Here is a 56,221-nt window from a genome sequence, read left to right as displayed (position 1 = left end):
CCTGTTCGACCCCGCCGTCCCCCGCCCCACCGACCTGGCGACGCTGCGCACCCTGCCCCCGGGACAGCTCGGCTACGCCTTCGAGAAGCCCCTGGGAGACCCCCGATGACCACCGTCGTCCCCCGCCCGACCGCGGGGACCGCCGCTCCCCCGCCGACCGGGACGCCCTACGACCAGCTGCGGGTGGTGCCCGCCCGCAACCCCGGCCGCTGGGTGGCCACCGCCGTCGTCGCCGTCCTGCTGGCGATGGTGGTCAACTCACTGGTCACGAACCCGCGGTGGGAGTGGGACGTCGTCGCGGCCTACCTCACCGAGGAGTCGATCGTCCGCGGCGTGTGGACGACGATCCAGCTCACCCTGATCACCGCGGTGCTCGGTTTCGCGCTCGGCACGGTGCTGGCGCTCATGCGGCTGTCCCGCTCGCCGCTGCTGCAGGCGGTCAGCTGGGGCTACACCTGGGTGTTCCGCTCGGTGCCGCTGATCCTGCAGCTGCTGCTCTGGTACAACCTCGCCTACCTGTACCAGTCGCTGGACTTCGGGCTCCCGTTCGGTCCGTCCTTCGCCAGCGTCGACACGCTGTCGCTGATCGACAAGTTCGGCGCGGCGGTGCTGGGCCTGGGCCTGCACCAGGCGGCCTACTCCGCCGAGATCGTGCGCGCCGGGATCCTCTCGGTCGACCAGGGCCAGCTGGAGGCGGCCGCCTCCCTCGGCATCCCGCGGCGCCGGCAGAGCACCCGCATCGTGCTGCCGCAGGCCATGCGCGCGATCGTGCCGACGGCGGTCAACGAGATCATCGGCCTGTTCAAGGGCACCTCGATCGTCTACGTCCTGGCCCTCGGCGAGCTCTTCTACACCGTCAGCGTGATCTACGGGCGCACCCAGCGGGTGCTCCCGATGCTCGTCGTGGCCGCGGTCTGGTACGTCGTCCTGACCACCGTGGTCACCGTCATCCAGTACCACGTCGAGCGGTACTACGCCCGCGGCGCCGTCCGCACGCTGCCGCCGACACCGCTGCAGCGGCTGCGCGCCAACCTGACCGCCGGCCTGGCCCGGGTCAGCACCGTCCGCAACGCTGACCGGGAGGGGACCCGATGACCGCCACCACCACCCGCCCCGGCCGCGTCGAGGTGCACGGCGTGCACAAGTCGTTCGGCACGCTGGAGGTCCTGCAGGGCATCGACCTGGTCGTCGAGCCCGGCAGCGTCACCGTCGTCCTCGGCCCCTCCGGCTCCGGCAAGTCGACGCTGCTGCGCAGCATCAACCACCTGGAGAAGGTCGACCGGGGCTTCATCGCCCTCGACGGCGAGCTGGTCGGCTACCGCCGTCGGTCACACCGCGGCGGGGACCGGCTGCACGAGCTCCAGGAGAAGGACCTGCTGCGCCAGCGCACCCGGTTCGGCTTCGTGTTCCAGAACTTCAACCTCTTCCCGCACCTCACCGCCCTGGAGAACGTGGTGGAGGCGCCGGTCTCCGCGCAGGGCCGGCGGCGCGGCGAGGTCGAGGCCGAGGCCCGCGAGCTCCTGGCCCGCGTCGGGCTGGCCGACAAGGCCGCAGTCCACCCGCGGCAGCTGTCCGGCGGGCAGCAGCAGCGCGTGGCGATCGCCCGCGCGCTGGCCATGCGGCCGGCGGTGCTGCTGTTCGACGAGCCGACCTCCGCGCTGGACCCGGAACTGGTCGGCGAGGTGCTCGGCGTCATCGAGGACCTCGCCCGCACGGGGACCACGATGATCGTGGTCACCCACGAGATCGGCTTCGCCCGCAAGGCCGCCGACCAGGTCGTGTTCATGGACGCCGGCCGCATCGTCGAGACCGGCCCGCCCGAGCAGGTCCTCGACGCCCCGCGGCACGAACGGACCCGCGCCTTCCTCGCCAAGGTCCTCTGAAGGACCGCTCCCCCCGCGAACCCCCGGACGGCGCACTCCCGTGCCGCCCGTCGATGGCACGCGCCCGCGTGCCCCCGGAAGAGAGAGAACCCCGTGACCGCCCGTACCCGACGAGCCCGCCTCGTCCCCGTCCTGGCCGCCGTCTCCGTGCTGGCGCTGGGGGCGTGCAGCAGCACCGCCGAGATCGAGGAGCAGGCCCGCAGCGAGCAGGGCACCGCGCTGGCCGTGGACACCGGCCCCGACCAGGACCGCATCCACACGACGCCGAGCCGGAAGGCCATCGACCTGCTGCCCGACGGCGCCTTCCCCGACGGCGTGCTGCGGGTGTCCATCACCCAGGGCGCGGTGCCGCTGGGCTTCTACGCCGACGACAACGAGACCGTGATCGGCAGCGAGACCGACATCGCCACGCTGGTCGCCGACGCCCTGGACCTCGAGCTGGAACTGGTCGTCAACGACTGGTCCAACTGGCCACTGGCCACGCAGTCCGGCGAGGTCGACGCCACCATCTCCAACGTCACGGTGACCGAGGAGCGCAAGCAACTGTTCGACTTCTCCTCCTACCGGGTCGACCAGCTGGGCTGGCTGGTCGCCGCTGACAGCGACCTGCGGATCGACGGGGCCGCCGACATCGCCGGCCGCACCGTGGCCGTGGGCTCGGGGACCAACCAGGAGCAGGTCCTGCTGGCCTGGGACGAGGAGAACCGCGCCAACGGCCTGGAACCGGTCCGGATCGACTACTACGAGGCCTACAACGACGCCGTCCTGGCGCTGCAGTCCGGCCGCATCGACACCTACTTCGGCCCAACGCCACCGCCGCCTACAGCGCCGCCGTGGCACCGGAGGACTTCGCGATCGCCGGCACCGTCAACGGCGGGTGGCCGGACACGGCCGAGATCGCCGTCGCCACCGCCAAGGGCAACGGCCTGGCCGAGGCGTTCACCGCGGCCATCAACTCCGCCATCGAGGACGGCACCTACCAGCAGGTGCTCGAACGCTGGGGCCTGCAGGCCGAGGCGATCGACCGCGCCGAGACCAACCCGCCCGGCCTGGGCGCCTGAACCCCGCACTCCCGAGGAGTAGACCGATGACCCGCACCCGATCCCGTTCCCGCGCCGCCCGTCCGGCGGCCGCCCTCCCCCTCCGCACCGCCCTGGTGCTGTCCACGGTGGTGTTCCTGTCCGCCTGCACCAGCTCCGCCGAGATCGAGTCCGGCCAGCGCGCCGACGTCGCGGCCGAGGCCGCCGCGGCCGGCGAGACCGCGACACCGCTGGTGGTCGACACCAGCTCCGAGCAGGCCGACCGGGTCCGCACCGACGAGGACCCCGACGCCGCGGGCCTGGTCCCGGCGACGATCGCCGAGGACGGGGTGCTGCGGGTCGGCGTCGTCGGCTCCGGCGAGCCGCCGCTGGGCTTCCTGGCCGACGACAACGCCACCGTCGTCGGCAGCGAGGTGGACATCGCCTCCCTGGTCGCCGACTCCGTGGGCCTGGAGCTCGAGGTGGTCAACGTCGCCTGGGAGCAGTGGCCGCTGGCGCTGCAGAGCGGCGACCTCGAGGCGGTGTTCAGCAACGTCGGCGTCAACGCCGCCCGGCTGGAGCTGTTCGACTTCGCGACCTACCGCGAGGGGGTCATGGCCTTCACCGCCGCGACCGGCAGCGACCTGTCGATCGAGGGGCCGGAGGACGTCGCCGGCCTCACCGTCGCGGTGGGGTCCGGCACCAACCAGGAGCGGATCCTGCTGGACTGGAACGCCCAGAACGAGGCCGCCGGCCTCGAGCCGGCCACGTTGGAGTACTACGCCAACGTCGCCGACACCATGCTGGCGCTGCAGTCCGGCCGCATCGACACCTACCTGGGCCCCAACCCCAACGCCGTGTACCAGGCCTCGGTCGGCGAGGTGGACATCGTCGGCACGGTCAACGCCGGGTGGCCCAACACCACCTACGTCGCCGCGACCACGCTCAAGGGCACCGGCCTGGTCGACGCCGTCCAGGCCGCCCTGCAGCACGTGTTCGACGACGGCACCTACGAGCGGACCCTGCAGCGGTGGGGCCTGGGCGACGAGGCCGTCGACGCGCCGGAGGTCAACCCGGAGGTGGCGTCCTGACGCCGGCCGACGCCTGACACGACGAGGGCCCCTCCCGATCCCGGGAGGGGCCCTCGTCCGTCGGTGGCGGTGGCGCCGAGACCGGACCGGCGCACTGCGGGTGTTCCTCGTGCTCTGCGGGTCCTGCAGCACCGGCAGAGCACGAGGAAGATCGGCAACGGGTCAGGCGTCGGGCACGCCCACCGGCGGCAGCCCGAGGTGGTCGCGGAGGGTGGTGCCCTCGTAGTCGGCGCGGAACACACCGCGCTCCTGCAGCAGCGGGACGACGGTGTCGACGAACGGGTCCAGCCCGCCCGGCGTGATGTGCGGGACGAGGATGAAGCCGTCACTGGCGTCGGACTGCACCAGGTCGTCGATCGACGCCGCGACCGTGCCCGGGCTGCCGACGAACGTCTGCCGGCTCTGCACCTCGATCATCAGCTCCCGGATCGAGTAGCCCTTCTCCGCGGCGAGCTCGCGCCACTGCCGTGCGGTGGCCACCGGGTCCCGGTACATGCGCACCTGCGCCCGGCCCTGCGCGACGTGCCCCTCCCCCACCACCGGGTCGACCTCGGGCAGCGGCCCGTCGGGGTCGTAGCCGGACAGGTCGCGGTTCCACACCTGCTCGAGGAACCGCAGGGCCGTCTGCCCGGAGACCTGCTGGCGCCGCACCTCGTGCGCCAGCTCCGCGGCCTGGGCGTCGGTGTCGCCGATGACGAACGTCGCCGCGGGGAGGACGAGCAGCGAGTCGCGGGAGCGGCCGTACCTCGCCAGCCGGCCCTTGACGTCGGCGTAGAACGCCTGCCCGGCGTCCTTGGTGCTGTGCCGGCTGAAGATCGCGTCCGCGCTGGCCGCGGCGAACTCCCGGCCCTCCTCGGAGTCCCCGGCCTGGAAGACCACCGGGTGCCCCTGCGGGCTGCGGGGCACGTCGAACCGCCCCGCGATGTCGAAGTGCGCGTCGCGGTGCCGGAAACTGCCGGCCTGCGGGTCACGCAGGAACACCCCGCTGTCCTTGTCCGCGACGATCTCGTCGCCCCGCCACGAGCCGGTCAGCTCCAGCACGGTCTCCAGGAACGTCCGGGCCCGCTCGTAGCGCTGGTCCTGCGCCAGGAACCCGCCGCGCCGGAAGTTCTCGCCGGTGAACGCGTCCCAGGAGGTGACGACGTTCCAGGCCGCCCGCCCACCGGAGAGGTGGTCGAGCGTGGCGAACTGGCGGGCCACCTCGTAGGGCTCGTTGAACGTCGAGTTGATCGTGCCGGTCAGGCCGAGGCGGTCGGTGACGGCGGCGAGCGCGGCCAGCACGGTGAACGTGTCGGGCCGGCCGACGACGTCGAGGTCGTAGATCTCGCCGTTCTGCTCGCGCAGCCGCAGCCCCTCGGCGAGGAACAGGAAGTCGAACTTCCCGCGCTCGGCCGCCTGCGCGAACCGGGCGAAGGAGGAGAACTCGATGTGGCTGCCGGCGGCCGGGTCGCTCCACACGGTGGTGTTGTTGACCCCGGGGAAGTGCGCCGCCAGGTGGATCTGCTTGGTCATCCGGTCTCCTTCAGACGGCGGCGTAGCGGTTGGCGGGGCGGGGCAGGCCGAGGTGGCCGCGCAGCGTCGTCGCCTCGTAGGCGGTGCGGAACCGGCCGCGGCGCTGCAGCTCGGGCACCAGCCCGCGGGTGACCTGGACCAGGTCGTGCGGCAGCGTCGCTGGGCGCAGCCGGAAGCCGGTGAGCCCCGCGCCGTGCCACTCCTCCAGCAGGTCGGCCAGCTGGGCGGGCGAGCCCGCGAACACCCACGCGTCGCTGACGTGCTCGGCACCGGCGAGGTCGTCCAGCCGGCGGCGGCGCGCGACCGCTGCCGCGGGGTCGTCGTCGAGGTGGACCACCAGGTCGCCGAGGACGTGCACCGTCTCCGCCGCCCGGCCCGCCGCGGCCTGGGCGGCGCGGATCTCGGCGACGATCGCGGTGGCGTCGGCGGCGTCGCGCGGCGTCACGAACCCGACGTCGGCGCTGCGCCCCACCAACTGGTAGGGGACCGCCTGGTGGGCCAGCGCGGTGACCACCGGCTGCCCCTGCGGCGGCCGCGGCGTGATCGACGGTCCGCGGACGGAGAACCACCGGCCGGCGAAGTCGACCGGGTGCAGCTTGGCCCGGTCGACGAACCGGCCGGTCGCGGCGTCACGGATCTCCGCGTCGTCCTCCCAGCTGTCCCAGAGCCCGCGGACGACCTCGACCCAGTCGGCGGCCTCGTCGAACAGCTCCCGCAGGCCCGCCTGCACGGCGGGGTCGCGCGGGTCGATGCTGCCCAGCGCCGGGAGGGTGCGACGGCCGAAGTGCGCCGCCTCGGCGGGGCTGCTGCCCACCTTGACCCGGACGCCGGCCCGGCCGGTGCTCACGTGGTCGAGGGTGGCGATCGCCTTCGACAGGTGGAACGGCTCGGTGTGCGTGACCACCGCGGTCGGGACCAGCCCGATGCCCTCGGTCACTGGCGCGACGCGGGCGGCCACCTGCACGGCGTCCAGCCGGCCGCGGACCTGGTCGGTCCGGTCGTCGGGGCCGTACCGGTCGGTGGACTGCAGCGACAGTCCGTCCTCGAGGGTGACGAGGTCGAGCAGGCCGCGCTGCGCCTCCTGGACCAGGTCGACCCAGTAGCCGGGCGTGAACAGCTCCCCGGGACGGGCGTCGGGCTCCCGCCAGGCGGCGGGATGCCAGCCGGCGCCGTCCAGGGCGACCGCGAGGTGCAGGTGCGGCGCCGGCCCGCTCACGCCGGACCGCCGGTGCGCTCGAGCGGGGTCCGCTCGCCGGCCTCGACCGCGATCGGCAGCCGGTTCTCCGCCGGGGGCAGCGGGCAGGTCGCGAGGTCGGTGTAGGCGCACGGCAGGTTGGTGGCCCGGTTGAAGTCGAGCACGACCCTGCCGTCGGCGTCCGGCGGGTCCAGCGCCAGGGACCGGTTGGCGGCGTACGTGGTGACGCCGGAGGTCGCGTCGGTGAAGAGGAGGAACAGGCTGCCCGGCGCGTGCCCGGGGAAGGCGGTGAGCCGCAGGTCCGCCCCGGCGAGGGTGAACTCGACCGCCCCGGGAGCGTCGTAGACGTGCTCGAGGCCGGGGACGGCCGCCCCGACCGTCGTCGGCCGCGGCTCGTCGAACGGCACGTACCGGCCCTCGGCCACCCACCGGGGGTCCGGCGGGAAGGTGGGCGTCCCGGCGTACCGGACCCGCAGCGGGTTGCCGGGGTGCCGGGGCCGCACGATGTCGTGCCCGCCCCGCCGGGCCACCTCGACAACGGCGTCGCCGGCGGTCGCGGTGACCCCGCCTCGCTCGGGGATGACGCCGAACACGTGCTCCCCGCGCACCGGCACGCCGTCGACCACCAGGTCCTCCCCCGCGTCGAGAGTGACCACGACCCCGCGGGGGCCGGTGGACCACACCCCGGGGGCGTCGGGGAGGCGCTGCGGCTCGGCGGTCAGCCAGTGCAGGCCGGTGACGGCGAGGAAGCCGTGCGGGTCGGCGCGGGCGGCCTCGTGCCGCCGGTGCCAGTCGACCCAGTCGCGGGCGAACGTGTCGGAGGGGGTGGCGACGGTGGTCATGGTCAGTGCACCTCGGAGAGTCGGCCGGTGGCGACGTCGAACACGAAGCCGCGGACGCTGTCCTTGATCGGGATGAACGGGCTGTCGAGGATCCGCTGCCGCTGGGCGCGGACGTCGTCCTCCAGCTCGGGGAAGGCCTCGGAGTGCCAGTGCGGGCGGATGCCGCAGTCCTGCTCGATCGAGGCGCGGAAGTCCTCGTCGGTGAAGGTGAGCATCCCGCAGTCGGTGTGGTGGACCAGCACGATCTCCCGGGTACCCAGCAACCGCTGGCTGATCGTGAGCGAGCGGATCTCGTCGTCGGTGACGACGCCACCGGCGTTGCGGATGACGTGCGCCTCACCCTCGGCGAGGCCGAGGGCGCGGTAGACGTCGAGGCGGGCGTCCATGCAGGCCACCACGGCGACGTGCCGCGACGGCGGCAGCGGGAGCGGGCCGGAGAAGGTCTCGGCGTAGCGGGTGTTGGCGGCGAGCAGTTCGTCGGTGACGGACATAGGGGTCTCCTCCTACTGGGGATTCTGTGCGGTGCCGGACGACCGGGACCGGAAGTCGCCCCGGCCGGTGTCGCCCTTCCAGTCGGCGAAGGACTCGCCGGTCAGCTCCTCGAGCAGCGCGACGTCCTCCAGCAGCGGCCCGAGCACCTCGCGCCGGACCTCGACCGGCATCTGCGGGCGCGGCGCCCGCCCGGCGTGCAGCGCGGCGACCAGCGGCCGGCTCGCCTGCCGCCACACCTGCGGCGGGGCGTAGGCGCCGAGCGCCGCCCCGGCCCGCGCGACCCGGGCGAGGGCCCGGTACCGCGGGGTGTCGGCGACGTGGGGCTTGACGTTCTCCGGGGCGACCGTGTGCGCGACGCCGGGCTCAACGCCGAGGAAGCTGCTGACCCGGTCCAGCGTCTCGCGCGGGGTGTCGACCAGCTGGCGGTACCGCAGCAGGAACACCTGCTCGCGCGGAACGTGCCGGTACAGGTCGCGCAGCTGCTCGCCGTAGCGGCCCAGGCCCCGGTAGTGCCAGAACGGCGCCCAGCCGGCCGCGATCCGCTCCGGCTCCCGCCGGACGGCGGCGAGGAAGTCCGGCTCGGGCTCCAGCCCGTCGGCCCGCAGGTGCACCCAGTTGGACCAGGCGCGGTCCACCGGGTCCCGCACGACCACGACCACCTTCACGTCCGGGACGTCGGCGGCCAGCCGGGCCTGGGCGGCCCGGTCGTACAGGTAGAACGGCGTGCTCTCCCCGCGGACGGCGTCCGGCGGGGCGGCGGCGAACAGGGCGAGGTACTCCTCCCGCCGCCAGATCCACTCCCCGGCGCTGTGGGCGTCCCCGGGGCCGCGCTGCCCGCTGCGCGGCGGGGGCCGGCCGTCGGTCAGGTAGTACTTCGGCTCCTTGACCGGGGAGAGGTACAGCCCCGGGTGCGTGGCCAGCGCGGCGTGCAGGGCCGTCGTCCCGGCCTTGGGTGCGCCGGCGATGACGAACTGCGGCAGTCGGCCGCTCATGCGGACTCCCTCCTGGGTCGGTGTGCACACTGGGCGGCGTCCCCGTCGCTCGAGACCGGAGCCGCCGCGTGCCGTCCCGCCCCGCCCCGACCTCCGTTCCGCGTCCGCCGGAGCCCGCCCGGTTCTGGGCCGACGCCGAGGTGGTGGTGGCCCCGGAGGACCCCCGCCCCGGGTCGTGGGCCGGTGGGCCGTCGGCGCAGCTGGTCCACGGCACCTGGTGGCTGGCCTACCGGCTGCGCCGGCCGGTCGGCGAGGGCCGGGGCTTCGCCAACGTGATCGCCCGGTCCGACGACGGGGTGCGGTTCACGCCGGTCGGAGGGGTGGGCAAGGACGCCTTCGGGGCCGAGTCGCTCGAGCGCCCGGCGCTGGTGCACACGCCCGACGGCCGCTGGCGGCTGTACGTCAGCTGCGCGACGCCGGGGACGAGGCACTGGCGGGTCGACCTGCTGGAGGCCGCGACGGTCGAGGGCCTGCTGACGGCGACCCCGCGCACCGTGCTGCCGGGCAGCGACACCGCGGCGGTCAAGGACCCGGTGATCCGGCACGACGGGCGGCGGTGGCACCTGTGGGCCAGCGTGCACCCGCTCGACGACCCGGACGCCACCGACCGCATGACCACCGAGCACGCCACCAGTGACGACGGCGTCGACTGGACCTGGCAGGGCACCGCCCTGACCGGCACGCCCGGCACCTGGGACGCGCGCGGCGTCCGGTTCGCCGCCGTCGTCCTGGACGGCGACCGCAGCTGGGCCCTCTACGACGGCCGGGCCACGGCCGCGGAGAACTGGGAGGAACGGACCGGCCTTGCGATGGGGAACGGCGACGGCCGGTTCCGCGCCGCTCCCGGCGGGCCGCTGCTGCAGAGCCCGCACACCCCCGGCGGGCTGCGCTACGCGGACGCGGTCGCACTGCCCGGCGGCGGTACCCGCTGGTTCTACGAGGCGACCCGCGCCGACGGCGCCCACGAGCTGCGCACGGTCGTCCTGCCCGGCTGACCCGGTCACCGCGCCGCCCCGCCGCAGCCCGCGCCGCGGGCGACCGCGCCCAGGTCGGCACCGGCCAGCCCGGCCGGGGGCCGCGGGTCGTCGGCCGGCTGCCACCGGCCGTCGCGCACGGTGTAGGAGGTGGCCGGCCCGCCGGCCAGGAAGGCGGCGAGACCGTCCAGCAGCCGGTCGACGTCGGCCGCCGTGGTGGCCACGCCGACGCTCGCGCGCAGCGCGCCCTCGGGCACGCCGAGCCGGGCGAGCAGCGGATGGGCGCAGAACCGGCCGTCCCGGACGCCGACCCCGTGCTCGGCCGAGAGGACGGCGGCGACCAGGCCCGGGTCGGCACCCTCGACGGTGAACGACACGACGCCGGTCGGCGTGGTCGAGTCCGGCCAGATCCGCAGCCGCCGCACGCCGGGCAGCGCGTCGAGGCCGACCTCCAGCCGGGCTCGCAGCGCGGACTCGTGCGCCGCCAGCGCCTCCGCGGGCAGCGCGGCGAGCGCGTCGCAGGCCGCGGCCAGCGCCACCGCGCCCAGCACGTTCGGTGAGCCGCCCTCGTGCCGGTGCGGCGCCGCGGCCCACCGCGTCTCCTCGACGGTGACCTCGTGCACCGCGCCGCCGCCGGCCAGGTGCGCGGGCGCGGCGTCCAGCCAGTCGCGGCGGCCGACCAGCGCCCCGGTGCCGTAGGGCGCGTAGAGCTTGTGCCCGGACAGGGCGATGTAGTCCGCGCCGGAGGCGGCCAGGGAGAAGCGGCGGTGCGGCACCAGCTGGGCGCCGTCCACGACGACCCGGGCGCCGGCGGCATGCGCCAGCTCGACGACGTCGGCCGGAGGCAGTGCCTCGCCGGTGACGTTGGAGGCCCCGGTGACCGCCACCAGGGCGTACCGGTCCGCGGCGAGCGCCGCGGCCAGCGCCCGCAGCGTCGCGGTGACCGTCCCCCCGGTGGAGAGCACCGTCGTGCCGCCGCGGCGCTGCCAGGGCAGCAGGTCGGCGTGGTGCTCGCAGTCGAGCACCAGCACGCGCTCCCCGTCGGGGACGCACGCGGCGAGCAGGTTCAGCGAGTCGGTGGTGTTCCGGGTGAGCACGCAGACGTCGTCGGCGCGCGCGCCGACGAAGCGGGCGACGGTGTCGCGGGCCGACTCGTAGAGCGCCGTGGACACCTGCGAGAGGTAGTCGGCGCCGCGGTGCACGCTGGCGTACAGCGGCAGTGCCTCGGCCACCCGGTCGGCGACGGCGACCAGCGCCGGGGTGCTGGCCGCGGTGTCCAGGTTGACGTAGCGGGCCGTCCCGGAGGGCACCAGCGGCACCTCGGTGGCGGCGCCGACGACCGGCAGCAGCGGTCGCTCCGGGGCGTGGACGACGGGACGGGACAGGACAGCGCCGGTCACGCAGGCTCCTCGGTTCAGGGACCCGCAGTACGGGGCCCGCGCTTGCGGGCGCCGGTCGGCACCCGCCCGGTCGTCACCCGGGGCACCCCATCGCGGAGGAAGGGTTGCCGGCCAGCGAGCCGGGGCTTGTCGCTGGCGCTCTTGACCTGCCGGGAGCGTGACACGGCGCCCGCATTCCCGTCAAACCCGACCGAGATGGTAGAGATATCTCCGTGCCCGCCCTGTCGACCGCCCCCGCAGCCGCCCCGCGGCTGGTCCGGCGGGTCCACGTCGACCTGGGCCGGGTCTGGTCGGCCACCTGTCCCTGACGGCGCCCTCCCGAGCTCTCCCCACCCTCCCGGGCCGCTCCGTGCGCGCGGCCGCCCCGCCACCTGAGGAGCCACCATGCCGATCGAGTTCCTGGGCATCGCCGCCACCAACGACGGCTCCGAGACCACCCCCCGTTCCGGCGCCAGCTTCGACAGGGAGTTCACGCTGCGCCTGGGCCGCGCCCACGAGGACTGGGGGTGGGACCGGGTGCTGTTCGCCTACGGGTCCGGCTCCCCCGAGCCCTCCGCCGCCGCGGCGTACCTGCTGTCGCGCACCGAGCGGCTGCAGGTGCTGCTCGCCCACCGGCCCAACGTCAGCTACCCGACCTTCGCCGCGAAGACCTTCGCCACGCTGGACCAGATCGGCGACGGCCGGCTCACCGTGCACTTCATCACCGGTGGCACCGACGCCGAGCAGCAGCGCGAGGGCGACTACCTGACCAAGGAACAGCGCTACGGCCGCACCCGCGAGTACATCCAGATCGTCAAGAAGGCCTGGACCTCGCACGAGCCCTTCGACTGGGACGGCGAGCACTACCGGTTCGCCGACTTCGTGAGCGACACCTTCCCGGTGCAGCAGCCCCGCCCCGACGTCTCCTTCGGGGGCTCGTCGGAGGCCGCCTACGCAGCCGGCGGAGCCGAGGCCGACGTCTTCGCGCTGTGGGGGGAGCCCCTGGCCGAGACCGCGGCGCAGATCGAGCGCGTGCACGCGGCGGCCCGCGCGGCCGGGCGGACGACGATGCCACGCATCCAGGTCGCCTTCCGGCCGATCATCGCCCCCACCGAGGAACTGGCCTGGGAGAAGGCGCACCGCACCGTCGACCGGATCGCCGCCCGCACCGCCGGCGGACGGCAGCCGATCTCGCGCCGGCACCCGCTGACCGGCCCCGAGAACACCGGCTCGCAGCGGCTGCTGGAGATCGCCGCCCGCGGCGAGCGGTTCGACCGGGCGCTGTGGACGCCGACGGCCGCGGCCACCGGCGGCGCCGGCAACTCCAACGCGCTCGTCGGCACGCCGGAGACCGTGGCCCAGGCGCTGCTGGACTACGTCGACCTCGGCGTCGACATCATCTCCATGCGCGGCTACGACCTGCTCGGCGACACCATCGACGTCGGCCGGTACGTGCTCCCGCTGGTCCGCGAGGAGGTCGCGAAGCGGGACGCGGCCGCGGCATGACCACCGTCGCCGTCGTCGGCAACCCCAAGCCCCGCTCCCGCACCCGCGCCGCCGCCGAGCTGGTCGCGGAGCGCCTGACCGGCGCCCCGCCCGACGTCGTCGTCGACGTCATCGACCTGGGTGCCGGGCTGCTCGGCTGGGGTGATCCCGCCGTGGCCGAGGCGGTCGCCGCGGTGCGGGACGCCGAGGTCGCCGTCGTCGCCAGCCCCACCTACAAGGCCACCTACACCGGCCTGCTCAAGCTGTTCCTCGACCAGATCGGCACCGGCGACCTCGCCGGCGTCGTCGCCGTGCCGCTGATGCTGGGCGGCGGGCCGACCCACGCGCTGGCGCCGGAGCTGCTGCTCAAGCCGGTGCTGGTCGAGCTCGGCGCCACCGCGCCGACCCGCGGGCTGTACCTGCTGGACAAGACGTGGGACGACCCCGCGCCGCTGGACGCCTGGCTGGCCGCCGCACGGCCGCAGGTGGACGCCGCCCGGACCGCCCGGCGCGGCTGACGTGCCGCACACCCGGTCCGGGTTGACCCGCCGCGTCGCCGTGGACCTGCTGCGCGTGTCCAGCGCGCGATGTCGCCGGCGCTGACCCCCGCGCCCACCCCGGAACTCCCCCCGAAGGACCCGTCATGACCCGTTCCCTGCTGTCCCCTGCCCGCCGCGCGACGGCCGGCGACCCGACCCGCCGCCGAACCGGGGCCGCTGCGCTCGCCGCGGCCCTCGCCGCCGCCGAGCCCCGCTGGTCGGCCCTGGTGGAGTACCGGCCCGAGAGCCGGTGGACGCACCTGCTCGACCCCGCGCTGGCCGCCGACGCCCTCGACCTGGCCCTGCACCCCGAGCTGGCCGACGCCCAGGTGTGGCTGCTGTCCTGGCTGCCCGGCCAGGGCACCGGCCTGCACGACCACGGCGGCTCCGCGGGCGCCTTCGCCGTCGTCCGCGGCGCCCTGGACGAGGAGGTGGGGGCGCTGCCGGACGCCACCCGGCTCACGGCCGGCCGGGTGCGCCCGTTCGGCGCGCACCACGTGCACCGGGTGTCCAACACCGGCACCGGGGCGGCGGTCAGCGTGCACGTCTACACCCCACGGCTGACCGTCATGAACACCTACCGGGTCGACCGGGGCGGCCTGATCCGCACCGGTACGGAGCGGGCCGGCGTCGACTGGTGAGCGCCCGCTGAGACGACGAACGGGCCGTGCTCCCCCGGGCAGGGGGAACACGGCCCGTCGGCGGCCCCGTCCAGAGGCTCGCGCCGAGCTTGCGAGGCGGGAGGGGGACGGGGTCCTTCGGGGGGTCCGTTCTCAGGCCGGCTGCGGCACCCGGTTGTCGAACAGCGCGATCGCGGCCGCGGTGTTCGACGCCGGCACGAAGTAGTGCGAGTGCACCTTGGTCACCTCGTCGTTCAGGGCGCCGCGCATGATCAGCCACATGATCATCTCGATGCCCTCGGAGCCGGCCTCGCGGATGTAGTCCTCGCGGGAGAGTGTCGTCAGCTTCGCCGGGTCCTTCTCGATGGCCTCGAGGAACATGTGGTCGAACTCGGGGTTGATGTACCCCGCGCGCGCCCCGGCCAGCTGGTGGGACATGCCCCCGGTGCCGAGGATCGCGACCTTGACGTCCTTCGGGTAGCTGGCGATCGCCCGCCCGAGGGCCTGGCCCAGCGCGTAGCACCGGGCCGCCGTGGGCTGCGGGTACTGGATGACGTTGACCAGGAACGGGATCACCGGGCAGGGCCACGACTCGCCCGGGTCCGGCGTCCAGACCGACAGCGGCACGGTGAACCCGTGGTCGACGTCCAGCTCCTGGAAGACGGTCAGGTCGAAGCCGTCGTCCACCAGGCTCTCGAGCAGGTGCAGCGACAGGTCCGGGTCACCGACGACGTCGGGCACCGGACGCTTGCCGAAGCCCTCGTCGGCCACCTCGTACCGCTCGGCGGTGCCGATACCGAAGGTCGGGATGACGTCGAGGTCGATGCCGTTGGCGTGGTCGTTGTAGACCACGATCGCCACGTCGGGCCGGTGCTCGGCCAGCCACGCCCGCGCCGGGGCGTAGCCGTCGAACAGGCCCTTCCAGTTCGGGTCCTCGGTCTTGCCGCGGTCCATCGCCGCCCCGATCGACGGGACGTGCGAGGTCGCCAGGCCCCAGATCACCTCAGCCATTGCGCCGTCCTCCCGCCCTCATCGCCGCCACGAACTCCTCCTCGGTCATGCCGCTGAAGACACCACCCAGGTACTGCATCGACCGGCCGTCCATCATCGCCAGCTTGTAGACGTAGAAGATGCTGCCGCCCAGGTCGATCATCGCCTGCCAGTCCCGGTCGAGGACGGCCTGCTTCTGCTCCGGCGAGAGCCGGAACTCGTCGCAGTAGGCCGCCTCGTCGGCGAGGAACCGCTCCCGGTTCTCCGCCGAGCGCAGGCTCATGAACAACTTGTTCATCCGCAGCCCGCGCCGGCTGGTCTGACCGTCGAAGACCGGCGTCCCCGGCAGGTCGAACCTGCTGGGGGTGTCAGTGCTCATCAGAGGTCCTCCCGTTGTCCGCACCGGCGCCCTCCGGCGACCGGTGCTCGTGGTCGTCCAGCCACTCCCACAGCAGCCGCGGGTACGGGCTCTCCCGGGTGAGGCCGCACCAGCAGGTGCCGAGCATCTCACCGTCGTACTGGCGGAAGGTGATGCGCAGCTGCCGCCCGGTGGACGTGGTCATCAGCGCTCCTGGGGGTGCTGGGCCAGCGCCTCGACGTGCACGTCGAGCCACGGCGACATGGGCAGGGACACCAGCGCGTCGTGCAGGGCGGCCGGGTCGGGCGCCTCGAACAGCCCGATCCACCCGGTGCGGCCGGGCACCCGCCACAGTCGCTTGAGGATGCCCGCCTCCCGCAGCTCCATGGCGCGGGCCCGCTCACCGGAGCGCAGCTCCTCCCGCCGCTCGGCCGGGGTCTCCGGGGGCAGGCGGTTCTCGGCGCGGACGAGGAACTCCACGGTGGTCTCCTGGATCTGTCGGGGGTGGTCGGGACGGCTCAGCGGGCGAGCTCGAGCAGGGCGTCGGCCAGCGCCTTGGGGGCGGTGACCATCGCCTCGTGACCGGTGTCCAGTTCGTGCACCGGCCAACCCCGCTCCCGGGCCCGCTCGGCCTGGGCCTGGAACACGCGCATCCAGGTCACGCACTCGACGAACGCGGCCGGCACCGCGTCGACGGCGCCGGTGAGGTCGAGCCGGTCGAGGTAGGTCTTCCACGGGTGCGGGGTGAGCTTCGGTGTCAGCCAGTCGACGTCGGCCTGCTCGGTCACGCCGAGCACCGAGAGCTTGCGGACCGGCACCAGCCAGCCGAAGCCCTGCTCGGCCGCGGACTCCGCCCAGTGGTGCTCGACCTGCTCGGGCAGCAGGTCGCGGGCGGCCTCGCCGTCAGAGCCGACGAAGGCGTCCAGGTACACGCGCCTGGCGATCGCGTCGGGCCGCCGGTCGGCGACCGCGGTGACGACCTGGCCGGCGTAGCTGTGCCCGACCAGGACCACGTCGCGCAGGGCGAAGGTGTCGATCAGCCGGACGACGTCCTCGACGTGGGTGTCCAGCCCCACCAGCGGGGAGAGCAGGTGGGCGCGCTCGGACAGCCCGGTCAGCGTCGGCGCGTGGACCTCGTGACCGGCCGCGCGCAGCAGCGGGGCCACGCGGTCCCAGCACCAGCCCCCGTGCCAGGCCCCGTGGACCAGGACGAAGGTCGTCACGCCTGGCCCGCCGGCTGCGGGGCGGCGGGCGCGGCGGCCGCGGGACGGGCCGGGCGCGCCGGGCGGGCCGGGGCCTCGCCGCGGGCGGCGGCCTCGGCCTTGGCCATCTTCTCCAGCAGGCGGCGGCCGCGGATGCCGGCGACGTCGGAGCGGATCGAGGACTCGATCATCCCCGGGTCGGTGGCGACCATCTTCTCCTGGATCTCCAGCGCGTCGACGTCCTCCTTCATGACGGCGAGCTGCTGCTTGAGCTGGAAGTCCGACAGCTCCTGGTCGTCGATCTTGTAGTCCCGGCCCAGGGCGAAGAAGTCGTGCGTGGTGGTGTCGGTCTCCGGCGTCATGCCGTAGATGACCTTCATGTGGAAGCCCTCGGGCTCCTCGGTGCCGGTCGGGGCGATCCGGATGTTGAGGATGAAGATCCCCGGCGCGTAGAAGTCGCCGTCCTGCCAGCGGTCGATGTTCGTGGTCACGCCCATCGAGGACCGGTAGAACGGCGGGGCCTCGATGTCGATCATGTGCCGGACGAAGGACACCTTGTTGCCCTCGCCGATCACGTCGATCGGGGTGGCGGCGACCGCGGCGTTGCCGATCGAGGACGGGTGCAGGAACGTCTCGTGGGTCAGGTCGAGCAGGTTCTCCACGAGCAGGACCTGGCGGCCCTTCAGCCCGACCGACCCGTGCACGTGGGTCCAGTTCGGGTCCTCGAGCCAGGAGACGTCCGGGATGTCGTCGGGGTCCGCCTTGTCCGCGTCACCGGGCCAGATCCAGACGATGCCGTAGCGCTCGACGACCGGGAAGCGGTGCACGGTCGCGCCCTTGGGCATGTCCGGCTGCTCGGCGACGCCGACGCAGGTGCCGGAGCCGTCGATCTTGTAGCCGTGGTAGTTGCAGGTGATGACGTCGCCGTCGAGCTGGCCCAGCGACAGCGGGTAGCGGCGGTGCGGGCAGCGGTCCTCGATCGCGTTCACGCTGCCGTCGGACAGCCGGTAGAAGCACACCGGGCGGCCGCAGATCCAGCGCTGCATCAGCGTGCGGCTGACCTCGTCGGACCAGGCGCCGATGTACCAGCCGTTCATGACGATGGGGTTGGCTGCCATCGCGGTCTCCTTGACTCGAGAGGGTGGGTCGGGGGGTTCAGGCGGGATCGGGCGACTCGTCGACGTAGGTGACGCCGAGCCGCTCCAGGGTGGGGCGCATGTCGTAGACGTCCAGGCCCAGCACCCCGGCCTGGAACCGCTCGCGCTTGGCCTGCTCGTTCTGCTCGCGCGTGACCGAGGCCTCGGCGACGGCGGGGGCGTCCTCGAGCGGCACGATGAGCACGCCGTCGTCGTCGGCGACCACGACGTCGCCGGGCCGGCAGTACGCGCCGGCGATGACGACGGGCACGTTGACCGAGCCGGGGCTGGCCTTGACCGTGCCCTGCGCCGACACCGCCCGCGACCAGGCCGGGAAGCCCATCGCGGTCAGGTCGGCGACGTCACGGACGCCGGCGTCCATGACCAGGCCCTGCACGCCGCGCGTGGCCAGCTGGGTGGCGAACAGCTCGCCGAACATGCCGTCGGTGGACGGCGAGGTGGTGGTGACGACGAGGACGTCGCCGGGGCCGCACTGCTCGATGCAGGCGTGGATCATCAGGTTGTCGCCGGGCTGGCTGAGCACCGTGACCGCCCGGCCGGCGATCCGCGCGCCCGGGTAGATGGGCCGCAGCACCGGGTGGGTCAGGCCGCGGCGGCCCATCGCCTCGTGCGCGGTGGCCACGCCCGCCTTCGCGAGCACGGCGACGGCGTCGGCGTCGGGGCGCCGGGTGGTGCGGACGATGACGTGCCGGCTCACCACCGCTGGTACCCCACCGTCGGGAAGGCGCGCTGGGAGGCCGCGGCCGGCGGCACGGAGCGGGACGTGGAGCTTCGGGTCATCAGGCCTTCTCCAGGTGCGGCGCGGGACGGGACGGTCGGCGGTCGAACCCCGGGGCGGGCACCCCGACGGCGCGACCCTGGGGGTGACCGCACACACATCGACGGTAAGGATCGCCGGTCCGCGGCGGATCGGCCCGATGACAGCTTCGGTCCGACCGACTGAGCGTGCTGCGGCTACGTCATGTGTCCTACGCCTCGTCTCGCGGCGCGTCGACGGCATCCGCGCAGGTCACGCCGGTGGCGAGATGAGCCCCTCGCGGATCGCCAGCAGCGCGGCCTGGGTGCGGCTGGACAGCTGCAGCTTGCTCAGCACGTTGCTCACGTGGGTGCGGGCGGTGCGCTCGCTGATGACCAGCCGGTCGGCGATGTCGCGGTTGGAGTGTCCCTGGGCGACCAGCGCGAGGATCTCCCGTTCCCGGCTGGTGAGCGAGGTGAGCCCGGCCTGCGGGGCGGCCATGCGGCGGGCCAGCTGCCGGGCGACGGCGGAGTCCAGGTGCACCTCGCCGGCGGCGGCCGCGGTGATCGCCGTCGCCACCTCCGCGGGGTCGGCGTCCTTGAGCACGTAGCCCGCGGCCCCGGCGGCGAGGGCGGCGTGCACCCGCTCCACCTCGCCGAAACTGGTCAGGATGACGACCTTGACGCCGGGGTGGGCGCGGGCGATCGCCGCGGTGGCGGCCACGCCGTCCATGCGCGGCATCTGCAGGTCCATGAGGACGACGTCGGGCAGGGGCTCGCCGGTGGTCTGCCACTGGTGCAGCAGCTCCACCGCCTGCTGGCCGTCGGCCGCCTCGCCGAGGACGCGCAGCGTGGGCACGCTGGCCACGTAGGCCTGCACCCCGCGGCGGACGATCGCGTGGTCGTCGACCAGCAGGACGCCGATCACCCCGGTGTCCGGTCCACCGCTCATCGCGCCGCCCCCACCCGGCTGCCCGGCACCGGCAGCGTGACCCGGACGCGCCAGCCGCCGAGGGGGCGCGGCCCGGCCGACAGCGACCCGCCCCAGCGCTCGGCGCGCTCCCGCATCGACACCAGGCCCAGGCTGGTGCGCGGGCGGTTGCCGGTCTGCGGCGGGGCCGGCGCGGCGTCGGGGGTGCCACCGCAGCCGTTGTCGGTCACCTCGACGACGAGCGCGCCGCCCTCGGCCGACGCGCCGACGCGGATCTCGGCCTCGGTGGCGCGGGCGTGCTTGACCACGTTGTGCAGTGCCTCCTGGACGATGCGGTAGAGGTCCTCCTGGACGTCGACGCCCACGTCGACCTCCAGCCCGTCCGGGGCGTCCACCTCGACCGCCAGCCCGGTGCGCGCCTCGACGCCGGCCGCGTGCGCGCGGACCGCCTCCACCAGGCCGTTCTCCGCGAGGTCCAGCGGTCGCAGCTCGAAGACCAGGCCGCGCAGGTCGGCCAGGGCGCTGGCCGACAGCTCGGCGAGCTCCTCGGCCGCGCTGCGCACCGTGGCCCGGTCGACCGCCGCCGTGTCGAGGTGGGCGCGCAGCGCCTCGGCCTGCATGCGCATGGAGAACACCTGCTGGACCACCGAGTCGTGCAGGTCCCGCGCCAGCCTGCGGCGCTCGTCGCTCTGCGCGCGGGAGCGGGTCTGGGCGAGCAGCGCCGCGGTCTCGATGGCCACCGCGGCGGAGTCGGCCATCGCCTCGAGGAACGCCAGGGAGCTGGGTCCCGGGTCCTCCCCCGGCGAGTAGTAGGCGTTGATGATGCCCAGCGCCCGCCCGCGCACCACCAGCGGCATCGAGACGAAGCTGTCCCAGTCCGGGACGTCCATGATCTCGTGCAGCGGCGCCCACAGCGGATCGGCCATGATCTGCGGCTTGCGGTGCAGGCTGACGACCGGCTGCCGGTTCTCGAGCGCCTCCATGAACAGCACGCGAGCGCCCAGTCGCCGGCAGGCGGCGTGCTTCTCGGCGAAGTCGACGGCGTCCCCGAAACCGGCCATGCCCAGCAGCTGGAGGTCGTCGCGGGGATCGTCGAGGGCGAGGATCTGGACGGCGGCGATCGAGGCGGTCATCGCGATCTCGCGGGCGACGGCGTCCAGGGTGGCCCGCAGGGAGTAGGCGTCGGCCACGCTGGCCGCCGCCCGGGTGATCGCGGTCAGCCGCTCCTGCTGGCGCACGGTGTCGGTGACGTCGCTGAACCACACCGCCCAGCGGCCGGGGCCCACCGGCAGCACCCGGTACTCCAGCTCCCGGCGGCTGCCGCCGGGCACCGGCCAGCTCGCCGTCCGCAGGTCCGGCGCGTCCGGGTCGCCGGCGGTGGGGTCGAAGGGCGTCGCCGTCCCGACCAGCTCGGTCGCGGGGCGGCCCAGGATGTGCGCGGCGGCGGCGTTGAGCCCGAGCAGCCGGCCGGCGTCGTCGACCAGCGTCAGCCCGTCGGCGGAGACCTCCACGAGCGCGCGGAGCACCGGGTCCTCCCCCGAGCCCACCGGCCACACCGCGCCGGCCGGGGCCGCCACCTCGCTGCGCACCACTGCCTCGTCCCGCCCTCGGCCACCGGCCCCCTGCCGGGGGTGGCCCTCCCGCACGCTACCCCCGGCGGCCGGCGGTCCGAACCCGCTTCCCCAGACGGGGGAACCGGGACGACGACGGCGCGCCGCCCGGACGAGGGGTCCCGGGCGGCGCGCCGTCGGAGCGGGTGCGCTGCGGCTCAGCCGGCGGTCGCGGCCGCCGTCCCGAGCCGGTCGGCGTCGGCCTGCTGCGCCTTGGGCAGGGGCCGGATGCCGAGCACGGCCAGCAGGCTGACCAGCGACAGGGCCGCCACGTAGATCGCGATCGGCGTCGACGACTCGTAGGAGCCGTACAGGGCGGTGGCCACGATGGGGGTGACGGCGCCGCCGATCATGCCGCCGAGCTGGTAGGCGATGGAGATCCCGCTGTAGCGGGTCTTCACCTCGAAGATCTCGGTGAACAGGCCACCCTGGGCGCCGGCCATGATGCCCTGCACGACCGCGGCGACGACGAAGGCGAACAGCGCCGCGCCGGCGCTGCCGGTGTTGACCAGCGCGAACATCGGCAGCGGCCAGAGGACCGCGGTGAGCGCGCCGATCGCGAAGACCCGCTTGGAGCCGAAGCGGTCCGACAGCAGCGCGGCCACCACGATCGTGCCGATCCACACCGCCGTCGAGGCGAGGATCAGCCACAGCAGCGTGGTGCGGTCGAAGCCGACGACGGTCGTGCCGTAGGTGAGCATGTAGACGATCACCGTGTAGCCGACCGCCGGCGGGGCGATCGAGGCCAGGCTGCCCAGGACCAGCGTGCGCGGCTGCCGCTTGACCAGCTCGGCCACCGGGACCTTGACGACCTGCTTCTTCTCCTTGACCTCCTGGAACTCCGGGGCGTCCTGGAGCTTGCTGCGCACGAAGAACCCGACGACCACCAGCGCGATGCTGATGAGGAACGGGATCCGCCAGCCCCACGCGAGGAAGTCCTCGTCGGACAGCCCCGACACGGCGAGGAAGGCCAGGTTGGAGGTCAGCACGCCGACCGGGACGCCGAACTGGGCGAAGCTGCCGTAGACCGCGCGCCGGCGGGGGCTGGCGTGCTCGGTGGCGATCAGCACCGCGCCACCCCACTCGCCGCCGACACCGAAGCCCTGGATCAGGCGCAGCGCGACCAGCAGCAGCGGGGCGCCGACGCCGATCGCGGCGTACGTGGGCAGCACACCGATGAGGAAGGTCGAGCCACCGGTGAGCAGCAGGGTGAGCACGAGCATCGACTTGCGGCCGATCCGGTCACCGAAGTGGCCGATGACGGCGGCGCCGAGCGGGCGGGCGATGAAGCCGACGGCGAAGGTCGCGAACGCCGCGATGGTGCCGGCCGTGGGGTCGAACTCGGGGTAGAAGACGCTCCCGAACACCAGCGCGGCGGCGGTGCCGAAGATGTAGTAGTCGTACCACTCGATCGACGTGCCGATGAAGCTCGCCGCGAAGATGCCCTTCTTCGACGGGCCGGCCGTGACGGGCGCGGGGGTGGTGGGGGATGCCACGGGGGGAGTTCTCCTCTGGACGCCGCTGGGCAGGGTGGTGGTACCGCAGGTGACCGCGGTTACACGCTCCAGAAGATGGAAACCCGTCTTGACAGCGAAGTCGTGAGGCGCTCGACCCGCTTCCCGGACGTCGCCCCGGCGACGCCGACTACGTCATCCGTCCCACCCGCTCCGCTGACCAGGGTCGACGCCCCCGGAGGGGCAGGGCCGGCCGCCCCGCCCCTCCGGGGGATCAGCCGAGCCGGCGGGTCTCGGCGGTGATCGGGACCTCGAGCAGGCGCGGCCCCTCCGTCTTGCCGACGGCGGCGAGCTCCTCGGTCAGCTCCTCGGCGGAGCCGACCGCGCGGGCGGGCACGCCGTAGCCCTGCGCGATGGTCACCGCGTCCAGGCCGGGGAGCTCCAGCCCGGGGACCCCCGACACGCCCAGCTGCCCCACGAACGAGGTGAGCGCCCCGTAGACGCCGTTGCGCAGGACGACGAAGGTCACCGGCAGCTGGTGCTGCACCGCCGTCCAGACCGCCTGGACGCCGTACTGGAACGCGCCGTCGCCGAGGACGGCGACCACCGGGCGAGCGGGGTCGGCCAGCGCGGCACCCACCGCCGCGGGCACGCCGAAGCCCAGGCCGCCGGCGGCCGGGAAGAGCAGCCCGCGCGGGCCGGCGAGGTCCAGGTGCGACCAGAACTGCGCCGTGTTCGCGGTCGACTCGTTGACGAACCGGGTGTGCGCGGGCACCGACCGGGCGAGCAGGCCCAGCACGGCGTCCGCGGTGAACGGCGCCGCACCCGGCTCGGCCGCGACCGCCCGCTCCGGCGCGGGCCGCTCCGGCCGCGGCGGCAGGTCGGCCAGCGCGGTCAGCAGCTGGCCGGCCACGGTGGCGACGTCGGCGACGACCGCGTCGCCGAACGCGGCGCGGGCGGCCGTGCCCGGGTCGCTGCCGACGGCGACCAGCTCGGCACCCTCGGGCAGCCAGGGGCCGGGCACGTAGACGTGGTACCGGAAGACCGGCGCGCCGAGCACGAGGACCAGGTCGGCACCGTCCAGGTGGCCGGCGACGCCGGCGATGCTCGGCGGCAGCAGGCCCTGCCACAGTGGGTGGCGGGTCGGAAAGGGGCACCGCGGCGCCGAGGGGGCCGTCCACACGGGCGCCTGCAGCCGCTCCGCCAGCGCCACCACCCGGGGGAAGGTGCGCTCGTCGTCGACCTCGGGGCCCACGACCAGCACCGGGTTGCGGGCGCCGGCCAGCCGGCCGGCCAGCTCCGCCAGCAGCTCCTCGTCCAGGCCGCCGGCCCGGCGCACCCGGCGGCCGGCCAGGTGGGCGACCTCGTCGGGGTCCACCGGCTGGGCCCAGTCGTCGAGCGGGAGGGAGACGAAGACCGGACCGGTCGGCGGCAGCGTGGCCAGGTGGAAGGCCTCCGACAGCGCCCGCGGGACGTCCTGGGCGCGGGCCGGCTCGAACGACCACTTGACCTGCGGCTCGGGCACGCGGGTCATGCCCGGCTCGCCGAGCATCGAGCCCAGGCCCACCATCGGGCGGGCCTGCTGGCCGGCGGTCACCACCAGCGGCGTCCCGCAGGCCCTGGCGTTGGCCAGGTTGCCCATGGCGTTGCCCAGGCCGGCGGCGGAGTGCAGGTTCACCAGCGCCGGGCGGCCGGTGACCTGGGCGTACCCGTCGGCCATGGCGAGCACCGCGCCCTCGTGCAGGCCCAGCACGTAGCGGAAGTCGTCGGGGAACCCGTCGAGGAAGGGCAGCTCGTTGGACCCCGGGTTGCCGAACACGGTGGTCAGGCCCCAGGTCCGGAGCAGGTCGTAGGTGGTCTCGCGCACGGTGGGCACGTCGTCCTCCTGGAGGCGGTGGTCGCAGGCCGGTGCCCGCGCAGGCTAGACCCCGCCCCGCGCCGGCTTCCGCCTACGTCGGATGTCGCGGGCGGCCCCTCCGGATCCGCCGGACCCGGTCCGGTCGGATGGCCGGGGCACCTCGGGACCTCCGGGCCTACCGTGACGGCGGGCACACGCCCGCGGGCCGCCCCCGGGCGGCCCCTGTCCCGACCCTGAGGAAGCAGACCGAATGGTGTCCCTGGACCAGCTGCCGGAGATCCGCACCGAGCTGTTCATCGCCGGTGAGACCCGCAGCACCGACGACCACCTGCAGGTGGTCGACCCGGCCGACGGCCGGTCGGTCGTCGGCTACGCCGCGGCCGCCAGCGCCAAGCAGGCGGAGGAGGCCGTCGCCGCCGCCGACCGCGCCTTCCCCACCTGGGCCGCCCGCAGCCCGCAGGAGCGCGCCGAGCTGATCACCGCGGCCCTGGCGCCGCTGGAGGCCGACCGGCACGCGACGGCCGAGATCCTCACCCGCGAGAACGGCAAGATCCGCATGGAGTCGTTCATCGACTCCATCGTGTTCGCCCACCGCTTCGGCCTGGCCGCCCAGCTCGCCGACCAGGTCGAGCAGACGACCACCCTGCCCGCGCCGCCGTACCGGACGACGATCGGCTACCTGCCGCTGGGCGTGGTCACGGTCATCGTGCCGTTCAACTGGCCGCTGGCGATCCTCGCCGCCTCGCTCCCCTACGCGCTGCTCGCCGGCAACACCGTCGTGGTGAAGCCGCCGCCCAGCACCCCGCTGGCCACCACCCGCACCGTGCAGCAGGTCGCCGAGCTGCTGCCGCCGGGCGTGCTGAACGTCGTCACCGGCGCCGACGCCGAGATCGGCGCGGCCCTCGTCTCCGACGACCGGGTCAAGCACGTCTGCTTCACCGGCAGCCCCGGTGGCGGCAAGCGGATCATGTCGATGGCCGCCCAGTCGCTGACCCGCGTGGCGCTGGAGCTCGGCGGCAACGACCCCGCGCTGGTCCTCGCCGACGCCGACCTCTCCGGTGACGCGATGCAGCGGCTGTACACGGGCACGTTCGACTCGACCGGCCAGATCTGCATGGCCACCAAGCGGCTGTACGTGCACCGCTCCCGCTACGACGAGGTCGTCGAGGGCCTCTCGGGCCTGCTCGCCGCCCAGCGGCTCGGCCACGGTCTCGACGAGAACGTGACCATGGGCCCGCTGCACCAGGCCCGGCAGAAGGAGTACGTGCAGGAGCTGCTCGCGCAGGCCCGCGAGTCCGGCGCCGAGGTCCGCGAGTTCGGCGAGGCGGCCGAGGGCGCCGACATCTCCGTCGGCAACTTCCTGCGGCCCTCGCTGGTGCTGGACCCGGCCGACGACGCCCGCGTCGTCGTCGAGGAGCAGTTCGGCCCGACCCTGCCGGTCCTGCCCTTCGACGACGAGGACGACGCCGTGGCGCGGGCCAACGACACCTGGTCGGGGCTGTGCTCGTCGGTGTGGACCGCCGACCTGGACCGCGCCGCAGCGGTCGCGGCGCGGCTGCGCACCGGCTACACCTTCGTCAACGCCCACGGTGCCGCCCACCTCGACGAGCGGGCGCCGTTCGGCGGGTTCAACCACAGCGGCATGGGCCGGGAGATGGGCATCGAGGGGCTCCGGGAGTTCATGGACACCCACTCGGTGGGCTTCCCCGCCTGACGCAGGACCCGACCGGGGCGGGAGGGCGGGCACACCGTCCTCCCGCCTCCGGGAAGCACCAGTTGACCGTCCCGCCGGCAGCCGCGAGCGTGCCGGCGTCCACTCGACGACGAGGAGAGCGACCACATGGCGAACAACCGCGGCGTGACCTACCAGGGTCCGGGCAAGGTGGAGATCACCGACCTGGACTACCCCGAGCTCGTGCTCAAGGACGGCCCGGGCGTGCACCCGGACAACGTGGGCCGCCAGGTACCCCACGGCGCCATCCTCAAGGTGCTCACCACCAACATCTGCGGCAGCGACCAGCACATGGTCCGCGGCCGCACCACCGCCCCGCACGGGCTGGTCCTCGGCCACGAGATCCTCGGCGAGGTCGTCGAGACCGGCCCGGGCGTGGAGTTCATCACGACCGGGGACGTCTGCTCGGTACCGTTCAACATCTCCTGCGGCCGCTGCCGCAACTGCAAGGAGGGCAAGACCGGCATCTGCCTGAACGTCAACCCCGACCGCCCCGGCTCGGCGTACGGCTACGTCGACATGGGCGGCTGGCAGGGCGGCCAGGCCGAGTACGTGATGGTCCCCTACGCGGACTGGAACCTGCTCCGCTTCCCCGACCGCGACCAGGCCATCGAGAAGGTCCTCGACCTGACCATGCTGTCGGACATCTTCCCGACCGGGTACCACGGCGCCTACACCGCCGGCGTCACCACCGGCTCCACCGTCTACGTCGCCGGCGCCGGCCCCGTCGGCCTGGCCGCCGCGGTCTCCGCGCAGCTGCTCGGCGCCGCGGTCGTCATCGTCGGTGACCTCAACGAGGACCGGCTGGCCGCCGCCCGCGCCTTCGGCTGCGAGACCGTCGACGTCTCCAAGGGCGACCCGAAGGACCAGATCGAGCAGATCCTCGGCGTCCCCGAGGTCGACTGCGGCGTGGACGCGGTCGGCTTCGAGGCCCGCGGCCACGGCTCCGGCGCTCAGAAGGAGGCGCCGGCGACGGTGCTCAACTCCCTCATGGAGGTCACCGCGGCCGGTGGCGCGCTGGGCATCCCCGGCCTCTACGTGACCGGCGACCCGGGCGGCATCGACGAGGCGGCCAAGGTGGGCGCGCTGTCGATCTCGCTGGGCACCGGCTGGGCCAAGTCGCTGTCGTTCACCACCGGCCAGTGCCCGGTGATGCGCTACAACCGGCAGCTGATGATGGCGATCCTGCACGACAAGGTGCAGATCGCGAAGGCGGTCAACGCCACCGTCATCGGCCTCGACGACGCCCCGCGCGGCTACGCCGAGTTCGACTCCGGCGTCGCCAAGAAGTACGTCATCGACCCGCACAACGTCACCGGCAAGGCCGCCGCCTGACCGGCGCCTCCCCCGTGACACCCGCCGGCGACCCGGTCCCCCCGACCGGGTCGCCGGCGCCGGCGCGTCCGGGGCCGACCGGGCGGGCCCCGTCGCGGGTCCTGGTCCCCGTCCTGGTCCTCGTCGCCACCGTGGTGGCGGTGACCAGCAGCGTCGGGGCGCCCCTCATCCCGGCCGTCGCCGACCTGTACGACGTGCCGCTGCACGTGGCCCAGTGGTCGCTGACGATGCCGCTGCTGGTCGGCGCGGTCGCCACGCCGGTCCTCGGCCGGCTCGGCGACGGGTCGCACCGCCGGGCCGTCGCGCTCACCGCCCTGACCCTGGTCGTGCTCGGCGGTGTCCTCACCGCGCTGCCGCTGACGCTGGGCTGGTTCCTGGCCGGGCGCGGGCTGCAGGGCTTCGGCCTGGGCCTGATGCCGCTGCTGATCGCCACGGCCCGCGAGGCGCTGCCGCCGGACCGCTCGCGCCGCACCATCGCCGCCCTGTCGATCACCGTCGTCTCCGGTGTGGGGCTCGGCTACCCGATCGCCGGGGCGATCACCACCTACGCCGGGGCGACGGCCGCGTTCTGGACGGCGACGGCAGTCTGCGCCGGTGCGCTCGCCGCCGCCGCCCTCGTGCTGCCGCCGGCGTCGGCCGCCCCGCCGCGCCGGTTCGACCTGCCCGGCGCGCTGCTGCTCGGCGCGGGCCTGGCCGGTGCGCTGGTGACCCTCAGCGAGGGTGAGGGCTGGGGCTGGACGTCGGGCCGGGTGCTGCTGCTGGGCTCCGCCGCGCTCGTCCTGCTGGCCGCCTGGGCCGCCCTGGCGCTGCGGACCCGCGCCCCGCTGATCGACCTGCGGCTGGCCCGCGGGCGCCTTCCCGCGTCCGGGCACGCCTCCGTGCTGCTGGTCAGCCTGGCCAACTACCTGATGCTCGGCTCGGTGCCGATCCTCGCCCAGACGCCCGCGGACAGCGGCTACGGCTTCGGCGCCTCCGGGCTGGTCGCCGGGCTGCTGCTGCTGCCGTTCTCCCTGGCCGGCATGCTCGCCGGCCCGCTGTCCCGCCGGCTGGGCGAGCGCGTGCGCCCCCGGGTGGTGCTGGTGGTCGGCGCGCTGCTGATGGCCGCCGCCCAGGGCCTGTTCGCCGCGTACCGCAGCGAGCTGTGGGTGCTGCTCGTCGTCACCGCGGTCGCCGGGCTGGGGGTGAGCACCGTGTTCGCCGCGGCCGCGGGGCTGGTCGTGTCCGCCGTCCCGCCCCGGGAGACCGGCAGCGCCATGGCGCTGAACCAGGTGCTGCGCTACGCGGGGTTCGCGGTCGGCAGCGCCTCGACCGCGACGGTCCTGGCGGTCGCGACGCCGGCCGGCGGGGAGCTGCCGGCCGGCGTCGCGTACACGGTCATCGGTGTCATCGGCAGCGCCACCTGTGTGCTCGCGGCGCTGGTCGTGTGGTTCCTCGCCGGCCGGTCGCCGGCTCAGCCGCCGAGCGTGGCGCCGCGGGCGAGCGGGGACACCGTCCGCGCGTAGACGTCCAGCCAGCCGCAGCCACGCGGGGCCGGCAGCGGCGGCAGCTCGGCGCGGCGCCGCTCCAGCTCCTCGGCGGGCACCTCGAGGTCGAGGATGCGCGCGTCGACGTCCACCGAGATCGAGTCGCCGTCGCGGACCAGGCCGAGCGGCCCGCCCACGGCGCCCTCGGGGCTGACCTCGGCGACGACCAGGCCCTTGTTGACCAGCCCGGACATCTGCCCGTCGGTCACCACGACCACGGAGTCGCCGAGGCCGGCGCCGTCGAGGGCGAACACGAACGCCGACGTCAGCGCCATGCCCGGGGAGCCGCGCAGGCCCAGCCCGCTGAGGACGACGACGTCGCCGGGGCGCACCTCGCCGCCGCGGATGCCGGCCAGGCCCTCCTCGCGGGAGGTGTAGACCCTCGCCGGCCCGCAGAACCGTTGCACCCCGTCGTCGGCCACGGTGCGCTTGACGACCGCGCCCTCCGGGGCCAGCGAGCCGCGGACGACGGTGATGCCGGGGTGTGTGGCGAGGGGGTCGTCGACCGGGTGGATGACGTCGGCGTCGGCCACCGTCGCGCCGCCGAGGACCTCGCCCATCGTGCGGCCGTCGACCGTGGGCTGGTCGAGGTCGAGCAGGGGGCGGAGCTGGTGCAGCAGCGCCTGCGCTCCCCCGGCGGCCTCGAACTCGTCGATGCGCCGGTCGCCGTTGGGCTTGACCGCGCTGAGCAGCGGCACCCGCGGCGCCAGCTCCTCGAACAGCGCCATGACGTCGACGTCGCAGCCGGCCTCGACGGCGACCGCCTGCAGGTGCTTGACGCAGTTGACCGAGCCGCTGATGGCCAGCACCGCGGTGACCGCGTTGCGGAACGCGCCGGGGGTCAGGATCTGGCGGGGCCGGAGGTCCTCGCGGACCAGCTCCACGATGCGCCGCCCGGCCCGCTCGGCGTCGGCGAACATCTTGTCGCTCAGCGCCAGCACCGGCGTGCTGCCGGGCATCGCCATGCCGAGGGCCTCGGTGGCGATGTGCATCGAGTTGGCCGTCCCCATGCCGGCGCAGACGCCGGGACCGCTGACGGCGACCGAGGCCATCTCGGCCAGCTCCTCGACGGTCATCGCGCCGGTGGCGACGTGGCCGGCGTAGAGGAAGACGTCCTCGAAGTCGACGTGCTCGCCGCGGTAGACGCCGGAGGGCTGGTAGCCGCAGCCGACGACGATCGTCGGGATGTCCAGCCGGCCGGCGGCCATGAGCTGCCCGGGGGTGGTCTTGTCGCAGGAGGCGAGGGTGACCATGCCGTCGAGCTGGGCGCCCTCCACGGCGACCTCGATGTCGCTGGCGATGAGGTCCCGGCTGGGCAGGATGTACCGGCCCTGCGCGCCGGCGCTGGTGATCGCGTCGCTGGGCGCGGCGGTCCGCACCTCGAACGGCACGCCGCCGGCCGCCCGGATCGCCGCCATCAGCGGCGGCACGACGTCGTCGAGGTGACTGAAGCAGCTGGCCAGCTTCGACGAGCTGTTGACGATCGCGATCTTGGGCTTGTCCATGTCCTCGTCGGACAGGCCCAGCGCGGTCCACTGCGCCCGGCGCATCGCCCACGGCGTCCCGCCGGCCGGGAAGTTGCTGCGCAGCCCGGTCATCACACCTCCCCGCGGCCGAGGAAGACGCCGCCGAGCTCCAGGCGGCGCTGCAGCTCCGGCACCGGCACGTCGCGGACGGCGAGGTCGCCGGCGATCGCCAGGTCCGCGGCCGTGCCGACCGCCTCCCCCATCGCGAAGCACGGCCCGGTGACCCGCGCCGAGGACTGCCCGCCCTGGGTCATCGAGGCGCACCGGCCGGCGACGAAGAGGTTGTCCACGCGCTGCGGCACGACCATCCGGTAGGGCAACTGGTTGTACCCGCGGGGGTCCTCCCCGCGCTGCCAGCGGAACTCCACGGTGCCCGCGACGTGCGCCTCGACCGGCCAGCCGTTGACGCCGATCGTGTCGTCGAAGTCGGCGCAGTCGAGGACGTCGTCCTCGGTGAGCCGGTACTCCCCGAACACCCGGCGGGTCTCGCGGATCCCGATCTGCGGGGCGATGTCGACGATGTAGGAGTCCCCGAACCCCGGCGTCCGGTGCTTGATGAAGTCGAACGCCTCGAACGCCTGGCGGCGGCCCTGCAGCTCGCCGTGGGTGAGCTGCTCGACGTCGGTGCCGTCCACGGCGGTGCCGTCGGGGTTGGACAGCTGGGTGAGGTTGGCCCGCCACTCCAGCGGGTTGCGCTGCGGCCGGACGATCGGCTTCTTGCGGGGGAAGCGGTGGGTGCCGGCCGCCTCGGCCTCGTTCATCAGCCGCTCCACGGTGCGCCACGGCGCGTCCCCGGCGGCGGCGACGTCGACGGCGTTGATGCGGAACATCAACGACGGGTAGAGCAGGTGCGGCGCCTTCTCGAACGGCACCCCGGCCCACGCGGCGACGTCGGCGTCCCCGGAGGCGTCGACGAACACCCGCCCGCGGACCGCGGCCCGCCCGGACTTGGTCTCGATGAGGACGGCGTCGATCGTCGAGTCATCGGCCATGACCACGCCGACGGCGGTCGCGTGGAACAGCAGCGTCGTCCCGGAGTCGACGACCAGCTCGTCGGCGGCCAGCTTGTAGCTGGAGATGTCGAAGGCCTGGGCGAGGATGCCGTCGTTGATGGTCAGGTGCGGGGTGTTGAGCCCGTCGAGCTTGGTGAGCCGCTCGAGCAGCTCGTCGGCCAGGCCGTGGATGACCTGCCGGTGCTCGCCGTGCACCTTGGCGTGCAGGCCGCAGAAGGTGGACAGCCCGCCCATGGTCCCGGCGCCGCCGAGGAAGCCGTAGCGCTCCAGCAGGATGGTGGAGCGTCCGGCGCGGGCCGCGGCGGCCGCGGCCGTGAGTCCGGCGGGGCCCCCGCCGATGACGACGACGTCGAACTCGCCGTGGACCGGCGTCTCGCGCGCCGGCTCGTGCACGGTGGTCATGGAGTGCCTTCCTGGGCGGTGGGGGTCTGCTCCGCGGACGGTGCGTCCGGGGGGTCCTGGACGAGGGCGACCGCGGGGGGCCCGCCGCGCGGGCCGAAGGTCTCCGCGACCGCGGAGACGCCGGCGTTGTGCGCCCCGGCGACCACGACGAGCAGCGCCTCCGGGGAGTTGAGCACCGGGACGACGTCGTCCGGGGCGCCGTCGGCCGAGCCGGGCACCGCGTCGGGGTGGCCGGCGGGCAGCCGCCAGCGGGTCTCCTGGGACACGGCGTCCTTGCCGACCTCGGCCAGCCGGGCGCGGGTGTTGACCGCGTGCTCGAAGACGAACTGCCGGACGTCGGCCTTGCTCCAGCCGGCGGCGGCGAACAGGTGCGCGTGCTCCGGGCCGAGGACCAGGCAGCCACTGATCGTCTCGTGCACCAGGGCGCCGGTGCGGGCCAGCGTGCCGGCCAGGTCGCGGCCGAGCTGCTCGGGGTCGGTGGTGTGCCGGGCCTCGACGTGGATCACCGAGCGCACCAGCATCGAGGTCACCGTGCTCGTCCCGGCGGGGAAACCGTGGTCGACGGGGAAGGGCGCCCAGGGGCTGTCCTCCTCGTTCTCGGCGATGCAGCAGGTGTACTTCGCCGGGGTGCCCTGCGTGGCCTGGTCGAGCTCGTGCGGGTGCAGGCCGAAGACGTTGATGGCGGTGAGGCGGACGGCCCGGCCGATCGTGGCGTTGGCCCGGAACCCTGAGCCGAAGACGTTGCCGCGGCTGTTGAGCCCGATCCGCTCGCGCACCGGCCCGTTGACCAGCAGCAGCGGGGCGGTGCCGGTGGTGCTCTGCCAGATCCCCTTGCCGGCGTAGCCCTCGGCGGTCAGGGCGTCCCACGCGGCGAGCACCACCGGGAAGTACTCCGGCAGGCAGCCGGCCATGGCCGCGTTGATGGCGGCCGACCGCACGGTGCAGGAGCGGTCCAGGTGCGGCATCCGGAAGACGACGTCCCCGGGGGCGCGGGAGGTCTGCGCCAGGAACCCGGCGAGCACGGACTCGGTGACCGGCATGACCGGCAGCCCGTCGGTCCAGCGCTGTGCTGCGTAGAACTCCTGGACGCCGCGCAGTGCCGCGGCATCGATCCGGGGCAGCTCCCCCGGGGGCGCCTGGCGGGTGTCCAGCTGGGTCACGGTTCCCCTTCCGGCCGGGCGCCCAGGGTGTGCGGGATCCGCACGAGCGCTCTCACTCCGCACACACGGTACCGGTGGCGCGCCCACGGTCAAGGTGTGCCGGCGACCTCGCCCGGCGGTTGACAGCCGTGTGACGGGGGTCATAGCGTCCCGTGCGGTAACAGCACGAGTGGTCGCATACCGCACACATCGACCGTCATCCCGGCCGCCGCCGTCCTCTGGTCCCCCGCACCGGCTTCGACACCGCCGTCACATCTCCCGAGGAGAGCCCGATGACCCGCTCCGCCCTCCGCCCCAGCCCGCACCGCCGCCCGCGGTGGCAGGTGGCGCTCGCCGCCGCGAGCGCGGCGACCCTGCTGGCCGCCTGCGGCGGCGGGGACGACGAGGCGTCCGGCAGCGGGGGCGGGGGCGGGGGCGGGGGGAACGGCGAGCTCCAGGAGGTCACCTTCCTCAACATCCTCCCGCTGGAGAGCCTCACCTTCACCCCCGAGCTGGTCGCCTCCTCGTGCGGCTACTTCGAGGAGCAGGGCCTCGACGTCACCTTCGAGACCACGCAGGGCTCCTCGCAGGCCATCCAGACCGTCCTGGCCGGCGGCGCACTGATCACCCGCGTCGGCGACATGGAGACGATGCTGGCCATCGGCGAGCGGGACGCGCCCCTGGTCAACGTCGGCCAGGTCAACAAGACCGGCACGATCCGGTTCGTCTCCGCGGAGTCCGATCCGCTGGAGTCCCCCGAGGACATCGAGGGCCGGGTCATGGGCACGCCCTCGGAGGGCGGCACCAGCGAGATCATCCTCAAGCTGGTGGCGGCCACCGCCGGGATTCCCCAGGAGGAGGTGCAGACCCAGGTGGTCGGCCTCGCCCCCGGCGTCTTCGACCTGGTCACCTCCGGCCGGATCGGCGGCTACGTCGTCTCCCTCGACACCGCGGTCGCCCTCGAGCAGCAGCAGCCGGAGGCGGTCGTCTACGCGCCGTCGGACGACGTGCAGAGCGGCGGGCAGGTGTACGTCACCAGCCAGGAGCAGGCCGACGACCCCGCGGCCCAGGAGCAGCTGCGCTCGTACCTGGCGGCGATCAAGGCGTCGATCCAGTTCGTCGCCGAGGACGAGGCCAACGGCTTCGCCGAGACCATCGAGTGCCTCTCCGACTACGCCATCCCGACGTTGGAGGACCCCGAGGTCGGCAAGGCCGCGCTCACCCAGTACGTCGAGTCCTGGACCTCGGCCGGCGACGACCAGATCGTCCGGACCGTGCCCGAGCAGTGGGAAACGGTCTACGAGGAGATGTACAGCTCCGGGTTCGTGCCCGACGACCTGGACCCCACCGAGTGGTACACGAACGACTTCGCCCCCGGCTCCTGACCAGCCCCGTGACGGCATCCCCCGCCGGATCCAGGGAGGACGGCATGACCATCTCCGTACCCGCACAGTCCGCGGCCTCATCACCGGCCGGGGGCACCACCGCCCAACTGGAGGTCTCCGGGGTCGACAAGGTCTACCAGGCCCGACGCGGCGAGGTGCACGCGCTGAGCCACGTGGACCTCACCATCGGCCGCGGCGAGTTCATCTCCCTGGTCGGCCGCTCCGGCTGCGGCAAGACGACGCTGCTGCGGATCCTCGCCGGTCTGCTGCCGCCGAGCTCGGGCACGGTGACCGCCGACGGGGAGAGCATCTGGCGGGGCGGCAAGCGCAACGACCAGGCCTTCGAGCACTTCGGCCTGGTCTTCCAGGACGCCAACCTGTTCCCCTGGTACACCGTCGCGGACAACATCGCGCTGCCGCTCAAGCTGCGCGGGGTCGGCAAGAAGGCGCGGCGGGCCCGAGCCGCTGAGCTGTGCGAGCTGGTCGGGCTGCCCGGGTTCGAGAACGCCTACCCGCGGGAGCTCTCCGGCGGCATGCGCCAGCGCGCGGCCATCGCCCGGGCGCTCAGCTACGACCCGACGATCCTGCTCATGGACGAGCCCTTCGGGGCGCTGGACGCCCTGACCCGCGACAAGATGAACCTCGAGCTGCAGTCCATCCACGCCCAGGCCGGCGCGACCGTCGTCTTCGTGACCCACTCGATCAACGAGGCCGTGTTCCTGGCCGACCGGGTCGTGCTGCTCACTCCGCGGCCCGGCCGCATCCGTTCCATCACCCCCGTCCCGCTGGCGCGACCGCGCTCGCTGGAGACCGAGACCAGTGCCGAGTTCCAGGAGATCGTCCGGGTACTCCGCCACGAACTGGACGAAGGATGACCGACCTCGTGAAGTCCGCCGAGACCACCGCCGCGACCGCCGGCCCCCGGCCGGCGGCCAAGGACCCGGACGCGCCGGTGAACGACCGCGACAGCCTGATGAAGTGGCTGCCGTTCATCTCCACCCCCGTCCTGCTCGTCGTCCTCATCGGCGGCTGGCAGTTCGCCGTCTCGGTGATCGGGGTGTCGGAGTTCATCCTCCCGGCACCGTTGGACGTCTGGGACTCGCTGATCACCCTGCTGTCCGGCGGCGACGTCTGGCGCGACATCTGGATCACCCTCTACGAGGTGCTGCTCGGCTTCGTCATCGCCCTGGTCGCGGGCACCGCCGTCGGCGCCGTCCTCGGCCGGGTCGTGTGGCTCGAGCGGGCAGTGCAGCCGGCGCTGGTGGCGCTGCAGGTGGTCCCGAAGGTCGCGTTCATCCCGATCTTCGTCATCTGGTTCGGCTTCGGGACGACGTCGAAGGTCATCATGGCCGCGATCCTGGCGTTCTTCCCGATCATGCTGAACGTGATGCTCGGCGTCCGGTCGGTCGACCGCGGGCACCGCGACGTGATGCGCGGGTTGGGTGCCAGCCGCTGGGCGACGTTCCGGAACCTCGAGTTCCCCAGCACGCTGCCCTACATCTTCGCCGGGGCCGAGGTCGGCATCGTGTTCGCGGTGATCGGCGCGATCGTCGGCGAGTACCTCGGCGGCAGCGAGGGCCTGGGCCACCTGGTGGTGCGCAGCCTGAACGCGCTCGACGCCCCGCAGCTGTTCGCCGTGATCGTGCTGCTGGCGCTGATGGGCTCGCTGCTGTACGCGGCGGTCACCCTCACCAAGCGGCTGATGATCCCGTGGCACGACTCGGTGGCGGGCGTCAGCCCGTGAGTCCGTTGCGCAGCAACCTGCAGGAGGGCAGCTCCCGCTGGGCGGTGCGGCGGGCCCAGTGGCGGGCGCTGGGCATCCCCGACGAGGACATGACCAAGCCCAAGATCGCGATCGTCAACTCCTCGTCGGACCTCGCGATCTGCTTCAGCCACCTCGACGGGCTCGTCGGCCCGCTCAAGGAGGCGATCCGGGCCGCGGGCGGGCTGCCGTTCGAGGTCCGGACGGCGGCGCCGAGCGACTTCATCACCTCGGCCGGCCGGGACGGGCGCTACATCCTGCCCAGCCGCGACCTGATCGTGAACGACGTCGAGGTGGCCGTCGAGGGCGCCCAGCTCGACGGCATGGTCACCCTCGCCTCCTGTGACAAGACCGCCCCGGCGCACCTCATGGCCGCCGGGCGGCTGGACATCCCGACGATCGTGGTCGGCTGCGGCTACCAGCCCTCCGGGAACTACCGCGGGGAGCACGTCGACATCGAGGAGGTCTTCCTGGCCGCGGGCTCCGTCGCCGCCGGCCGGATGACCTTCGAGCACCTGTGCGGGATGAGCGACAACGCCATCCGCGGCCCGGGCGTCTGCGCCGGGCTCGGGACGGCGAACACGATGCACATGGCCTGCGAGGCCCTGGGCATGTCGCTGTCGGGCACCACGCCGGTGCTGGCGAACAGCCCGGCGATGTGGGAGGGCGTCCGACGGGCCGGCGAGCGCATCGTCGCGCTGGTCACCGAGGGGCTGCGGCCCCGTCAGGTGATGACGCCGGCCGCCTTCCGCAACGCGGTGACGGTGATGCTGGCGATCAGCGCCTCGGTCAACTCCATCAAGCACCTGCAGGCGGTGGCGCACGAGGCCGCGGTCGACGTCGACGTGCCCGGGTTGTTCGCCGGGCTCGCCGACCGGGTGCCGCTGCTGTGCGCCGTCCGCCCCAACGGCCCGGCGTTCATCGAGGACCTCGAGCGGGCCGGCGGCACTCGGGCGGTGCTGGCGCAACTGCGGGACCTGCTCGACCTCGACGTCCCCACGGTCGACGGCGGCCCCCTCGGCGAGGTGCTGGCCGGCGCGGCGGTGGCCGACGAGGAGGTCGTGCGCCCCGCGGACCGGCCCTTCGGCACCCGGCCGACGATCGTCGTCGTCCGGGGGTCCCTGGCCCCCGGTGGCGCGGTGGTGAAGCGGCCGGTCGACGACCGCGGCAACCGCCGGTTCGAGGGGACGGCGCTGTGCTACTCCTCCCGCGACGAGGCGCTGGCCGGCCTGCAGCGCGGCGAGGTCTCCCCCGGCACGGTCCTCGTCGTCCGCGGCCTGGGCGTCGTCGGCGGCCCCGGCATGGCGCTGGGCTCGGCGGTCGTCTTCGCCCTCGAGGGCGCCGGCCTCGGCGACCGCGTCGCGGTGGTCACCGACGGGCAGATGTCCGGCCTGGTCAACGTGGGCACCGTCGTCGGGGAGGTGACGCCGGAGGCCGCCCTGGGCGGCCCGCTGGCCCTCGTCGAGGACGGCGACCGCATCGTCATCGACGTCGACCGGCGCACCGTCGACCTCGACGTCCCCGACGACGTGCTCGCCGCCCGCCGGGAGCGCCTCAGCGCCCCCGATCCGGGCCCCGACCACGGGTGGCTGTCGGCCTACCGCCGGCTGGTCTCCCCCGTCCCGGCGGGCGCGGTGCTCACCCCGCCGTCCCCCGGCCGCACCCGCGAGGAGACCCCCCGATGAGCTGGGTCGAGGAGCCGGGACGGCGCACCGCCGTCCTCGGGGAGTACGACGTCGTCGTCCTCGGCGGCGGGCCGGCCGGGGTGATGGCCGCGGCCGCGGCCGCCCGCGCCGGCCGCTCGACGATCCTGGTGGAGCGCAACGGCTACACCGGCGGCGCCGGCAGCGCGGGCGGGCTGTCCACCTTCTGCGGGCTGCACGCGCGCGTGCACGGTGAGGACCGGCAGGTCGTCCACGGGCTGGCCGACGAGCTGCTCGAGCGGATGGCCGCGCTCGACGGGCTCAACGCGCCGCACCTGAGCTTCGCCAACCGCATCCTGGCCCAGGCCTACGACATCAGCGCCTACAAGATCGCCCTCGACGACCTGCTGGTCGAGTCCGGGGTGACGCTGCTGTTCCACGCGCTGGCCGTCGGCGTCGTCATGGCCGACGAGAGCACCGTCGACGCGCTGCTGGTGGAGTCCAAGTCCGGCCGCGGCGCGATCCGCGGCCGGGTGTTCGTCGACGGCTCCGGGGACGGCGACCTCGCCGCGTGGGCCGGGGCGCCGTACGAGAAGACCGACCCGGCGCACGGGATGCTCTACCCGTCGCTGATGTTCCGCATCAACGGCGTCGACTCCGATGCCGCGCACGCCACCTACGACCGGCTGCCCGACCTCATGGACGAGGCCGAGCTGGGCGGCCGGTTCGCCTTCCCGCGCAAGCGGCCGATCGTTCGCCCGCAGCGCAACCCGCTGGAGTGGCGGGCCAACATCACCCAGCTGCGCAACCCCGACGGCAGCGCGATCGACGGCACCGACGTCTGGCAGCTGACCCGCGGCGAGCTGCAGGGCCGCCGGCAGGTGCGCGACGTCTTCCCGTTCTACCAGCGGGAGGTGCCCGGCTTCGAGGCCGCCTACGTCGTCGACATCGCCCCGGACATCGGCATCCGCGAGACCCGCCGGACCGTGGGGGCCTACCAGCTCAGCGAGGACGACGTCCTCGACTGCGCGGACTTCCCCGACGCCATCGGCGTCAACGGGTGGCCGGTGGAGGCGCACGTGGCCGGCGACGTCGAGATCCGCTGGCAGCGGCAGCCGCGCGGCTACAACCAGCTGCCGTTCCGCATGATCGTCCCGCAGGTGCTCACCAACACCTACGTCGTCGGCCGGTGCGCATCGATGACCCACGAGGACCAGTCCAGCGCCCGGGTCTCCGGGCCCTGCTTCGCCATGGGCCAGGCCGCCGGCACCGCCGCGGACCTGGCGCTCTCCGCCGGGGTCGCCGTCGGCGCGGTCGACGCCGGCAAGCTGCAGGCCCGGCTGGAGGAGGCCGGCGCCTGGCTCGGGAGGGAGACCTGATGCGGCTCACCGACGACGAGCGGGCCATGCTCGACGGCGCCGAGGGCGAGGCGGTCGCCGCCGCCATGGACCTGCTGGTCCGCTACGGCGAGGTGCTGGGCGCCGAGCGGCTGGTCGACACCGACAACGTGTGCGGGGCCAACCTCTTCGGCTCCCGGCACAGCCTGGTGTGCGGCTCCCCCACCCCGGACGCCGCCTTCTCCGAGCACAGCCTGGACGCGCCGACCGTGCTCACCATCCCGCCGGTGAAGGCGCAGAGCTACCAGCTCATCGGACCGATGGACACCGAGCACTGGCAGGTGCAGGGGCTGCCGCAGGCCGAGCACGACGAGATCATGGCCAGCGAGCGGTACAACGCCGAGCACGGCATCCACCTGCTCAACACCTGCACGCCCTACCAGGTGGGCAACGTGCCGCTCAAGGGCGAGCACTGCGCGTGGATGGAGAGCTCGGCGGTCGTCTACGTCAACTCCGTGCTCGGCGCGCGGACCAACGTCGAGGGCCGGGAGAGCACCGGCGCGGCCATGCTCACCGGCAAGATCCCCTACTGGGGCCTGCACCTGGACGGGAACCGGCACGGCACCCACCTGGTCGAGGTGGGCGTCCCCGTGACCAGCAACCGGGACTGGGGCCTGTTGGGCTACTGGATCGGCGAGCAGGTGCCCGAGGAGGCCATCCCGGTCGTCGACGGCATCACCGCCACCCCGGACCTCGTCCGGCTCAAGCACTTCGGCGCCGCGGCGGCGTCCTCCGGCGGCGTGGAGATGTACCACGTGCCCGGGATCACCGCCGAGGCCCGCACGGTGGAGGAGGCGCTGGCCGGGCGGGCCCCGCAGGTGCGGCTGCGCTACGGGGCGGCCGAGCGCCAGGAGGCCTACGAGCACCTCAACGCCACCGCGACCGACACCGACGTCGACCTGGTCATGATCGGCTGCCCGCACGCGACGCTGGGCCAGATCCGCGACGTCGTCCGGCTGCTGGAGGGCCGCCGGGTGCACGACGGCACCGAGCTGTGGGTGTTCACCCCGCGCGCGCTGCGGCACGTGGCCGAGCAGAACGGCTACGCGCAGGCCCTGGCCGACGCCGGCGCGCTGCTGATGAGCGACACCTGCCCGGCGATCGGGCAGTTCCTGCCGAACGGCACCCGGGTCGTCGCCACGGACTCGGCCAAGCAGGTGCACTACCTGCCGGCGATCATGGGCGTGCAGGGGTTGTTCGGCACGCTCGCCGAGTGCGTGGACGCCGCGGTGACCGGCACCTGGCGCGGGGACGCCCCGTGACCGGGACCCGCCGGGAGCAGGTCGTCCTGACCGGGCGCGGGCTGGTCGGCGGCGTCGCCGAGGGCGAGGCGCTGGTCACCCGCGAGGCGATCTCCGGCTGGGGCGGGGTGGAGCCCCGCCGCGGCCGGGTGATCGAGTCCCGCCACGAGCTCGTCGGGCAGTCCTTCGCCGGCAAGGTGCTGGTCTTCCGCGGCGCCAAGGGCTCCTCGGGGTGGTCGGGCATGTTCCACATGTCCCGGCTGATGGGCTCCGCGCCGGCCGCGATGGTGTTCACGACGATGAACACCAAGATCGCGCTCGGCGTCGTCGTGACGCACGTGCCGGCGGTGACCGACCTGGACGGCGACCCGTTCGAGGTCATCCGCACCGGCGACTGGGTGCGGGTGGACGCCGACCGTGGTCAGGTCATCGTCACCCCTCCGGGCAGGTAGCGTTCCCCGGGCCTGTCCCGGGGCGAGTGCAGGGGCGAGGATCGATGGTGCAGACGGACGCCGCGGCGCAGGGCCGCGACCGCGCGGAGGAGCTGGACCCCTGAGCGAACCCGACGACGTGCCCGCCGACGGCACCGGCGAGGCCGGAGCCGGGCCGGAGGGCCCCCGGCCGCGCGGCGACTACTTCGTGCAGTCGCTGGAGCGCGGGCTCGCCGTCATCAAGGCGTTCACGGCCGAGGAGCCGGAGCTGACGCTCAGCGACATCGCGCGGCGCACCGGCATGACCCGCGCCGCCGCCCGCCGTTTCGTCCTCACCCTGCTCGACCTCGGCTACGTCGGCACCGTCGACCGCCGGTTCCACCTGCGCCCCAGCGTGCTGGAGCTGGGCTACCCCTACCTGTCGACGCTGTCGTTCCCGCAGGTGGCGACGCCGCACCTGACCGCCCTGTCGGCGCGGCTCAACGAGACCACCAGCCTCGCCGTCCTCGACGGCTCCGACATCGTCTACGTGGCGCGGGTCGGCGCGCGGCGGGTGTGGTCCAGCGGGCTCACCGTCGGCACCCGGCTGGCGGCCTACCTGACCACCCACGGCCGGGTGCAGCTGGCCGCGCTCCCCGACGACGAGCTGGACGCCTACCTGGCCGGTGCCGAGCTGGAGTCCCGCACGTCGGCGACGGTCACCGATCCGGAGCAGCTGCGGAGGGTGCTGATGGAGACCCGGGCCTCCGGGTACTCGCTGGTCGACCAGGAGCTCGAGGAGGGCATGGTCTCCCTCGCCGTCCCGGTGCGCGACGGCTCGGGCCGGGTGGTGGCCTCGGTGAACGTCGGCACCCAGTCCCGCCGGCACTCGGCCGAGGAGCTGGTGGCCATCGCCCTCGACCCGCTGCGCGAGACCGCCCGGCAGATCGAGCGGGACATCGCCCTGATGGGCCCGCGGATCGCCCCGCCCGGTCAGTTCTGACCCGGCGCCTGCGGCGCGGACCCGGGGAACTCCCGGCGGGCCAGGTCGGCCGCCCAGCGGCGGTCGACCTTGCCCGACACCGTCCGCTCGATCCCCGGCACCACCCGCACCTCGCGGGGCCGCTTGTACCCGGCCAGCCGCTCGCCGACGGCCGCGGGCAGCGCCGCGGGGTCCAGCTCCACGCCGGCCTCGGGGACCACCAGCGCGGCCACCCGGCTCCCCCACCGCTCGTCCGGCACCCCGACGACGACGGCCTCCGCCACGCCGGGGCAGTCGACCAGGGCCTGCTCGACCTCCTCGGCGAACACCTTCTCGCCGCCGGTGTTGATCACCCCGGACCCGCGGCCGAGCAGGGTGAGCGTCCCGTCCGCCTCCAGGGTGGCGGCGTCGCCCGGCACGGCGTAGCGGACGCCGTCGACGGTGCGGAACACCGCCTCGGTGGCGGCCGGGGCGTCGAGGTACCCCAGCGGCAGGTTGCCCGTGCACGCCAGCACCCCGGCCTCCCCCGACCCGGGGACGACGTCGCTTCCGTCGGGGGCGATGACCCGCGCGCCGGGCGCGAGGGTGAACCGCGAGTTGGCGGTGTCCGGGTCCGGCCCGGAGATGGACATGGCGAACGGGCCGCCCTCGGTGGCGGCGATCGAGTCCTGCAGGGTCATCCGCCCGTGCCGGAGCATCCGCCGCTTGGTCTCCGTCCCCCACCGCACCCCGGAGCTGAAGACCCGGCGCAGCGCGCCGAGGTCGTAGGCCCGGCCCTCGGCCGCCGCCCGCTCCAGCTCGGCCGCCAGCGGGACGGCGAAGGCGTCGCCCACGATCGCCAGCTCGTTCACCCGGTGCTCCTGGACCGCCGTCCAGAGCGCCGCCGGGTCGAGGGAGCGCTGCGGCAGGGTGACCACCCGCCCGCCGCGCAGCAGGTTGCCCAGACTGGAGAAGAAGCCGGTGCCGTGCATGAGCGGCGAGGCCGGCAGGAACACCGGCGCGCTGCCGTCGCGCACCGCGGCCACGGCGTCGGCGACCACGCCGTCGAGGTCGGGGGGCACCGGGCGCCCGGCCCGCCCGTAGGCGGAGGCGACCACCCCGAAGACGCCCGCGCTGTCCCAGACCACGGCCTTGGGCAGCCCGGTGGTGCCGCCGGTGAGCAGCAGCACCTGGTCGTCGGGCGAGCGCTCGCACCGCGGCGCCGGCGGCCCGGCGACCGCCTCCTCGTAACGGCGGGAGTGGCCGTCCCCGCCCTCCTCGGCGGAGCCGACGATCGTGACGGCCCGCAGCCGGGGCAGGCGCGGCGCGACCGCGGCGACCCGGCCGGCGAGGGTCGCGTCGGTGACCAGCCCGCGGGCGTCGACCATGGCCAGCACCTGCTCGAGCTCGCCCTCCAGGTAGCGGTAGTTGACGTTGACCGGCACCGCCCGCAGCTTGAGGACGGCGAGCACCGTCTCCAGGTACTCCGGCGAGTTGTACAGCCCGATGCCGACCCGGTCGCCCACGCCGACCCCGTTCGCGGCGAGCCAGCCGGCCAGCCGCGCGGCGCGGTCGTCCAGCTGCGCCCAGGTGACCGCGCGGTCGCCGTGCACCAGGGCGGTCCGCCCGGAGTCGACGCCGACGACCGCGTCGGCGACCGCCTCGATCAGGGTGGCGAGGTCCGAGGCGATGCGGGGCTGCCGACCGGCCGGGACGCCACTGCCCACCGAGCTCACGCCGCGACCCGGGTGACGGCCGGACGGTTCCCGCGCGGGCCGAAGGTCTCGACCACCGCCGAGACCCCGGAGTTCGACGCCCCCGCGACCACGACGAGGACGGCGTCGGGCGAGGTCATCGTGTGGATGCCGTCGCGCGCCGGGTCCGGGCCGGGGTCCAGGACGGCGTCGGGGTGGTCGCGGGCCACCCGCCAGTGGCTCTTCGCCGACACCGCGCCCTTCCCGGCCCGGTCGAGGGCCTCCCGCGGGAGGAACGACTGCTCGTACAGGTACCGCGACACGTCCCGCTTGGCCCACCCGGCGTCGGCGAGCAGGTGCGCGTGCTCGGGGCACAGCACCACGCAGGCGCTCACCGTCTGGTGCAGCAGGGCGCCGGTGCGGGCGAGCGACCCGGCCACGTCGTCGAGCAGCTGCTCGGGCACGCGGGTGTGCCGCGCCTCGATGTGCAGCGTCGAGCGCATCGTCATCGCCGTCACCGCGCTGTCCTCAGGAGCGAGGCCGTGGTCGACGTGCAGCGGCTGCCACGGGGACTCCTCCTCGTTCTCCCCGATGCAGGCGGTGTACTTCGCCGGCGTCCCCTGGGTGGCCTGGTCCAGCTCGTGCGGGCGCAGCCCGAGGGCGTTCATCGCGGTCAGCCGGACGGCCCGACCGATGGTGGCGTTGGCCCGGAAGCCGGGCCCGAACAGGTTCCCCTGGCTGTTGACCCCCAGCTCACCCCGGACCGGGCCGTTGACCAGCAGCAGCGAGGCGGTGCCGGTGGTGCTCTGCCAGATCCCTTTGCGCGGGTAGCCCTCCTCGCGCAGCGAGTCCCACGCCGCGACGACGACCGGGAAGTACTCCGGCAGGCAGCCGGCCATCACCGCGTTGACCGCCGCCAGCCGGACGGTGACCGCCCGGTTGAGCTGCGGCATCTCCAGCAGCACCTCGTCCGGGTCGCGGTCGACACGGGCCAGCAGCGCCTCGGCCGCCGCCCGGTCGCAGGGGACGACGGGCAGGCCGTCGGTCCACCCCTCCGCGTAGCAGTGCTCGATCGCCCGCTGCGTGGGGTTCACGCGGCTCCTCCCGTCACTCCTCGACCCCGAGGATCTCCAGGACGCGGGGCAGCATCTCCTCGACCCGCTGCCGGATGCCCTCGGCGGAGAGGCTGGCCACCGGGTGCGGGACGGACACGTACTGGAAGCCCGGGAACCCGTAGGTCCGGGCCATCGCCTCCGCGGTGATGCGGAAGGCGTCGGTGCAGATGGAGACGGCGGGCACGCCCGCGCGCTCCAGCAGGATCCCGTCGGCCAGACTGGCCGCGCTGCAGGAGCCCTAGTCACCGATCGCCGTGATGGCGAAGTCGCACTCCTCGAAGATCCGCTGGGTCTGGGTGGGCTCCACCGGCGTCCCGAAGTACGGCTTGGTGAACATCAGGACGTCCTTGACGCCGTACCGCTGCTTGAGCACCGAGCCGACCTCGGTGAGCAGCGCGGCGCCGTTGGGCTTGCCGTTGTCGAGCAGCCCGAGCGTGCGCCCGCGGAGGGTCGTGACCCGCGGGGCCAGCGAGGTGTCCGCGGTGGCGTCCGTGGCGCCGGTCGGGTCCAGGATGGACTCCAGCTCCATGGCTCCTCCTCGTCGAGTGGGCGGAGCCGGGCACGACCACGCCGTGTGCGGCATCCGTACACCGGTTCCCTTGCCGCACACGACCCTAGCCAGAGTCGGCGACCCCGGTCAACGGCACCGCCCCGTAACGTGCCGTCCGGCCCGACCACCGTGCCCGGCCCACCGCCGTCCGGTCCGCGAGGAGTACCCCATGCCCGCCGTCGACACCGCCCCGGCGTGGTTCACCCGCGCGGTGGCCGCCGCCCCCGAGCACCGGGACGTCGACGTCGACGGCGCCCGGGTGCACTACCGAGCGTGGGGCACCCCGGGCCGGCCGGGCCTGGTGCTGGTGCACGGCGGCGCGGCGCACTCGGGCTGGTGGGACCACATCGCCCCGCTCCTCGACACCCACCGCGTGGTCGCCCCCGACCTCAGCGGGCACGGCGACAGCGGCCGCCGGGAGGGCTACGGCATGGCGCAGTGGGCGCGGGAGGTGCTCGCCGTCGCCGCCGCCGAGGAGCTGTCCCGGCCGGTGGTGGTAGGTCACAGCATGGGCGGCTGGGTGGCGCTGACGACCGGCGTCGAGCACGGGGACGCCGTCGCCGGTGTCGCGGTCATCGACTCCCCGCTGGACCGGCAGCCACCCGAGGAGCAGACCCTGCGCGAGCAGCCGCGGGTGCACAAGGTGCACCCCGACCCGGACGCCGCGGTCGCCCGCTTCCGCACCCTGCCGGCCCAGGAGGTCTACCTGCCCTACGTCCGCGAGCACGTCGCCCGCGGCTCGCTGCGCGCGGTCGAGGGCGGCTGGACCTGGAAGTTCGACCCCGGCTTCTTCGGCAGCCGCCCGCTGGTGCGCCAGCTGCTGCCCCGGCTGGCCGCGCCCGCGGCGCTGTTCCGCTGCCAGCACGGCCTGGTGACGCCGGACATGGCGGCCGAGATGGGGGCCCTGGTCCCCGGCGGGCTGCCCGTCGTCGACCTGCCCGAGGCCGGGCACCACCCGATGCTCGACCAGCCGCTGGCCCTGCTGGCCGGCGTCCGCACGCTGCTCGCCGTCTGGCCGCCCGCCCGCCCCGCGTAGCGCGCCGGACGGGCATCGCGCAGCGCCGGACGGGCATCGCGCGCAGCGCGCCGGACGGGCGCCGCGCACAGCGCGCCGGACGGGCGCCGCGCGTAGCGTGGGCCTCATGCCGGGGTCGGGGCGCATCCACCATCCGGGGCTGGCCCGCAGGGTCGTCGACGCCGATGCCGCCGCGGCCCACATCCGGCACGGCGACACCGTGGGCATGAGCGGGTTCACCGGCGCCGGCTACCCCAAGGTCGTCCCGCAGGCGCTGGCCCGCCGGATCTCCGACACGCACGCCGCCGGGCACCCGTTCCGCGTGAACGTGTGGACCGGCGCCTCCACCGCGCCCGAGCTGGACGGCGCACTGGCCGCCGCCGACGGCGTGGAGCTGCGGCTGCCCTACCAGTCCGACCCGGTGAGCCGGGAGAAGATCAACGCCGGGCTCATGGAGTACATCGACGTCCACCTGTCGCACGTGGCGCAGATGGCGTGGATGGGCTTCCTCGGCCCGCTCGACGTCGCGGTGATCGAGGTCAGCGGCATCACCGCCGACGGCGACCTGATCCCGTCGTCGTCGATCGGGAACAACAAGACCTGGCTGGACCAGGCCGACCGCGTCGTCCTGGAGGTGAACTCCTGGCAGAGCGCGGCGCTGGACGGGATGCACGACGTCTACTACGGCACCGCACTGCCGCCGGACCGCAAGCCCATCCAGCTGACCCGGCCCCACGACCGGATCGGCGTCCCGTACCTGCGCTGTCCCGAGGAGAAGATCGTCGCGATCGTCGAGACCGACGCTCCCGACCGCAACAGCCCCTTCAAGGCGCCGGACGCCGACTCGCAGGCCATCGCCGGGCACATCGTGGAGTTCCTGGAGCAGGAGGTGTCCCGCGGCCGGCTGCCCCGCCCGCTGCTGCCGCTGCAGTCCGGGGTCGGCAACGTCGCCAACGCGGTCCTCGCCGGGCTCGCGAACTCCTCGTTCGAGGGGCTGACCGCCTACACCGAGGTGATCCAGGACGGCATGCTCGAGCTGCTGTGCTCGGGCCGGATGGTGTCGGCGTCGGCGACGGCTTTCTCCCTGAGCCCTGAGGGGACGGCGCGGTTCGACGCCGAGGCCGCGGTGCTGCGCGAGCGGATCCTGCTGCGGCCGCAGGAGATCAGCAACCACCCGGAGATCGTCCGGCGGCTCGGCGTGCTGGCGATGAACGGGCTGATCGAGGCCGACATCTACGGCAACGTCAACTCCACGCACGTCATGGGCAGCCGGATCCAGAACGGCATCGGCGGCTCCGGTGACTTCGCCCGCAACGCCTACACCTCCTTCTTCCTCACGCCGTCGACGGCCAAGGGCGGCGCGATCTCGACGATCGTGCCGATGGTCAGCCACGTCGACCACACCGAGCACGACGTCTCGGTGATCGTCACCGAGCAGGGCCTGGCCGACCTGCGCGGGTTGGCGCCGCGCAAGCGGGCCGAACTGGTCATCGAGCGGTGCGCGCACCCGGACTACCGGCCCGCGCTGCGTGACTACTACCAGCGGGCGCTGCGTGACTCCCCCGGCCGGCACACCCCGCACCTGCTGGCCGAGGCGCTGAGCTGGCACACCCGCTACCTGGCCGACGGGACGATGCGGTCGCAGTGAGCGCCGGCGGGTGAGTCGATGGTTGGCGGGCCAATCGTTGGTGCGCTACGGCCCTATGCTGGACGGGTGACGACACGCCAGATGCCTCAGCCTCCGGAGGACGTGCTCGCCCTGGATCGACAGGTGTGCTTCGCCCTGTCCGTGGCCGCCCGCAACGTGGTCGCCGTCTACCGCCCGGTGCTCGAGCCGCTGGGCCTGACCCACCCGCAGTACCTGGTGATGCTGGCGCTGTGGCAGCACGGGTCCCTGTCGGTCAAGGCACTGTCCGGCCTGCTGCAACTGGACCCCGGCACGCTCTCACCCCTGCTGAAGCGACTGGAGGCCGCCGGCCTGCTGCGCCGGGAGCGGGACCCGAAGGACCAGCGCAACCTCGCGCTCGCGTTGACCGACAAGGGCACGGCGCTGCGCGAACAGGCGGAGAAGATCCCCGCTGGCATCGTCGAGCGCCTGGGCATGCCGGTCGAGCAGTTGATGAGCCTGCACGAGGTGCTCACCCAGGTGATCGCCGCCTCGCAGCAGGCCCTGGCCCACCCCGCCGAGGGGGACGAGGCCGGAGCGGACGCCACCGTCGCCTGAATCCGGCCGGCCGACCCGAGCGGCTGTTAGCCTGCTAACAATTGGTACGCCAATTCTTGGTGTCCCAGCAATCTGGGGCATGATGGGGACGTGAGCGTCGTCGAGCAGGAGCACACAGCCGTCATGGCAGACCCCGCCGGGCCCGACCCGACCGAGCCGATCGTCCGGCCAGCCCCGCACCGCTGGTTGTGGTACGCCTTCGGCGGCAGCCTGCCCAAACGGCACCGCGGCTGGGTGCTGTACGACACCACGACCGGTACGTGGTGGCTGCGCCACCTGGCCCGCACGGTGGTCCAGCTCGCCGTGCCGATCCTCCTGATCATGACGCTGCTGCCGGCCTCGTGGGGGCTGCGCGCCGCATGCGCGGGCGGCGGGCTGGCCCTCGCGCTGTTCTACTCCCTGGCCTACATGCCCGAGAGCGTCGAGAACCGGGTGGTGAAGGTCGGCTACCCGGCCGGCACCGCCACCGTGCACCGGGAGCGCGCCGGCCACCTGCGGGAGCAGCGGGAGAGCGAACGCCGCCGGGCCGCCGCCGCGGCCAGGCGCGCCGCTCGCTACCGGGACCGGCACGGGCGCTGACCCGTCAGTCCGTCGACCAGCCGTCGCCGGGGACCGTGCGCAGGCAGGCGACCGGCACCGGCAGGCCCGCCGTCCGCAGCCGGGCGGTCAGCGCGGCGACCCCGCGGCCGGCGACCGCCTCGTCGGCCCAGACCTCGATGCCGACCAGCGCGTCGCACTCCCAGCCCAGCCGGCGGGTGAGACAGCCGTCCCCTGCCCAACTGCCCGGCCGCAGCAGCTCCCGCAGCCGCCGCTCCTCCTCGGGTGTGGCGCAGGCCCAGAGCAGGCGCGCGACGACGACCGGCATGCGTTCCCCCTCGCACCGACGGTGCGCAGCACGCTACGGATCCGGAACCACGCCGTCCCGGGCCCGAGGTCCCGATCCGCTAGGCGACGCGGACGGCGGAGACGTCGAACTCGATCTGGATGCGGTCGCTGACCAGTACGCCGCCGGTGTCCAGGGGCGTGTTCCAGGTCAGGCCCCAGTCGCTGCGCTTGATCGCCACCGCGCCCTCGAAGCCCACCCGGGTCTGCCCGAACGGGTCCTTCGCCGAACCGGTGAGGGTGAAGTCCACCGAGACCGGGCGGGTGGTGCCGCGGATGGTGAGGTCGCCGGACACCGTGTAGACGTCGGCCTCGACCTGCTCCACGTCGGTGGAGACGAAGACGATCTCCGGGTACGTCTCGACGTCGAGGAAGTCCGGCGAGCGCAGGTGGGCGTCGCGGTCGGGCTGGCCGGTGTCGATGCTCGCCGTCCGGATGCGCAGGGTCACCCTGCTGGCCGGCGGGTGGGCCGTGTCCAGGTGGGCGGTGCCGGCGAACTCGGTGAAGGAGCCGCGGACCGTGGTGACCATCGCGTGGCGGGCGCGGATGCCGATGCGGGTGTGCGCGGCGTCGATCTCGTAGTCGCCGCTGACGTCGACGAGCGCGCTGGTCGCCGCGTCGAAGTCGGTGGGGTCCGCGTCAGGTGCCCGGTGTCTGCCCATGGCCGACGTCTCCCTTCCCCCGGTACATCCGCTCCATCCTGACCGATGCCCGCCGGGCGGACGAACCGGGGTCGGCTCAGCGGGGGTCCAGCCCCGCGTAGACCCGCCGCGCGTTCTCCCCCAGCACCAGCGGGACGACGTCCTCGGGCAGCCCCAGCGAGGCGACCGCGCGGGCGTTCGCCGCCTGTCCGGGGACCCCGGGCCAGTCGGTGCCGTAGATCCACTTGCGGGCCAGTCGGGCGAGGTCGAACCGGGCGTAGTACTCCGGGAGCCGCTTGGGCGGCAGGCCGGACAGCTCGATCCACACGTTGGGCCGGGAGACGGCGAGGAACGCCGCGGCGTCGTACCACCAGCCGCGGCCGCCGTGGGCGAGGACGACCTGCAGGTCGGGGAAGTCCCGGAGGACGGCGTCGAGCAGCTGCGGGTCGGCGTAGGCGTTGGTCGAGCCGGGGAAGCTGCTGGTGCCGCAGTGCACGACCAGGGGCACACCGCGCTCGACGAGGACGGCGTAGGCCGGGTACATCGCGGCGTCGTCGGCGCGGAACCCGCCGTGCACCGGGTGGATCTTCAGCGCCGCCGCGCCGTGGTCGAGCTGACGCGTGAGCTCACGGGCGATCGGGAAGTGCAGGTGCGGGTTGACGTTGGCCACCGGGCGGAACCGCCGCGGGTCGTGCTCGACGATGGGCAGCAGGTCGTCGAAGAGCTGGTAGCCGGTCGCCCTGGGGCTGTACTCGCAGAACAGCAGCGCGACGTCGACGCCGTCCTCGGCGAAGATCCGGTCCAGCACCGCGGGGTCGGGGCTGCCGTCGGGGCGCCACACCTCCTCGAGGATGCCGGGGGGGCCGAACTGCCGTGCCCAGTCGATCCAGGCCGGCGCCAGGGTGGACAGGTGCGGGACGTGGACGTGCGCGTCCACGAGGAGGTGTCCGTCGAGCACGTCAGCGATCCTGCCCGCCCGCCCGCACGATCACCCGTGGGGACGGCGGCTCGGCGGTGAGCAGGGCGACCAGGTCGGCCCGGCGGTCACGGACGGCGGCCTGGTTGACGTAGCCCTTGTCGGTGATCTCGCCGGCGTCCAGCTGGGCCGGCTCGCCGAGCACGAGCAACCGCTCGACCGTCTGGGACGAGCCGCCGCCCTGCGCGGCCAGCCGCTCCATCGTCGCGACCAGCTCGGCGCGCAGGCCGTCGTCCGGCACGCCGTCGGCGTCCACCCGAGCGGCGTGCTCGGGGTGCAGCCACACCATCGCACTCACGAACCCGGCGTCCTGACCGCAGATCACCGCGTCGGTGACCAGCCCGTGCGAGGCGGACAGCAGCTGGGGGCGCAGCGTGCCGACGCTGACGAAGGTGCCGGTCATCAGCTTGAAGTCCTCGGCGATCCGGCCCCGGAAGACCAGGCCGGCCGCCGGGTCGTCGGGATCGGCGAGGGCCACGGCGTCACCGGTGCGGAAGAAGCCGTCCTCGTCGAACGCGGCGGCGGTGAGGTCGGGACGGCGGTGGTAGCCCGGCGTCACGTTCGCGCCGCGCACCCGGACCTCCGTCTTGGCCCCCACGGGCACCAGGGCCAGCTCCACCCCCGGCAGCGGCACGCCCAGGACGTCGCTGCGGGTGATCGGGTAGTGCGCGCTGGTCGCGGCCGGGGCGGTCTCGGTCAGGCCCCAGGAGGTGGTCATCTCCATGGCGGAGCCGTGGGCGGCGGCCAGCTCGTTGATCCGGTCCCACAGCTGCTGGGGCAGCGCCGCCGCGGCGAAGAACCCGAGCCGCAGGCGGGACAGGAAGGCCCGCGCGGCCGCCTCGTCCCGCTCCAGGTGTGGCAGCAGGACGGCGTATCCCGCGGGCACGTTCAGGTACACCGTCGGGCGGGCGTCGGACAGGTTGCGCACGGTCCGCTCGACCAGTCCGGGAACCGGCCGGCCGTCGTCGATCCAGAGCGTGCCGCCGTTGGACAGCACCAGGTTCGAGTCGTGGTTCCCGCCGAAGGTGTGGCTCCACGGCAACCAGTCGAGCAGGACGGGCGGCTCGTCCTCCAGGAACGGCCAGACCTGGCGCATCTGCTGCTGGTTGGCCGACAGCATGCCGTGGGTGTTGAGGACCCCCTTGGGGGCGCCGGTCGACCCGGACGTGAAGAGGATCTTGGCGACGTCTCCCCGGCGCAGCGCGGAGCACCGGCGGTCCACCTCGGGGCTCGGCGAGGCACCGAACTCCGCGACGGGCAGCGAGCCGGGCAGATCGCCGTCCCGGCTGAGCACCGGCCGGCCGCCGGCCACGGCGGCGACCGCTCGGGCGAAGGAGGCGTCCTCGGCGACGACGAGCCCCGGGTCGACCAGGTCGGCCATCGCCCGCAGCTTGGCGTGGTCGGCGCTCTGCAGCGAGTACGCGACGCTGGTCGGGACGACGGGCGCGCCCACCGTCATGGCGGCCAGCGCGACGAGCAGGTGCAGCCGGCTGTTGCCGGACAGGACCATGACCGGCCGGTCGGCCAGCCCGCGGTCGAGCAGCCCCTGCGCCAGCCGGTCGGCCTGCTCTCGCACCTCGCCCCACGTCAGACGCGCCCACTCGCCGTCGGGGCCACGCTCGGCGACGAGCAGCCGGTCGGGGTGGGCCTCGCTGTGCGCCCGGAAGTCGTGGACGACGCTCACCGCGTGCTCGCCGAGCGGTTCGGTCGACCGCAGCAACAGCCGCCCGTCGGGCAGCTGCTCGGAGTGGATGCGCGGAGGGCTGAAGGTGTCGGGCATCGGGGGCCACCTCGGGACGTCGTCAGCCGGGTCGGGCGGTGCCCGGATGTTCGACGCCCCGACGCCCGGCGTCAAGGCACGTGTAGCTCGTCCCACGGGCGGGGCGTCACCGGAAGCGGCGGAAGTCCGGCGGCCGCTTCTCGGCGAAGGCCCGGGCGCCCTCCATGCCCTCCTCGCTGACCGCGAACAGGGACAGCCCGTCGAAGGCCAGGTGCGAGACGCCGCTCAGGTGGTCGGTGTCGGCGTTGAACGAGTGCTTGAGGAAGCGCAGCGCCGTCGGCGAGTAGGAGCCCATCTTCCGGGCCCACTCGCGAGCGGTCTCCAGCAGCCGCTCGCGTGGCACCACCTCGTTGACCAGTCCCCAGCGCTCGGCCGTCGCCGCGTCGTAGCGGTCGAGGAGGAACCAGATCTGGCGGGCCCGCTTCTCCCCGACGACCCGCGCGAGGTAGGCCGAGCCGAAGCCGGCGTCGAAGGAGCCGACGCGCGGTCCGGCCTGGGCGAAGGTCGCCTCCTCGCAGGCGACGGTGAGGTCGCACAGCACGTGCAGGACGTGGCCGCCGCCGATGGCGATGCCGTTGACCGCGGCGATCACCGGCTTGGGGACGTCGCGGATGATCCGGTGCAGCCGCTCGATCTCGAACGTCCCCCACTCGGTCTCGCCGTAGCCGCCGGTCTCGGCGCGCTCCTTGACGTCGCCGCCGGTGCAGAAGGCGCGCTCCCCGGTCGCGGTGAGGATGACCGCGGCGACGCGCGGGTCGGCCCAGGCGTGCTTGAACGCCGCGATCAGCTCGTCGACGGTGCGCCCGCGGAAGCTGTTCATCCGCTCCGGGCGGTCGATGGTGACGACGGCGTGGTTGTCCTCCTCGACCTCGTAGCGGACGTCGGTGAACTCCTCGGGCCGCATGCCCACCACCCCTCCGTGGTCCCCGGCGCCGGCGGTCGCGGGAGCCGGTATGTCGTCATGTTGACGGTCGTCACGATCGGCTGGCAAGCTCGCCGGCGTGGTCGCCCGCCGCTGCCTGGTGACCGGCGCGGGGCGGGGCATCGGCGCCGCCGTCGCCCGCCGGCTGGCCGCCCAGGGTCATGCCGTCGCGCTCACCGCGCGCAGCGCCGGGGAGCTCGACGCGGTCGCCGCCGGCCTGCCCGGGCCCGCCCTCGTCGTCCCCGCCGACCTCACCGACCCGATCGCCGCGGACGCCGTCGTCGGCGCCGTCGAGCGTGCATGGGGCGGGCCGGTGGAGGTGCTGGTGCTCAACGCGGGCGCCGGCACCTCGGCCCCGCTGGCGCGGACCACCGACGAGGACTGGGCACGGATGCTCGACCTCAACCTCACCGCCCCCTTCCGGCTGTTGCGACGCGCGCTGCCCGGGATGGTCGAGGGCGGGTGGGGGCGCGTGGTGGCGGTCGCGTCGACGGCGGCCAAGCGCGGAGACCCCTACGTCGCGGCCTACACCGCCAGCAAGCACGGACTGCTCGGACTGGTCCGGTCGGCGGCCGCCGAGGTCGCCGGCTCCGGCGTCACGGTGAACGCCGTGTGCCCCGGCTACGTCGACACCCCGATGACCGCGGCGACGGTGGCCACGATCAGCACCGCGACCGGGCGCACCCCGGAGCAGGCGCGCGAGACGCTGGCCCGCCGCCAGCCGATCGGCCGGCTCGTCGATCCGGACGAGGTGGCCGACGCGGTGCTGCTCTGCGTGGGCAGCGCGGCGATCACCGGGCAGGGGATCAACGTCGACGGAGGGACGGTGCAGTCGTGAGTCACCTCGAGCGGGTGGACCCGCCGGAACTGGCCCGGGCCTCGGGCTTCAGCCACGCGGTGGTGGCGCAGCCCGGGCGGACGGTGTTCCTCGCCGGGCAGACCGCCATGGACGCCGAGGGCCGGATCGTCGGAGGCGACGTCGTCGCCCAGTTCGAGCAGGCCCTGGGCAACCTGCTGACCGCACTGCGGACGGCCGGCGGGGAGCCGGCGCACCTGGCCTCGCTGACGGTGTACGCGGTCGACCTGGCCGACTACCGCGCCCGCGCCCGCGACGTCGGCGCGGTGTGGCGGCGGCTCGTCGGCAGCGACTACCCCGCGATGGCGGGCATCGGCGTGGCCCGGCTGTGGGACGACGAGGCGCTGGTGGAGGTCCAGGGCACCGCCGTCCTGCCGGACTGAAGCTCCTGCGACCTGCTCCGGGGGCGACCGCGGTGCGGTTGCGAGTCGCTGACCTGGCACGACGCGTCCGCTGCCCTTGCCCCTACGACGTGTTCGAACGTATGATCGAGACATGTCGACGGGAGTGGCGAGCGAGGCCGATGCGCCCACCGCCGCCCCGTCCCCGCCGGTGGTGGGCTGGGCGACCGGTCCGCTCGGTGCGGTGCAAACCGCCGATCGGGAGATCGCCCGGCAGACCGCTGTGCGGGCCCGGGCGGTGGCGGCGTTCGCCGCGTCCCGGCCGGCGTCGGCGGACCGGGCGCAGGGTCAGCCGGGGGCGATGAGCGCCGACCGGTGGGCCGCCCGCCCCGAGGTGCTGCGCGGGGTCAGCGAGTGGGCCACGCCGGAGCTGGCGCTGGCGCTGAACCTGACCGCGCAGGCCGCCGAGGCGCTGCTGGAGCGGTCGCTGAGCTTGGTGCACCGGCTGCCGGGCACGCTGGCCGCGCTGGAGGCCGGGGTGCTGCACGCCGGGCACCTGTGGCATCTGCTGGACAAGGTCGCGCCGATCACCGACGACGCACTCCGCGCGGCGGTGGAGGCCGAATTGCTGGCCTGGATGGGCCGCCGGGCGACGGTGACCACCCCGGCGCAGCTGGGCGACAAGGCCCGCCGGGTGCTGGCGCGGCGCGACGCCCGGGAAGCGGCGCGACGGCTGGCGCGAGCGCTGCGCGAGCGAGGCGTGTACCTGCGCCCGGAGCGTGCCGAGGGCATGGCCGCGCTCACCGTGATCTGCACGATGCCCGAGGCACAGGCGCTTCACCGAGCACTGGCCGCCTGCGCCGAGGCCCTCACCGACGATCCCGGCGATGCGCGCACCCGCGGACAGAAGATGGTCGACTGCCTGCTGGACCTCGTCCTCCGCCCCGGCGAGAACGATCTGCCCCCGGTCCAGGTGCTGCTGACCGTGGTCGCCTCGGTCGCCACCCTGCTCGGCGGCGACGCCCCGGGGGAGGTCGACGGCCAGGTGGTGCCGGCCGAGATGATCCGCCAGCTCCTGCAGAGGCTGGCCGGCACCGCACCCGCCGCCCACCACACCGGCACCGCGACCGGCGCAGCCGGCGCCGAGAAAGGCCCCGAGGCCGGCTGCGACCTGCCGTGGCAGGCCATCGAGCAGTACGAGCTCGAACGCTGGTGGGCCGAGGTCGAGCAGCGGGTGCTCGCTGACGCGCTCGACGGCGAACCCGATCGAGCCCCTACCCCGCCACCGACTGCCGACGACTCGGCCACCCTCGCAGGGCCGGCCGGCCCCGAGGCGCCGGTCGACAGCGAAGGGACAGCCGGCGCCGCTCCCCCGCTGGCCCCGGACACCGGGGCACCGCCGGGTGACACCGGCTGGTGGGCCACCGCCGACCGTGCC

Annotated in this window: 54 protein-coding genes, 1 pseudogene and 1 riboswitch (1 of these 56 cut by a window edge); of the genes and pseudogenes, 27 read left to right on the top strand and 28 right to left on the bottom strand. The window is 74.3% G+C overall.

Features of this window, described 5'->3' with window-relative positions:
* From CRP39_RS27890 to CRP39_RS24890, 5 genes are all read left to right on the top strand, one after another.
* Positions 1-109: the final stretch of a GNAT family N-acetyltransferase gene (locus tag CRP39_RS27890; protein ID WP_245854099.1), read on the top strand. The gene continues 248 nt to the left of window position 1, outside the view; only the last 109 of its 357 coding nucleotides appear in the window; its start codon lies beyond the left edge, outside the window; the stop codon is at positions 107-109.
* On the top strand, positions 106-1,095 hold the full coding sequence (locus CRP39_RS24905) for an amino acid ABC transporter permease (RefSeq protein WP_097209089.1): 990 nt from the start codon (positions 106-108) through the stop codon (positions 1,093-1,095). Before CRP39_RS27890 ends, CRP39_RS24905 begins: the two co-directional genes overlap by 4 nt.
* Complete coding sequence (locus CRP39_RS24900; protein WP_097209088.1) at positions 1,092-1,883, top strand: amino acid ABC transporter ATP-binding protein; 792 nt, start codon at positions 1,092-1,094, stop codon at positions 1,881-1,883. The genes CRP39_RS24905 and CRP39_RS24900 overlap by 4 nt, the downstream gene beginning before the upstream one ends.
* Positions 1,884-1,976: 93 nt before the next feature.
* A complete protein-coding gene (locus CRP39_RS24895) occupies positions 1,977-2,966 on the top strand; it encodes a transporter substrate-binding domain-containing protein (protein ID WP_216359916.1) in 990 nt (329 codons plus the stop codon).
* 4 nt (positions 2,967-2,970) lie between these two features.
* Positions 2,971-3,993: an ABC transporter substrate-binding protein gene (locus CRP39_RS24890; RefSeq protein WP_097209087.1), complete on the top strand. Its 1,023-nt coding sequence runs from the start codon at positions 2,971-2,973 to the stop codon at positions 3,991-3,993.
* A 162-nt stretch (positions 3,994-4,155) separates the two neighbouring features.
* On the opposite strand, the gene CRP39_RS24885 is transcribed toward CRP39_RS24890, so the two are convergent.
* Genes CRP39_RS24885 through CRP39_RS24865 form a run of 5 tightly spaced genes read right to left on the bottom strand, consistent with a single transcriptional unit; the run spans position 4,156 to position 9,026 of the window.
* Positions 4,156-5,505 (bottom strand): NtaA/DmoA family FMN-dependent monooxygenase, encoded by a 1,350-nt coding sequence (locus tag CRP39_RS24885; protein WP_097209086.1) that lies wholly within the window; start codon positions 5,503-5,505, stop codon positions 4,156-4,158.
* Between the two features lie 10 nt (positions 5,506-5,515).
* Positions 5,516-6,721, bottom strand: a complete 1,206-nt coding sequence (locus tag CRP39_RS24880) for an LLM class flavin-dependent oxidoreductase (protein WP_097209085.1) — start codon at positions 6,719-6,721, stop codon at positions 5,516-5,518.
* Positions 6,718-7,542 (bottom strand): DUF1684 domain-containing protein, encoded by an 825-nt coding sequence (locus CRP39_RS24875; RefSeq protein WP_097209084.1) that lies wholly within the window; start codon positions 7,540-7,542, stop codon positions 6,718-6,720. The genes CRP39_RS24880 and CRP39_RS24875 overlap by 4 nt, the downstream gene beginning before the upstream one ends.
* A gap of 2 nt (positions 7,543-7,544) precedes the next feature.
* A complete protein-coding gene (locus tag CRP39_RS24870) occupies positions 7,545-8,033 on the bottom strand; it encodes a beta-class carbonic anhydrase (RefSeq protein WP_097209083.1) in 489 nt (162 codons plus the stop codon).
* A 12-nt stretch (positions 8,034-8,045) separates the two neighbouring features.
* Entirely contained in the window at positions 8,046-9,026 is a 981-nt protein-coding gene (locus CRP39_RS24865) for a sulfotransferase (RefSeq protein ID WP_097209082.1), read from the bottom strand.
* 68 nt (positions 9,027-9,094) lie between these two features.
* On the opposite strand from CRP39_RS24865, the gene CRP39_RS24860 reads away from it, so the two are divergent.
* On the top strand, positions 9,095-10,021 hold the full coding sequence (locus CRP39_RS24860; RefSeq protein WP_097209081.1) for a glycoside hydrolase family protein: 927 nt from the start codon (positions 9,095-9,097) through the stop codon (positions 10,019-10,021).
* Positions 10,022-10,026: 5 nt separating this feature from the next.
* Here the strand turns inward: CRP39_RS24860 and CRP39_RS24855 are convergent, their stop codons facing one another.
* Positions 10,027-11,400 carry an aminotransferase class V-fold PLP-dependent enzyme gene (locus CRP39_RS24855; RefSeq protein ID WP_097209080.1) on the bottom strand — a complete coding sequence of 458 codons (1,374 nt, stop codon included), beginning with the start codon at positions 11,398-11,400 and terminating at the stop codon, positions 10,027-10,029.
* A 33-nt stretch (positions 11,401-11,433) separates the two neighbouring features.
* Positions 11,434-11,547, bottom strand: a riboswitch (SAM riboswitch).
* Between the two features lie 237 nt (positions 11,548-11,784).
* Between CRP39_RS24855 and CRP39_RS24850 the strand changes: the two genes are divergently transcribed.
* The 3 genes from CRP39_RS24850 (at position 11,785) to CRP39_RS24840 (ending at position 14,044) form a co-directional block, all read left to right on the top strand.
* A complete protein-coding gene (locus tag CRP39_RS24850; RefSeq protein ID WP_097209079.1) occupies positions 11,785-12,885 on the top strand; it encodes an LLM class flavin-dependent oxidoreductase in 1,101 nt (366 codons plus the stop codon).
* Positions 12,882-13,382, top strand: coding sequence for an NAD(P)H-dependent oxidoreductase (locus tag CRP39_RS24845; RefSeq protein ID WP_097209078.1), 501 nt, complete (start codon positions 12,882-12,884; stop codon positions 13,380-13,382). The genes CRP39_RS24850 and CRP39_RS24845 overlap by 4 nt, the downstream gene beginning before the upstream one ends.
* 125 nt (positions 13,383-13,507) lie before the next feature.
* Positions 13,508-14,044, top strand: coding sequence for a cysteine dioxygenase (locus CRP39_RS24840; protein WP_097209077.1), 537 nt, complete (start codon positions 13,508-13,510; stop codon positions 14,042-14,044).
* A 132-nt stretch (positions 14,045-14,176) separates the two neighbouring features.
* On the opposite strand, the gene CRP39_RS24835 is transcribed toward CRP39_RS24840, so the two are convergent.
* The 11 genes from CRP39_RS24835 to mdlC all read right to left on the bottom strand — a co-directional run bounded on the left by CRP39_RS24835 (position 14,177) and on the right by mdlC (position 24,336).
* Positions 14,177-15,034: a class III extradiol dioxygenase subunit beta gene (locus CRP39_RS24835; protein WP_097209076.1), complete on the bottom strand. Its 858-nt coding sequence runs from the start codon at positions 15,032-15,034 to the stop codon at positions 14,177-14,179.
* Complete coding sequence (gene ligA / locus CRP39_RS24830; protein ID WP_097209075.1) at positions 15,027-15,392, bottom strand: protocatechuate 4,5-dioxygenase subunit alpha; 366 nt, start codon at positions 15,390-15,392, stop codon at positions 15,027-15,029. The genes CRP39_RS24835 and ligA overlap by 8 nt, the downstream gene beginning before the upstream one ends.
* Positions 15,382-15,576, bottom strand: a complete 195-nt coding sequence (locus tag CRP39_RS24825) for a hypothetical protein (protein ID WP_097209074.1) — start codon at positions 15,574-15,576, stop codon at positions 15,382-15,384. Before CRP39_RS24825 ends, ligA begins: the two co-directional genes overlap by 11 nt.
* Complete coding sequence (locus tag CRP39_RS24820; RefSeq protein ID WP_097209073.1) at positions 15,576-15,851, bottom strand: muconolactone Delta-isomerase family protein; 276 nt, start codon at positions 15,849-15,851, stop codon at positions 15,576-15,578. Before CRP39_RS24820 ends, CRP39_RS24825 begins: the two co-directional genes overlap by 1 nt.
* A 38-nt stretch (positions 15,852-15,889) precedes the next feature.
* Positions 15,890-16,594 carry an alpha/beta hydrolase gene (locus tag CRP39_RS24815; RefSeq protein WP_097209072.1) on the bottom strand — a complete coding sequence of 235 codons (705 nt, stop codon included), beginning with the start codon at positions 16,592-16,594 and terminating at the stop codon, positions 15,890-15,892.
* The gene (locus CRP39_RS24810; RefSeq protein ID WP_097209071.1) at positions 16,591-17,691 is read right to left on the bottom strand and encodes an aromatic ring-hydroxylating oxygenase subunit alpha; all 1,101 of its coding nucleotides are present in this window, start codon (positions 17,689-17,691) and stop codon (positions 16,591-16,593) included. The genes CRP39_RS24815 and CRP39_RS24810 overlap by 4 nt, the downstream gene beginning before the upstream one ends.
* A 37-nt stretch (positions 17,692-17,728) precedes the next feature.
* Positions 17,729-18,430, bottom strand: a complete 702-nt coding sequence (locus tag CRP39_RS24805) for a 4-carboxy-4-hydroxy-2-oxoadipate aldolase/oxaloacetate decarboxylase (RefSeq protein ID WP_097209070.1) — start codon at positions 18,428-18,430, stop codon at positions 17,729-17,731.
* Between the two features lie 309 nt (positions 18,431-18,739).
* Entirely contained in the window at positions 18,740-19,417 is a 678-nt protein-coding gene (locus CRP39_RS24800) for a response regulator transcription factor (RefSeq protein WP_097209069.1), read from the bottom strand.
* Positions 19,414-20,985, bottom strand: coding sequence for a sensor histidine kinase (locus tag CRP39_RS24795; protein WP_216359914.1), 1,572 nt, complete (start codon positions 20,983-20,985; stop codon positions 19,414-19,416). Before CRP39_RS24795 ends, CRP39_RS24800 begins: the two co-directional genes overlap by 4 nt.
* Before the next feature lie 179 nt (positions 20,986-21,164).
* Entirely contained in the window at positions 21,165-22,502 is a 1,338-nt protein-coding gene (locus CRP39_RS24790) for an MFS transporter (RefSeq protein WP_097209068.1), read from the bottom strand.
* 232 nt (positions 22,503-22,734) lie between these two features.
* Positions 22,735-24,336, bottom strand: a complete 1,602-nt coding sequence (gene mdlC / locus CRP39_RS24785) for a benzoylformate decarboxylase (RefSeq protein ID WP_097209067.1) — start codon at positions 24,334-24,336, stop codon at positions 22,735-22,737.
* A 232-nt stretch (positions 24,337-24,568) separates the two neighbouring features.
* Between mdlC and CRP39_RS24780 the strand changes: the two genes are divergently transcribed.
* From CRP39_RS24780 to CRP39_RS24770, 3 genes are all read left to right on the top strand, one after another.
* Positions 24,569-26,032 carry an aldehyde dehydrogenase family protein gene (locus CRP39_RS24780; protein ID WP_097209066.1) on the top strand — a complete coding sequence of 488 codons (1,464 nt, stop codon included), beginning with the start codon at positions 24,569-24,571 and terminating at the stop codon, positions 26,030-26,032.
* Between the two features lie 126 nt (positions 26,033-26,158).
* Positions 26,159-27,385, top strand: coding sequence for a formaldehyde dehydrogenase, glutathione-independent (gene fdhA / locus CRP39_RS24775; protein WP_097209065.1), 1,227 nt, complete (start codon positions 26,159-26,161; stop codon positions 27,383-27,385).
* A 101-nt stretch (positions 27,386-27,486) separates the two neighbouring features.
* Positions 27,487-28,887: an MFS transporter gene (locus CRP39_RS24770; RefSeq protein ID WP_260180098.1), complete on the top strand. Its 1,401-nt coding sequence runs from the start codon at positions 27,487-27,489 to the stop codon at positions 28,885-28,887.
* On the opposite strand, the gene ilvD (CRP39_RS24765) is transcribed toward CRP39_RS24770, so the two are convergent.
* From ilvD (CRP39_RS24765) to CRP39_RS24755, 3 genes are read right to left on the bottom strand one after another with little or no spacing between them, the layout of a single operon-like run.
* The gene (gene ilvD, locus CRP39_RS24765; protein WP_097209063.1) at positions 28,836-30,506 is read right to left on the bottom strand and encodes a dihydroxy-acid dehydratase; all 1,671 of its coding nucleotides are present in this window, start codon (positions 30,504-30,506) and stop codon (positions 28,836-28,838) included. The two genes, CRP39_RS24770 and ilvD (CRP39_RS24765), sit on opposite strands and share 52 nt — an antisense overlap.
* On the bottom strand, positions 30,506-31,849 hold the full coding sequence (locus CRP39_RS24760; RefSeq protein WP_097209062.1) for an FAD-dependent oxidoreductase: 1,344 nt from the start codon (positions 31,847-31,849) through the stop codon (positions 30,506-30,508). Before CRP39_RS24760 ends, ilvD (CRP39_RS24765) begins: the two co-directional genes overlap by 1 nt.
* Positions 31,846-33,009, bottom strand: a complete 1,164-nt coding sequence (locus tag CRP39_RS24755; protein WP_183358928.1) for a hypothetical protein — start codon at positions 33,007-33,009, stop codon at positions 31,846-31,848. Before CRP39_RS24755 ends, CRP39_RS24760 begins: the two co-directional genes overlap by 4 nt.
* A 272-nt stretch (positions 33,010-33,281) precedes the next feature.
* Between CRP39_RS24755 and CRP39_RS24750 the strand changes: the two genes are divergently transcribed.
* The 8 genes from CRP39_RS24750 to CRP39_RS24715 all read left to right on the top strand — a co-directional run bounded on the left by CRP39_RS24750 (position 33,282) and on the right by CRP39_RS24715 (position 41,829).
* The gene (locus tag CRP39_RS24750) at positions 33,282-34,373 is read left to right on the top strand and encodes an ABC transporter substrate-binding protein (protein WP_097209061.1); all 1,092 of its coding nucleotides are present in this window, start codon (positions 33,282-33,284) and stop codon (positions 34,371-34,373) included.
* Between the two features lie 44 nt (positions 34,374-34,417).
* Positions 34,418-35,248, top strand: a complete 831-nt coding sequence (locus CRP39_RS24745; protein ID WP_097209060.1) for an ABC transporter ATP-binding protein — start codon at positions 34,418-34,420, stop codon at positions 35,246-35,248.
* Positions 35,245-36,117: an ABC transporter permease gene (locus CRP39_RS24740; RefSeq protein WP_216359913.1), complete on the top strand. Its 873-nt coding sequence runs from the start codon at positions 35,245-35,247 to the stop codon at positions 36,115-36,117. Before CRP39_RS24745 ends, CRP39_RS24740 begins: the two co-directional genes overlap by 4 nt.
* Positions 36,114-37,820 carry a dihydroxy-acid dehydratase gene (gene ilvD / locus CRP39_RS24735; RefSeq protein ID WP_216359912.1) on the top strand — a complete coding sequence of 569 codons (1,707 nt, stop codon included), beginning with the start codon at positions 36,114-36,116 and terminating at the stop codon, positions 37,818-37,820. The genes CRP39_RS24740 and ilvD (CRP39_RS24735) overlap by 4 nt, the downstream gene beginning before the upstream one ends.
* Entirely contained in the window at positions 37,817-39,157 is a 1,341-nt protein-coding gene (locus CRP39_RS24730; RefSeq protein WP_097209058.1) for an FAD-dependent oxidoreductase, read from the top strand. The genes ilvD (CRP39_RS24735) and CRP39_RS24730 overlap by 4 nt, the downstream gene beginning before the upstream one ends.
* Complete coding sequence (locus tag CRP39_RS24725; protein WP_097209057.1) at positions 39,157-40,437, top strand: aconitase X; 1,281 nt, start codon at positions 39,157-39,159, stop codon at positions 40,435-40,437. Before CRP39_RS24730 ends, CRP39_RS24725 begins: the two co-directional genes overlap by 1 nt.
* Complete coding sequence (locus tag CRP39_RS24720) at positions 40,434-40,868, top strand: aconitase X swivel domain-containing protein (RefSeq protein WP_097209056.1); 435 nt, start codon at positions 40,434-40,436, stop codon at positions 40,866-40,868. Before CRP39_RS24725 ends, CRP39_RS24720 begins: the two co-directional genes overlap by 4 nt.
* Before the next feature lie 118 nt (positions 40,869-40,986).
* The gene (locus CRP39_RS24715) at positions 40,987-41,829 is read left to right on the top strand and encodes an IclR family transcriptional regulator domain-containing protein (RefSeq protein WP_097209055.1); all 843 of its coding nucleotides are present in this window, start codon (positions 40,987-40,989) and stop codon (positions 41,827-41,829) included.
* Here the strand turns inward: CRP39_RS24715 and CRP39_RS24710 are convergent.
* The 3 genes and pseudogenes from CRP39_RS24710 to CRP39_RS28440 form a co-directional block, all read right to left on the bottom strand.
* Entirely contained in the window at positions 41,820-43,523 is a 1,704-nt protein-coding gene (locus tag CRP39_RS24710; RefSeq protein ID WP_245854096.1) for an AMP-binding protein, read from the bottom strand. The two genes, CRP39_RS24715 and CRP39_RS24710, sit on opposite strands and share 10 nt — an antisense overlap.
* Positions 43,520-44,575 (bottom strand): hypothetical protein, encoded by a 1,056-nt coding sequence (locus CRP39_RS24705; protein ID WP_097209054.1) that lies wholly within the window; start codon positions 44,573-44,575, stop codon positions 43,520-43,522. The genes CRP39_RS24710 and CRP39_RS24705 overlap by 4 nt, the downstream gene beginning before the upstream one ends.
* A gap of 13 nt (positions 44,576-44,588) precedes the next feature.
* Positions 44,589-45,125, bottom strand: a pseudogene (locus CRP39_RS28440) (UGSC family (seleno)protein).
* Positions 45,126-45,315: 190 nt separating this feature from the next.
* Between CRP39_RS28440 and CRP39_RS24690 the strand changes: the two are divergent.
* The 4 genes from CRP39_RS24690 (at position 45,316) to CRP39_RS24675 (ending at position 48,964) form a co-directional block, all read left to right on the top strand.
* The gene (locus CRP39_RS24690; protein ID WP_097209051.1) at positions 45,316-46,182 is read left to right on the top strand and encodes an alpha/beta fold hydrolase; all 867 of its coding nucleotides are present in this window, start codon (positions 45,316-45,318) and stop codon (positions 46,180-46,182) included.
* A gap of 106 nt (positions 46,183-46,288) precedes the next feature.
* Complete coding sequence (gene scpC, locus CRP39_RS24685) at positions 46,289-47,809, top strand: succinyl-CoA:acetate CoA-transferase ScpC (protein WP_097209112.1); 1,521 nt, start codon at positions 46,289-46,291, stop codon at positions 47,807-47,809.
* 66 nt (positions 47,810-47,875) lie between these two features.
* Positions 47,876-48,385, top strand: coding sequence for a MarR family winged helix-turn-helix transcriptional regulator (locus tag CRP39_RS24680; RefSeq protein ID WP_245854095.1), 510 nt, complete (start codon positions 47,876-47,878; stop codon positions 48,383-48,385).
* Between the two features lie 90 nt (positions 48,386-48,475).
* On the top strand, positions 48,476-48,964 hold the full coding sequence (locus CRP39_RS24675) for a DUF5313 family protein (protein WP_245854094.1): 489 nt from the start codon (positions 48,476-48,478) through the stop codon (positions 48,962-48,964).
* A 4-nt stretch (positions 48,965-48,968) separates the two neighbouring features.
* On the opposite strand, the gene CRP39_RS24670 is transcribed toward CRP39_RS24675, so the two are convergent.
* From CRP39_RS24670 to CRP39_RS24650, 5 genes are all read right to left on the bottom strand, one after another.
* On the bottom strand, positions 48,969-49,250 hold the full coding sequence (locus CRP39_RS24670; RefSeq protein WP_097209049.1) for a hypothetical protein: 282 nt from the start codon (positions 49,248-49,250) through the stop codon (positions 48,969-48,971).
* A gap of 79 nt (positions 49,251-49,329) precedes the next feature.
* A complete protein-coding gene (locus tag CRP39_RS24665; RefSeq protein WP_097209048.1) occupies positions 49,330-49,929 on the bottom strand; it encodes a YceI family protein in 600 nt (199 codons plus the stop codon).
* 76 nt (positions 49,930-50,005) lie between these two features.
* Entirely contained in the window at positions 50,006-50,866 is an 861-nt protein-coding gene (locus CRP39_RS24660; RefSeq protein ID WP_097209047.1) for an amidohydrolase family protein, read from the bottom strand.
* A 1-nt stretch (position 50,867) separates the two neighbouring features.
* The gene (locus CRP39_RS24655) at positions 50,868-52,664 is read right to left on the bottom strand and encodes a feruloyl-CoA synthase (RefSeq protein WP_097209046.1); all 1,797 of its coding nucleotides are present in this window, start codon (positions 52,662-52,664) and stop codon (positions 50,868-50,870) included.
* Between the two features lie 106 nt (positions 52,665-52,770).
* On the bottom strand, positions 52,771-53,568 hold the full coding sequence (locus CRP39_RS24650; protein WP_097209110.1) for an enoyl-CoA hydratase-related protein: 798 nt from the start codon (positions 53,566-53,568) through the stop codon (positions 52,771-52,773).
* Between the two features lie 97 nt (positions 53,569-53,665).
* On the opposite strand from CRP39_RS24650, the gene CRP39_RS24645 reads away from it, so the two are divergent.
* The 3 genes from CRP39_RS24645 to CRP39_RS24635 all read left to right on the top strand — a co-directional run.
* Complete coding sequence (locus CRP39_RS24645) at positions 53,666-54,424, top strand: SDR family NAD(P)-dependent oxidoreductase (RefSeq protein ID WP_097209045.1); 759 nt, start codon at positions 53,666-53,668, stop codon at positions 54,422-54,424.
* Positions 54,421-54,825, top strand: coding sequence for a RidA family protein (locus CRP39_RS24640; protein WP_097209044.1), 405 nt, complete (start codon positions 54,421-54,423; stop codon positions 54,823-54,825). Before CRP39_RS24645 ends, CRP39_RS24640 begins: the two co-directional genes overlap by 4 nt.
* 112 nt (positions 54,826-54,937) lie before the next feature.
* Positions 54,938-56,221: DUF222 domain-containing protein (locus tag CRP39_RS24635; protein WP_216359911.1), on the top strand; the 1,284-nt coding region annotated here is incomplete at its 3' end.

Origin of the sequence: Geodermatophilus sabuli (assembly GCF_900215145.1) — a bacterium.
GTDB lineage: Bacteria > Actinomycetota > Actinomycetes > Mycobacteriales > Geodermatophilaceae > Geodermatophilus > Geodermatophilus sabuli.
The sequence above is the reverse complement of the archived record's forward strand: the minus strand, read 5'-3'. Positions and strand labels throughout refer to the sequence as shown.

What these genes read in the sequence shown, in the direction of transcription:
- CRP39_RS24665 (WP_097209048.1), bottom strand. Translation starts at nt 49,929, where the DNA reads ATGGGCAGACACCGGGCACCTGACGCGGACCCCACCGACTTCGACGCG.
- CRP39_RS24905 (WP_097209089.1), top strand. Translation starts at nt 106, where the DNA reads ATGACCACCGTCGTCCCCCGCCCGACCGCGGGGACCGCCGCTCCCCCG.
- CRP39_RS24890 (WP_097209087.1), top strand. Translation starts at nt 2,971, where the DNA reads ATGACCCGCACCCGATCCCGTTCCCGCGCCGCCCGTCCGGCGGCCGCC.
- CRP39_RS24825 (WP_097209074.1), bottom strand. Translation starts at nt 15,576, where the DNA reads ATGACCACGTCCACCGGGCGGCAGCTGCGCATCACCTTCCGCCAGTAC.
- ilvD (WP_097209063.1), bottom strand. Translation starts at nt 30,506, where the DNA reads ATGACCGGGCTGCGCAGCAACTTCCCGGCCGGCGGGACGCCGTGGGCG.
- CRP39_RS24885 (WP_097209086.1), bottom strand. Translation starts at nt 5,505, where the DNA reads ATGACCAAGCAGATCCACCTGGCGGCGCACTTCCCCGGGGTCAACAAC.
- CRP39_RS24865 (WP_097209082.1), bottom strand. Translation starts at nt 9,026, where the DNA reads ATGAGCGGCCGACTGCCGCAGTTCGTCATCGCCGGCGCACCCAAGGCC.
- fdhA (WP_097209065.1), top strand. Translation starts at nt 26,159, where the DNA reads ATGGCGAACAACCGCGGCGTGACCTACCAGGGTCCGGGCAAGGTGGAG.
- CRP39_RS24800 (WP_097209069.1), bottom strand. Translation starts at nt 19,417, where the DNA reads ATGAGCGGTGGACCGGACACCGGGGTGATCGGCGTCCTGCTGGTCGAC.
- CRP39_RS24780 (WP_097209066.1), top strand. Translation starts at nt 24,569, where the DNA reads ATGGTGTCCCTGGACCAGCTGCCGGAGATCCGCACCGAGCTGTTCATC.
- CRP39_RS24900 (WP_097209088.1), top strand. Translation starts at nt 1,092, where the DNA reads ATGACCGCCACCACCACCCGCCCCGGCCGCGTCGAGGTGCACGGCGTG.
- CRP39_RS24740 (WP_216359913.1), top strand. Translation starts at nt 35,245, where the DNA reads ATGACCGACCTCGTGAAGTCCGCCGAGACCACCGCCGCGACCGCCGGC.
- CRP39_RS24745 (WP_097209060.1), top strand. Translation starts at nt 34,418, where the DNA reads ATGACCATCTCCGTACCCGCACAGTCCGCGGCCTCATCACCGGCCGGG.
- CRP39_RS24760 (WP_097209062.1), bottom strand. Translation starts at nt 31,849, where the DNA reads ATGACCACCGTGCACGAGCCGGCGCGCGAGACGCCGGTCCACGGCGAG.
- CRP39_RS24875 (WP_097209084.1), bottom strand. Translation starts at nt 7,542, where the DNA reads ATGACCACCGTCGCCACCCCCTCCGACACGTTCGCCCGCGACTGGGTC.
- CRP39_RS24730 (WP_097209058.1), top strand. Translation starts at nt 37,817, where the DNA reads ATGAGCTGGGTCGAGGAGCCGGGACGGCGCACCGCCGTCCTCGGGGAG.
- CRP39_RS24845 (WP_097209078.1), top strand. Translation starts at nt 12,882, where the DNA reads ATGACCACCGTCGCCGTCGTCGGCAACCCCAAGCCCCGCTCCCGCACC.
- CRP39_RS24840 (WP_097209077.1), top strand. Translation starts at nt 13,508, where the DNA reads ATGACCCGTTCCCTGCTGTCCCCTGCCCGCCGCGCGACGGCCGGCGAC.
- CRP39_RS24810 (WP_097209071.1), bottom strand. Translation starts at nt 17,691, where the DNA reads ATGGCAGCCAACCCCATCGTCATGAACGGCTGGTACATCGGCGCCTGG.
- CRP39_RS24835 (WP_097209076.1), bottom strand. Translation starts at nt 15,034, where the DNA reads ATGGCTGAGGTGATCTGGGGCCTGGCGACCTCGCACGTCCCGTCGATC.
- CRP39_RS24750 (WP_097209061.1), top strand. Translation starts at nt 33,282, where the DNA reads ATGACCCGCTCCGCCCTCCGCCCCAGCCCGCACCGCCGCCCGCGGTGG.
- CRP39_RS24670 (WP_097209049.1), bottom strand. Translation starts at nt 49,250, where the DNA reads ATGCCGGTCGTCGTCGCGCGCCTGCTCTGGGCCTGCGCCACACCCGAG.
- CRP39_RS24725 (WP_097209057.1), top strand. Translation starts at nt 39,157, where the DNA reads ATGCGGCTCACCGACGACGAGCGGGCCATGCTCGACGGCGCCGAGGGC.
- ligA (WP_097209075.1), bottom strand. Translation starts at nt 15,392, where the DNA reads ATGAGCACTGACACCCCCAGCAGGTTCGACCTGCCGGGGACGCCGGTC.
- CRP39_RS24870 (WP_097209083.1), bottom strand. Translation starts at nt 8,033, where the DNA reads ATGTCCGTCACCGACGAACTGCTCGCCGCCAACACCCGCTACGCCGAG.
- scpC (WP_097209112.1), top strand. Translation starts at nt 46,289, where the DNA reads ATGCCGGGGTCGGGGCGCATCCACCATCCGGGGCTGGCCCGCAGGGTC.
- CRP39_RS24655 (WP_097209046.1), bottom strand. Translation starts at nt 52,664, where the DNA reads ATGCCCGACACCTTCAGCCCTCCGCGCATCCACTCCGAGCAGCTGCCC.
- CRP39_RS24850 (WP_097209079.1), top strand. Translation starts at nt 11,785, where the DNA reads ATGCCGATCGAGTTCCTGGGCATCGCCGCCACCAACGACGGCTCCGAG.
- CRP39_RS24650 (WP_097209110.1), bottom strand. Translation starts at nt 53,568, where the DNA reads ATGCGGCCCGAGGAGTTCACCGACGTCCGCTACGAGGTCGAGGAGGAC.
- CRP39_RS24690 (WP_097209051.1), top strand. Translation starts at nt 45,316, where the DNA reads ATGCCCGCCGTCGACACCGCCCCGGCGTGGTTCACCCGCGCGGTGGCC.